This is a genomic window from Nocardia ignorata NBRC 108230 (assembly GCF_001612905.1).
GTDB classification, from domain to species: domain Bacteria; phylum Actinomycetota; class Actinomycetes; order Mycobacteriales; family Mycobacteriaceae; genus Nocardia; species Nocardia ignorata.
The window spans coordinates 1-47,353 of sequence record NZ_BDBI01000038.1; the positions used below are offsets into that span (position 1 = coordinate 1).

At 64.3% G+C, this 47,353-nt stretch carries 102 protein-coding genes and 1 tRNA gene (1 of these 103 cut by a window edge); 76 read left to right on the top strand and 27 right to left on the bottom strand.

The window, feature by feature from the left end; all coding sequences use genetic code 11:
• Positions 1-118: 118 nt before the first annotated feature.
• Both NI2_RS27530 and NI2_RS27535 read right to left on the bottom strand, forming a co-directional pair.
• The gene (locus tag NI2_RS27530; RefSeq protein WP_067496639.1) at positions 119-892 is read right to left on the bottom strand and encodes a hypothetical protein; all 774 of its coding nucleotides are present in this window, start codon (positions 890-892) and stop codon (positions 119-121) included.
• 40 nt (positions 893-932) lie between these two features.
• Positions 933-1,220, bottom strand: a complete 288-nt coding sequence (locus NI2_RS27535; protein ID WP_067496642.1) for a helix-turn-helix domain-containing protein — start codon at positions 1,218-1,220, stop codon at positions 933-935.
• A gap of 400 nt (positions 1,221-1,620) precedes the next feature.
• Between NI2_RS27535 and NI2_RS27540 the strand changes: the two genes are divergently transcribed.
• Complete coding sequence (locus NI2_RS27540) at positions 1,621-2,043, top strand: hypothetical protein (protein ID WP_067496645.1); 423 nt, start codon at positions 1,621-1,623, stop codon at positions 2,041-2,043.
• Between the two features lie 62 nt (positions 2,044-2,105).
• Here NI2_RS27540 and NI2_RS27545 read toward each other — a convergent pair whose 3' ends face one another.
• Positions 2,106-2,567 (bottom strand): helix-turn-helix domain-containing protein, encoded by a 462-nt coding sequence (locus NI2_RS27545; RefSeq protein WP_133734278.1) that lies wholly within the window; start codon positions 2,565-2,567, stop codon positions 2,106-2,108.
• Between the two features lie 337 nt (positions 2,568-2,904).
• On the opposite strand from NI2_RS27545, the gene NI2_RS35365 reads away from it, so the two are divergent.
• From NI2_RS35365 to NI2_RS27670, 27 genes are all read left to right on the top strand, one after another.
• Positions 2,905-3,039: a hypothetical protein gene (locus NI2_RS35365; RefSeq protein WP_255284043.1), complete on the top strand. Its 135-nt coding sequence runs from the start codon at positions 2,905-2,907 to the stop codon at positions 3,037-3,039.
• Positions 3,036-3,737: a lambda exonuclease family protein gene (locus NI2_RS27550; protein WP_243750138.1), complete on the top strand. Its 702-nt coding sequence runs from the start codon at positions 3,036-3,038 to the stop codon at positions 3,735-3,737. The genes NI2_RS35365 and NI2_RS27550 overlap by 4 nt, the downstream gene beginning before the upstream one ends.
• A gap of 1 nt (position 3,738) precedes the next feature.
• A complete protein-coding gene (locus NI2_RS27555) occupies positions 3,739-4,380 on the top strand; it encodes a hypothetical protein (protein ID WP_067496651.1) in 642 nt (213 codons plus the stop codon).
• Positions 4,380-4,610 carry a hypothetical protein gene (locus NI2_RS27560; protein WP_067496654.1) on the top strand — a complete coding sequence of 77 codons (231 nt, stop codon included), beginning with the start codon at positions 4,380-4,382 and terminating at the stop codon, positions 4,608-4,610. The genes NI2_RS27555 and NI2_RS27560 overlap by 1 nt, the downstream gene beginning before the upstream one ends.
• Entirely contained in the window at positions 4,603-5,298 is a 696-nt protein-coding gene (locus NI2_RS27565; protein ID WP_067496657.1) for an exonuclease domain-containing protein, read from the top strand. Before NI2_RS27560 ends, NI2_RS27565 begins: the two co-directional genes overlap by 8 nt.
• The gene (locus NI2_RS27570) at positions 5,295-5,756 is read left to right on the top strand and encodes a hypothetical protein (RefSeq protein ID WP_067496660.1); all 462 of its coding nucleotides are present in this window, start codon (positions 5,295-5,297) and stop codon (positions 5,754-5,756) included. The genes NI2_RS27565 and NI2_RS27570 overlap by 4 nt, the downstream gene beginning before the upstream one ends.
• Entirely contained in the window at positions 5,753-6,580 is an 828-nt protein-coding gene (locus NI2_RS27575) for a hypothetical protein (RefSeq protein ID WP_067496663.1), read from the top strand. Before NI2_RS27570 ends, NI2_RS27575 begins: the two co-directional genes overlap by 4 nt.
• Positions 6,577-7,299: a hypothetical protein gene (locus NI2_RS27580; protein WP_067496666.1), complete on the top strand. Its 723-nt coding sequence runs from the start codon at positions 6,577-6,579 to the stop codon at positions 7,297-7,299. Before NI2_RS27575 ends, NI2_RS27580 begins: the two co-directional genes overlap by 4 nt.
• A gap of 554 nt (positions 7,300-7,853) precedes the next feature.
• Positions 7,854-8,264 carry a hypothetical protein gene (locus NI2_RS34800; protein WP_067496669.1) on the top strand — a complete coding sequence of 137 codons (411 nt, stop codon included), beginning with the start codon at positions 7,854-7,856 and terminating at the stop codon, positions 8,262-8,264.
• Positions 8,261-8,824 carry a hypothetical protein gene (locus NI2_RS27590; RefSeq protein ID WP_174552247.1) on the top strand — a complete coding sequence of 188 codons (564 nt, stop codon included), beginning with the start codon at positions 8,261-8,263 and terminating at the stop codon, positions 8,822-8,824. Before NI2_RS34800 ends, NI2_RS27590 begins: the two co-directional genes overlap by 4 nt.
• Positions 8,821-9,216: a hypothetical protein gene (locus tag NI2_RS27595; RefSeq protein WP_067496673.1), complete on the top strand. Its 396-nt coding sequence runs from the start codon at positions 8,821-8,823 to the stop codon at positions 9,214-9,216. The genes NI2_RS27590 and NI2_RS27595 overlap by 4 nt, the downstream gene beginning before the upstream one ends.
• Positions 9,217-9,421: 205 nt before the next feature.
• Entirely contained in the window at positions 9,422-10,093 is a 672-nt protein-coding gene (locus NI2_RS27600) for a hypothetical protein (RefSeq protein ID WP_133734277.1), read from the top strand.
• Between the two features lie 79 nt (positions 10,094-10,172).
• Positions 10,173-10,547: a hypothetical protein gene (locus NI2_RS27605; RefSeq protein WP_067496678.1), complete on the top strand. Its 375-nt coding sequence runs from the start codon at positions 10,173-10,175 to the stop codon at positions 10,545-10,547.
• On the top strand, positions 10,544-10,924 hold the full coding sequence (locus NI2_RS27610; RefSeq protein WP_067496681.1) for a hypothetical protein: 381 nt from the start codon (positions 10,544-10,546) through the stop codon (positions 10,922-10,924). Before NI2_RS27605 ends, NI2_RS27610 begins: the two co-directional genes overlap by 4 nt.
• 4 nt (positions 10,925-10,928) lie before the next feature.
• Complete coding sequence (locus tag NI2_RS27615; protein ID WP_084476893.1) at positions 10,929-11,615, top strand: 3'-5' exoribonuclease; 687 nt, start codon at positions 10,929-10,931, stop codon at positions 11,613-11,615.
• Complete coding sequence (locus tag NI2_RS27620; RefSeq protein ID WP_067496684.1) at positions 11,612-12,208, top strand: hypothetical protein; 597 nt, start codon at positions 11,612-11,614, stop codon at positions 12,206-12,208. The genes NI2_RS27615 and NI2_RS27620 overlap by 4 nt, the downstream gene beginning before the upstream one ends.
• Positions 12,201-12,530, top strand: a complete 330-nt coding sequence (locus tag NI2_RS27625; RefSeq protein ID WP_067496687.1) for a hypothetical protein — start codon at positions 12,201-12,203, stop codon at positions 12,528-12,530. The genes NI2_RS27620 and NI2_RS27625 overlap by 8 nt, the downstream gene beginning before the upstream one ends.
• The gene (locus tag NI2_RS27630) at positions 12,523-12,825 is read left to right on the top strand and encodes a hypothetical protein (RefSeq protein ID WP_067496690.1); all 303 of its coding nucleotides are present in this window, start codon (positions 12,523-12,525) and stop codon (positions 12,823-12,825) included. Before NI2_RS27625 ends, NI2_RS27630 begins: the two co-directional genes overlap by 8 nt.
• A gap of 134 nt (positions 12,826-12,959) precedes the next feature.
• Positions 12,960-13,262, top strand: coding sequence for an HNH endonuclease signature motif containing protein (locus NI2_RS35775; protein ID WP_371852016.1), 303 nt, complete (start codon positions 12,960-12,962; stop codon positions 13,260-13,262).
• 45 nt (positions 13,263-13,307) lie between these two features.
• The gene (locus NI2_RS27640; protein ID WP_243750137.1) at positions 13,308-13,502 is read left to right on the top strand and encodes a hypothetical protein; all 195 of its coding nucleotides are present in this window, start codon (positions 13,308-13,310) and stop codon (positions 13,500-13,502) included.
• On the top strand, positions 13,495-13,764 hold the full coding sequence (locus NI2_RS27645; RefSeq protein ID WP_067496699.1) for a hypothetical protein: 270 nt from the start codon (positions 13,495-13,497) through the stop codon (positions 13,762-13,764). Before NI2_RS27640 ends, NI2_RS27645 begins: the two co-directional genes overlap by 8 nt.
• On the top strand, positions 13,751-13,987 hold the full coding sequence (locus NI2_RS34095) for a hypothetical protein (protein ID WP_133734276.1): 237 nt from the start codon (positions 13,751-13,753) through the stop codon (positions 13,985-13,987). The genes NI2_RS27645 and NI2_RS34095 overlap by 14 nt, the downstream gene beginning before the upstream one ends.
• On the top strand, positions 13,984-14,181 hold the full coding sequence (locus tag NI2_RS27650) for a hypothetical protein (protein WP_067496701.1): 198 nt from the start codon (positions 13,984-13,986) through the stop codon (positions 14,179-14,181). The genes NI2_RS34095 and NI2_RS27650 overlap by 4 nt, the downstream gene beginning before the upstream one ends.
• Complete coding sequence (locus NI2_RS27655; RefSeq protein WP_067496704.1) at positions 14,178-14,396, top strand: hypothetical protein; 219 nt, start codon at positions 14,178-14,180, stop codon at positions 14,394-14,396. Before NI2_RS27650 ends, NI2_RS27655 begins: the two co-directional genes overlap by 4 nt.
• Positions 14,393-14,626: a hypothetical protein gene (locus NI2_RS27660; RefSeq protein ID WP_067496707.1), complete on the top strand. Its 234-nt coding sequence runs from the start codon at positions 14,393-14,395 to the stop codon at positions 14,624-14,626. The genes NI2_RS27655 and NI2_RS27660 overlap by 4 nt, the downstream gene beginning before the upstream one ends.
• On the top strand, positions 14,626-14,820 hold the full coding sequence (locus NI2_RS27665) for a hypothetical protein (protein WP_067496710.1): 195 nt from the start codon (positions 14,626-14,628) through the stop codon (positions 14,818-14,820). Before NI2_RS27660 ends, NI2_RS27665 begins: the two co-directional genes overlap by 1 nt.
• A gap of 128 nt (positions 14,821-14,948) precedes the next feature.
• Complete coding sequence (locus NI2_RS27670; RefSeq protein WP_133734275.1) at positions 14,949-15,221, top strand: hypothetical protein; 273 nt, start codon at positions 14,949-14,951, stop codon at positions 15,219-15,221.
• A 54-nt stretch (positions 15,222-15,275) separates the two neighbouring features.
• Here the strand turns inward: NI2_RS27670 and NI2_RS27675 are convergent, their stop codons facing one another.
• Positions 15,276-16,391 (bottom strand): AlbA family DNA-binding domain-containing protein, encoded by a 1,116-nt coding sequence (locus tag NI2_RS27675; protein WP_133734274.1) that lies wholly within the window; start codon positions 16,389-16,391, stop codon positions 15,276-15,278.
• Between the two features lie 643 nt (positions 16,392-17,034).
• Between NI2_RS27675 and NI2_RS27680 the strand changes: the two genes are divergently transcribed.
• The 12 genes from NI2_RS27680 (at position 17,035) to NI2_RS27725 (ending at position 21,598) form a co-directional block, all read left to right on the top strand.
• Positions 17,035-17,337: a hypothetical protein gene (locus tag NI2_RS27680; protein WP_067496720.1), complete on the top strand. Its 303-nt coding sequence runs from the start codon at positions 17,035-17,037 to the stop codon at positions 17,335-17,337.
• Positions 17,330-17,758, top strand: a complete 429-nt coding sequence (locus NI2_RS27685; protein ID WP_067496723.1) for a hypothetical protein — start codon at positions 17,330-17,332, stop codon at positions 17,756-17,758. Before NI2_RS27680 ends, NI2_RS27685 begins: the two co-directional genes overlap by 8 nt.
• Positions 17,751-18,764 carry a hypothetical protein gene (locus NI2_RS27690; RefSeq protein WP_133734273.1) on the top strand — a complete coding sequence of 338 codons (1,014 nt, stop codon included), beginning with the start codon at positions 17,751-17,753 and terminating at the stop codon, positions 18,762-18,764. The genes NI2_RS27685 and NI2_RS27690 overlap by 8 nt, the downstream gene beginning before the upstream one ends.
• Positions 18,761-18,922, top strand: a complete 162-nt coding sequence (locus tag NI2_RS34540; RefSeq protein WP_166655838.1) for a hypothetical protein — start codon at positions 18,761-18,763, stop codon at positions 18,920-18,922. The genes NI2_RS27690 and NI2_RS34540 overlap by 4 nt, the downstream gene beginning before the upstream one ends.
• Positions 18,922-19,110 (top strand): hypothetical protein, encoded by a 189-nt coding sequence (locus NI2_RS27695; RefSeq protein ID WP_067496729.1) that lies wholly within the window; start codon positions 18,922-18,924, stop codon positions 19,108-19,110. Before NI2_RS34540 ends, NI2_RS27695 begins: the two co-directional genes overlap by 1 nt.
• Complete coding sequence (locus NI2_RS27700) at positions 19,107-19,484, top strand: DUF3310 domain-containing protein (protein WP_067496732.1); 378 nt, start codon at positions 19,107-19,109, stop codon at positions 19,482-19,484. The genes NI2_RS27695 and NI2_RS27700 overlap by 4 nt, the downstream gene beginning before the upstream one ends.
• Positions 19,477-19,974, top strand: a complete 498-nt coding sequence (locus NI2_RS27705) for an NUMOD4 domain-containing protein (protein ID WP_084476896.1) — start codon at positions 19,477-19,479, stop codon at positions 19,972-19,974. The genes NI2_RS27700 and NI2_RS27705 overlap by 8 nt, the downstream gene beginning before the upstream one ends.
• Positions 19,971-20,354, top strand: coding sequence for a hypothetical protein (locus NI2_RS27710; protein ID WP_067496737.1), 384 nt, complete (start codon positions 19,971-19,973; stop codon positions 20,352-20,354). Before NI2_RS27705 ends, NI2_RS27710 begins: the two co-directional genes overlap by 4 nt.
• Positions 20,355-20,463: 109 nt before the next feature.
• Positions 20,464-20,637, top strand: a complete 174-nt coding sequence (locus tag NI2_RS34100; protein ID WP_157104688.1) for a hypothetical protein — start codon at positions 20,464-20,466, stop codon at positions 20,635-20,637.
• Positions 20,634-20,843: a hypothetical protein gene (locus NI2_RS27715; protein ID WP_133734272.1), complete on the top strand. Its 210-nt coding sequence runs from the start codon at positions 20,634-20,636 to the stop codon at positions 20,841-20,843. Before NI2_RS34100 ends, NI2_RS27715 begins: the two co-directional genes overlap by 4 nt.
• Positions 20,836-21,387, top strand: a complete 552-nt coding sequence (locus tag NI2_RS27720; protein ID WP_067496744.1) for a hypothetical protein — start codon at positions 20,836-20,838, stop codon at positions 21,385-21,387. Before NI2_RS27715 ends, NI2_RS27720 begins: the two co-directional genes overlap by 8 nt.
• Complete coding sequence (locus tag NI2_RS27725) at positions 21,380-21,598, top strand: hypothetical protein (protein ID WP_067496747.1); 219 nt, start codon at positions 21,380-21,382, stop codon at positions 21,596-21,598. The genes NI2_RS27720 and NI2_RS27725 overlap by 8 nt, the downstream gene beginning before the upstream one ends.
• 753 nt (positions 21,599-22,351) lie before the next feature.
• Here NI2_RS27725 and NI2_RS27730 read toward each other — a convergent pair.
• A complete protein-coding gene (locus NI2_RS27730) occupies positions 22,352-22,765 on the bottom strand; it encodes a hypothetical protein (protein WP_067496750.1) in 414 nt (137 codons plus the stop codon).
• A 124-nt stretch (positions 22,766-22,889) separates the two neighbouring features.
• Here NI2_RS27730 and NI2_RS27735 point away from each other — a divergent pair, with 124 nt between their 5' ends.
• Entirely contained in the window at positions 22,890-23,192 is a 303-nt protein-coding gene (locus NI2_RS27735) for a hypothetical protein (protein WP_067496753.1), read from the top strand.
• Between the two features lie 61 nt (positions 23,193-23,253).
• Here NI2_RS27735 and NI2_RS35565 read toward each other — a convergent pair whose 3' ends face one another.
• The 6 genes from NI2_RS35565 to NI2_RS34110 form a co-directional block, all read right to left on the bottom strand.
• Positions 23,254-25,092, bottom strand: coding sequence for a hypothetical protein (locus NI2_RS35565; protein WP_067496755.1), 1,839 nt, complete (start codon positions 25,090-25,092; stop codon positions 23,254-23,256).
• A 30-nt stretch (positions 25,093-25,122) separates the two neighbouring features.
• Positions 25,123-25,620: a hypothetical protein gene (locus NI2_RS27745; protein WP_067496757.1), complete on the bottom strand. Its 498-nt coding sequence runs from the start codon at positions 25,618-25,620 to the stop codon at positions 25,123-25,125.
• Positions 25,621-25,800: 180 nt separating this feature from the next.
• The gene (locus NI2_RS34105; protein WP_157104689.1) at positions 25,801-25,938 is read right to left on the bottom strand and encodes a hypothetical protein; all 138 of its coding nucleotides are present in this window, start codon (positions 25,936-25,938) and stop codon (positions 25,801-25,803) included.
• Positions 25,935-26,309, bottom strand: a complete 375-nt coding sequence (locus tag NI2_RS27750; protein WP_067496759.1) for a hypothetical protein — start codon at positions 26,307-26,309, stop codon at positions 25,935-25,937. The genes NI2_RS34105 and NI2_RS27750 overlap by 4 nt, the downstream gene beginning before the upstream one ends.
• Positions 26,306-26,536, bottom strand: a complete 231-nt coding sequence (locus NI2_RS27755) for a helix-turn-helix domain-containing protein (protein ID WP_067496761.1) — start codon at positions 26,534-26,536, stop codon at positions 26,306-26,308. Before NI2_RS27755 ends, NI2_RS27750 begins: the two co-directional genes overlap by 4 nt.
• Positions 26,533-26,760, bottom strand: coding sequence for a hypothetical protein (locus NI2_RS34110; protein WP_133734271.1), 228 nt, complete (start codon positions 26,758-26,760; stop codon positions 26,533-26,535). The genes NI2_RS27755 and NI2_RS34110 overlap by 4 nt, the downstream gene beginning before the upstream one ends.
• Positions 26,761-26,961: 201 nt before the next feature.
• On the opposite strand from NI2_RS34110, the gene NI2_RS27760 reads away from it, so the two are divergent.
• Together NI2_RS27760 and NI2_RS27765 are read left to right on the top strand one after the other, a co-directional pair.
• Positions 26,962-28,374: an NsdA family TPR-like regulatory protein gene (locus NI2_RS27760; RefSeq protein ID WP_133734270.1), complete on the top strand. Its 1,413-nt coding sequence runs from the start codon at positions 26,962-26,964 to the stop codon at positions 28,372-28,374.
• A gap of 61 nt (positions 28,375-28,435) precedes the next feature.
• Positions 28,436-28,849, top strand: coding sequence for a hypothetical protein (locus NI2_RS27765; RefSeq protein ID WP_255284044.1), 414 nt, complete (start codon positions 28,436-28,438; stop codon positions 28,847-28,849).
• Here the strand turns inward: NI2_RS27765 and NI2_RS27770 are convergent.
• Together NI2_RS27770 and NI2_RS27775 are read right to left on the bottom strand one after the other, a co-directional pair.
• Complete coding sequence (locus NI2_RS27770; protein WP_133734268.1) at positions 28,846-29,115, bottom strand: hypothetical protein; 270 nt, start codon at positions 29,113-29,115, stop codon at positions 28,846-28,848. The genes NI2_RS27765 and NI2_RS27770 overlap by 4 nt on opposite strands.
• Before the next feature lie 17 nt (positions 29,116-29,132).
• The gene (locus NI2_RS27775) at positions 29,133-29,429 is read right to left on the bottom strand and encodes a hypothetical protein (protein WP_133734267.1); all 297 of its coding nucleotides are present in this window, start codon (positions 29,427-29,429) and stop codon (positions 29,133-29,135) included.
• Between the two features lie 84 nt (positions 29,430-29,513).
• Between NI2_RS27775 and NI2_RS34115 the strand changes: the two genes are divergently transcribed.
• Positions 29,514-29,663, top strand: a complete 150-nt coding sequence (locus NI2_RS34115; RefSeq protein ID WP_157104690.1) for a hypothetical protein — start codon at positions 29,514-29,516, stop codon at positions 29,661-29,663.
• Between the two features lie 126 nt (positions 29,664-29,789).
• Here the strand turns inward: NI2_RS34115 and NI2_RS34120 are convergent, their stop codons facing one another.
• The 14 genes from NI2_RS34120 to NI2_RS27830 form a co-directional block, all read right to left on the bottom strand.
• Positions 29,790-29,969, bottom strand: a complete 180-nt coding sequence (locus NI2_RS34120) for a hypothetical protein (RefSeq protein WP_133734266.1) — start codon at positions 29,967-29,969, stop codon at positions 29,790-29,792.
• Between the two features lie 9 nt (positions 29,970-29,978).
• A complete protein-coding gene (locus tag NI2_RS34805; RefSeq protein ID WP_157104691.1) occupies positions 29,979-30,116 on the bottom strand; it encodes a hypothetical protein in 138 nt (45 codons plus the stop codon).
• Positions 30,113-30,295, bottom strand: a complete 183-nt coding sequence (locus NI2_RS27780; protein WP_067496773.1) for a hypothetical protein — start codon at positions 30,293-30,295, stop codon at positions 30,113-30,115. Before NI2_RS27780 ends, NI2_RS34805 begins: the two co-directional genes overlap by 4 nt.
• The gene (locus NI2_RS27785) at positions 30,292-30,855 is read right to left on the bottom strand and encodes an HAD domain-containing protein (RefSeq protein WP_067496775.1); all 564 of its coding nucleotides are present in this window, start codon (positions 30,853-30,855) and stop codon (positions 30,292-30,294) included. Before NI2_RS27785 ends, NI2_RS27780 begins: the two co-directional genes overlap by 4 nt.
• The gene (locus tag NI2_RS34130) at positions 30,855-31,025 is read right to left on the bottom strand and encodes a hypothetical protein (protein ID WP_157104692.1); all 171 of its coding nucleotides are present in this window, start codon (positions 31,023-31,025) and stop codon (positions 30,855-30,857) included. Before NI2_RS34130 ends, NI2_RS27785 begins: the two co-directional genes overlap by 1 nt.
• Positions 31,022-31,756: a hypothetical protein gene (locus tag NI2_RS27790; protein ID WP_067496779.1), complete on the bottom strand. Its 735-nt coding sequence runs from the start codon at positions 31,754-31,756 to the stop codon at positions 31,022-31,024. Before NI2_RS27790 ends, NI2_RS34130 begins: the two co-directional genes overlap by 4 nt.
• A 92-nt stretch (positions 31,757-31,848) precedes the next feature.
• Entirely contained in the window at positions 31,849-32,070 is a 222-nt protein-coding gene (locus NI2_RS27795; protein ID WP_067496782.1) for a hypothetical protein, read from the bottom strand.
• A 16-nt stretch (positions 32,071-32,086) separates the two neighbouring features.
• Positions 32,087-32,413, bottom strand: coding sequence for a hypothetical protein (locus NI2_RS27800; protein ID WP_067496785.1), 327 nt, complete (start codon positions 32,411-32,413; stop codon positions 32,087-32,089).
• A 147-nt stretch (positions 32,414-32,560) separates the two neighbouring features.
• Positions 32,561-32,890, bottom strand: coding sequence for a hypothetical protein (locus tag NI2_RS27805; protein WP_067496788.1), 330 nt, complete (start codon positions 32,888-32,890; stop codon positions 32,561-32,563).
• 32 nt (positions 32,891-32,922) lie between these two features.
• Positions 32,923-32,999: transfer RNA gene (locus tag NI2_RS27810), tRNA-OTHER, on the bottom strand.
• A 7-nt stretch (positions 33,000-33,006) separates the two neighbouring features.
• On the bottom strand, positions 33,007-33,234 hold the full coding sequence (locus NI2_RS27815; protein WP_067496790.1) for a hypothetical protein: 228 nt from the start codon (positions 33,232-33,234) through the stop codon (positions 33,007-33,009).
• Position 33,235: 1 nt separating this feature from the next.
• Positions 33,236-33,460, bottom strand: a complete 225-nt coding sequence (locus NI2_RS27820; protein WP_067496794.1) for a hypothetical protein — start codon at positions 33,458-33,460, stop codon at positions 33,236-33,238.
• A 96-nt stretch (positions 33,461-33,556) separates the two neighbouring features.
• A complete protein-coding gene (locus NI2_RS27825) occupies positions 33,557-33,850 on the bottom strand; it encodes a hypothetical protein (RefSeq protein WP_067496797.1) in 294 nt (97 codons plus the stop codon).
• Positions 33,851-33,879: 29 nt separating this feature from the next.
• On the bottom strand, positions 33,880-34,284 hold the full coding sequence (locus NI2_RS27830; RefSeq protein ID WP_067496800.1) for a hypothetical protein: 405 nt from the start codon (positions 34,282-34,284) through the stop codon (positions 33,880-33,882).
• 307 nt (positions 34,285-34,591) lie between these two features.
• On the opposite strand from NI2_RS27830, the gene NI2_RS35375 reads away from it, so the two are divergent.
• The 32 genes from NI2_RS35375 to NI2_RS27950 all read left to right on the top strand — a co-directional run.
• Positions 34,592-34,720, top strand: coding sequence for a hypothetical protein (locus NI2_RS35375; RefSeq protein WP_255284045.1), 129 nt, complete (start codon positions 34,592-34,594; stop codon positions 34,718-34,720).
• Positions 34,717-35,010, top strand: coding sequence for a hypothetical protein (locus tag NI2_RS27835; RefSeq protein WP_067496805.1), 294 nt, complete (start codon positions 34,717-34,719; stop codon positions 35,008-35,010). Before NI2_RS35375 ends, NI2_RS27835 begins: the two co-directional genes overlap by 4 nt.
• Positions 35,011-35,027: 17 nt before the next feature.
• Positions 35,028-35,396, top strand: coding sequence for a hypothetical protein (locus NI2_RS27840; protein ID WP_067496808.1), 369 nt, complete (start codon positions 35,028-35,030; stop codon positions 35,394-35,396).
• Positions 35,393-35,560: a hypothetical protein gene (locus tag NI2_RS34135; RefSeq protein ID WP_157104693.1), complete on the top strand. Its 168-nt coding sequence runs from the start codon at positions 35,393-35,395 to the stop codon at positions 35,558-35,560. The genes NI2_RS27840 and NI2_RS34135 overlap by 4 nt, the downstream gene beginning before the upstream one ends.
• Positions 35,557-35,793 carry a hypothetical protein gene (locus NI2_RS27845; RefSeq protein WP_067496811.1) on the top strand — a complete coding sequence of 79 codons (237 nt, stop codon included), beginning with the start codon at positions 35,557-35,559 and terminating at the stop codon, positions 35,791-35,793. The genes NI2_RS34135 and NI2_RS27845 overlap by 4 nt, the downstream gene beginning before the upstream one ends.
• Entirely contained in the window at positions 35,790-35,984 is a 195-nt protein-coding gene (locus tag NI2_RS27850) for a hypothetical protein (protein WP_067496814.1), read from the top strand. Before NI2_RS27845 ends, NI2_RS27850 begins: the two co-directional genes overlap by 4 nt.
• A complete protein-coding gene (locus tag NI2_RS27855) occupies positions 35,984-36,322 on the top strand; it encodes a hypothetical protein (protein WP_067496816.1) in 339 nt (112 codons plus the stop codon). Before NI2_RS27850 ends, NI2_RS27855 begins: the two co-directional genes overlap by 1 nt.
• A complete protein-coding gene (locus NI2_RS35380; protein WP_255284046.1) occupies positions 36,319-36,444 on the top strand; it encodes a hypothetical protein in 126 nt (41 codons plus the stop codon). The genes NI2_RS27855 and NI2_RS35380 overlap by 4 nt, the downstream gene beginning before the upstream one ends.
• Positions 36,441-36,608 carry a hypothetical protein gene (locus NI2_RS34140; protein WP_157104694.1) on the top strand — a complete coding sequence of 56 codons (168 nt, stop codon included), beginning with the start codon at positions 36,441-36,443 and terminating at the stop codon, positions 36,606-36,608. The genes NI2_RS35380 and NI2_RS34140 overlap by 4 nt, the downstream gene beginning before the upstream one ends.
• On the top strand, positions 36,598-37,479 hold the full coding sequence (locus NI2_RS27860) for a hypothetical protein (RefSeq protein WP_067496819.1): 882 nt from the start codon (positions 36,598-36,600) through the stop codon (positions 37,477-37,479). Before NI2_RS34140 ends, NI2_RS27860 begins: the two co-directional genes overlap by 11 nt.
• Positions 37,480-37,633: 154 nt before the next feature.
• Positions 37,634-38,593 carry a hypothetical protein gene (locus NI2_RS27865; RefSeq protein ID WP_067496822.1) on the top strand — a complete coding sequence of 320 codons (960 nt, stop codon included), beginning with the start codon at positions 37,634-37,636 and terminating at the stop codon, positions 38,591-38,593.
• Positions 38,593-38,763 carry a hypothetical protein gene (locus tag NI2_RS34145; protein WP_157104695.1) on the top strand — a complete coding sequence of 57 codons (171 nt, stop codon included), beginning with the start codon at positions 38,593-38,595 and terminating at the stop codon, positions 38,761-38,763. Before NI2_RS27865 ends, NI2_RS34145 begins: the two co-directional genes overlap by 1 nt.
• A 28-nt stretch (positions 38,764-38,791) precedes the next feature.
• On the top strand, positions 38,792-39,205 hold the full coding sequence (locus NI2_RS27870) for a hypothetical protein (protein WP_067496825.1): 414 nt from the start codon (positions 38,792-38,794) through the stop codon (positions 39,203-39,205).
• Entirely contained in the window at positions 39,202-39,516 is a 315-nt protein-coding gene (locus NI2_RS27875; protein ID WP_067496828.1) for a hypothetical protein, read from the top strand. Before NI2_RS27870 ends, NI2_RS27875 begins: the two co-directional genes overlap by 4 nt.
• Before the next feature lie 272 nt (positions 39,517-39,788).
• Positions 39,789-40,124: a hypothetical protein gene (locus NI2_RS27880; RefSeq protein ID WP_067496831.1), complete on the top strand. Its 336-nt coding sequence runs from the start codon at positions 39,789-39,791 to the stop codon at positions 40,122-40,124.
• Positions 40,121-40,447: a hypothetical protein gene (locus NI2_RS27885; protein WP_067496834.1), complete on the top strand. Its 327-nt coding sequence runs from the start codon at positions 40,121-40,123 to the stop codon at positions 40,445-40,447. The genes NI2_RS27880 and NI2_RS27885 overlap by 4 nt, the downstream gene beginning before the upstream one ends.
• Complete coding sequence (locus NI2_RS27890) at positions 40,444-40,692, top strand: hypothetical protein (protein WP_067496837.1); 249 nt, start codon at positions 40,444-40,446, stop codon at positions 40,690-40,692. The genes NI2_RS27885 and NI2_RS27890 overlap by 4 nt, the downstream gene beginning before the upstream one ends.
• Positions 40,689-40,940, top strand: coding sequence for an LIM domain-containing protein (locus tag NI2_RS27895; protein WP_067496840.1), 252 nt, complete (start codon positions 40,689-40,691; stop codon positions 40,938-40,940). Before NI2_RS27890 ends, NI2_RS27895 begins: the two co-directional genes overlap by 4 nt.
• A gap of 283 nt (positions 40,941-41,223) precedes the next feature.
• Entirely contained in the window at positions 41,224-41,634 is a 411-nt protein-coding gene (locus NI2_RS27900) for a hypothetical protein (protein WP_243750135.1), read from the top strand.
• A gap of 41 nt (positions 41,635-41,675) precedes the next feature.
• On the top strand, positions 41,676-41,912 hold the full coding sequence (locus NI2_RS27905; RefSeq protein ID WP_133734265.1) for a hypothetical protein: 237 nt from the start codon (positions 41,676-41,678) through the stop codon (positions 41,910-41,912).
• A gap of 67 nt (positions 41,913-41,979) precedes the next feature.
• The gene (locus tag NI2_RS27910; RefSeq protein WP_067496848.1) at positions 41,980-42,234 is read left to right on the top strand and encodes a hypothetical protein; all 255 of its coding nucleotides are present in this window, start codon (positions 41,980-41,982) and stop codon (positions 42,232-42,234) included.
• Positions 42,231-43,082 (top strand): DNA polymerase beta superfamily protein, encoded by an 852-nt coding sequence (locus tag NI2_RS27915; protein ID WP_067496851.1) that lies wholly within the window; start codon positions 42,231-42,233, stop codon positions 43,080-43,082. Before NI2_RS27910 ends, NI2_RS27915 begins: the two co-directional genes overlap by 4 nt.
• A 1-nt stretch (position 43,083) precedes the next feature.
• A complete protein-coding gene (locus tag NI2_RS27920; RefSeq protein ID WP_067496854.1) occupies positions 43,084-43,419 on the top strand; it encodes a hypothetical protein in 336 nt (111 codons plus the stop codon).
• A 190-nt stretch (positions 43,420-43,609) separates the two neighbouring features.
• Positions 43,610-43,732, top strand: a complete 123-nt coding sequence (locus NI2_RS35385) for a hypothetical protein (protein ID WP_255284047.1) — start codon at positions 43,610-43,612, stop codon at positions 43,730-43,732.
• Positions 43,733-43,900: 168 nt separating this feature from the next.
• Positions 43,901-44,209 carry a hypothetical protein gene (locus NI2_RS27925; RefSeq protein ID WP_067496857.1) on the top strand — a complete coding sequence of 103 codons (309 nt, stop codon included), beginning with the start codon at positions 43,901-43,903 and terminating at the stop codon, positions 44,207-44,209.
• A gap of 142 nt (positions 44,210-44,351) precedes the next feature.
• On the top strand, positions 44,352-44,513 hold the full coding sequence (locus NI2_RS34150) for a hypothetical protein (RefSeq protein ID WP_157104696.1): 162 nt from the start codon (positions 44,352-44,354) through the stop codon (positions 44,511-44,513).
• Positions 44,506-45,147, top strand: a complete 642-nt coding sequence (locus NI2_RS27930; protein WP_067496860.1) for a DUF7341 domain-containing protein — start codon at positions 44,506-44,508, stop codon at positions 45,145-45,147. Before NI2_RS34150 ends, NI2_RS27930 begins: the two co-directional genes overlap by 8 nt.
• Before the next feature lie 4 nt (positions 45,148-45,151).
• Positions 45,152-45,496 (top strand): DUF7574 domain-containing protein, encoded by a 345-nt coding sequence (locus NI2_RS27935; protein WP_067496863.1) that lies wholly within the window; start codon positions 45,152-45,154, stop codon positions 45,494-45,496.
• Entirely contained in the window at positions 45,493-45,681 is a 189-nt protein-coding gene (locus tag NI2_RS27940; RefSeq protein ID WP_067496866.1) for a hypothetical protein, read from the top strand. The genes NI2_RS27935 and NI2_RS27940 overlap by 4 nt, the downstream gene beginning before the upstream one ends.
• Entirely contained in the window at positions 45,678-45,851 is a 174-nt protein-coding gene (locus NI2_RS34155) for a hypothetical protein (protein WP_157104697.1), read from the top strand. The genes NI2_RS27940 and NI2_RS34155 overlap by 4 nt, the downstream gene beginning before the upstream one ends.
• A complete protein-coding gene (locus tag NI2_RS27945) occupies positions 45,848-46,609 on the top strand; it encodes a metallophosphoesterase family protein (protein WP_067496868.1) in 762 nt (253 codons plus the stop codon). The genes NI2_RS34155 and NI2_RS27945 overlap by 4 nt, the downstream gene beginning before the upstream one ends.
• Before the next feature lie 64 nt (positions 46,610-46,673).
• Positions 46,674-47,353, top strand: partial view of an RNA ligase family protein gene (locus NI2_RS27950; RefSeq protein ID WP_067496871.1) — the 5' portion only. The gene runs 586 nt beyond the window's last position; only the first 680 of its 1,266 coding nucleotides appear in the window; it begins with the start codon at positions 46,674-46,676; the stop codon falls past the right edge of the window.

Consider the following 47,353-nt stretch of genomic DNA (forward strand, 5'->3'; position numbering starts at 1 on the left):
TAACGGATTGGTATGTAGTCGTACTGCCCGCCACATCCCGCAGCATCCCGGAAACGGTGGCTGACCTCGCGGGATAGAGACTCGTCTATCCCGCGAGTTCCCGCAATATCCCGCTACATCACTGCTGAACCGTGGGACGTTTGTGGGGAAGCCGTTCGCGCCCCCACGGCCACCAACCCGGACGGTATGTCCACGAACTCCACACCCCAGCCACGGCCAACGCCACCAAGGCCGACCCCGCCGCCCACGGCTCCACTACACGGTGAAGATCGACCACCCCCGCAGGGTCCAAGATCAACCCACCCCCGATCAACGCCACGTAGACCAACCCCAAAACACCAACCACAGCCAACGCCGAAAACGCCACCATCCGACGCGGACCAGACCCCTGCACCGCAACCATGAAAACCGATATCAACGCCACCGCGGTCGCAGCCACACTCACCAAGAACATCACCGAAACACCCCGGCTCCCACCATCAGACAACGCCAAAACATCACCCACGGGGACGCGGGAAACATCACCGATCCAGGACAGCACCAAAACCGCCAAAACGATCAAGGCGGTCAGCGATATCACCACCCACCGGGCAGGCCGATACCAATTCGACTCACCACCATTGTCGTCAACAGCCAAACCCCCGACACACACCAGCGACAACAGCCCACACCCGACGGCCACGAGAACGGTATGCCCTATGTCGCTGACGTTTTCACCCGCCGCCTGTGACAGCCACCGATCCAAACGCCGGTCACCGAGCCAAGGAATCGTCAACGCGTACGCCACCCCGATGGTCAGCAACGCCGCCGTGAACAACCTGGTCTCTCGCCTGCCCCACCTCGCAAGCCGAGCAAGGGCTACTAAAAGCTCGACCGCAACAGCCACAACCACATGGTCGAGTCTATTGTTTCCACCCGAAACTAGCCCGTAATCAGGGGAAACCCAAAGAGCGGCCAAGCTTTTCGGCATGCGGATTGCTCGCTACGCGCCGCCGCTCCTCGGCGTCGACAAGATCCTCGGCTTGGGCGACGATGTCGCGAACCTTCATTCCCAAGATCGGGGCAATCACCCGGAGAACCTCGAGTGGAACAGTTCGACGCTGCTGCTCGATATCGCGGTATGGAGTCTTCCCCATGCCGATCGCAGTCCACACGTCTTGCTGGGTCAACCCCAGCTCTATTCGGCGGTCGGTGATCACTCTGCCGACCGCGGCATCCATGGGCCCAGCAGACCGATCCACCACTACTCCACGGTAACTGATTGAGGGTGCCCTTATCCAGAGCTGATACGTTTTAAACCTCGATGTCGCAAATTCTTAGCGATCCGGTGTTGCGGTACCGGCTTTTCTGGTACTACTCTCTCATCAAGAGCTTTTCAGGGAGAACATTCCGCTAAAACCGGCAATCGATGCAACCTTTCCGTCGGGGGAAGGGCCAGGTCAGCCGGTCCTTGGCACAAGTTAGGTGGCCTGGACAGAGTAGACGTATCCGCTCAACCCCCAGCGCTTCGCGCCGGGCTGCACTCTCAACTGCACGACCGTTAAACCGGGGCAACCCGGAAAATCAGCCTGCCCCGAGGTGACGGCGGGCTCACGCACCCGCAGAGAAGATGAGGACGACATGTCGCACCCCGACAGCTTCGAATTCACCCCCTTGGTCGCAAACACCGAAATTGCCCCCCACGCGGCCTCCTACGGCATCGTCGTCCACCCGCCCGAAGGCGTCTACTCCTACTGGCCCGCCGACGGGCAGATCTGGAAATCCATCGGCCACATCACCGTCGACACCGCCGGCCGCATCGAACTGTGGCCCTTCTGCGGTCTATCCGACGCCGAGGCCACGGCCCTCGACGACTGCGGAGTCGACGCCATCGCACACCCTCCCAACGAGATCTCGGCATGGCGACGCGGTGGCGACGGACGCTGGCACTGCGACGTCAGCATCCTCCCGCACACCGGCGACCCCTTCGCCGAGCAGGTCCGCGCCTGCGAGCGTCTGGTGATCCGGCGCCCGCAACGCCTGCAGATGCAAGGAGCCGCCTGAACTGACGGACAACAAAGTGAGGCCCCAACCATCTCCATGGTTGGGGCCTCACTTTTTGTCTGTCAGTTCCGTTCTTTCGGTCGCCGGCGAACGGTGTTCTTCCTCGGCGCTGGCGCAGCCTCGGTCTCCGCTTCGCCGTCGACGACCGCGAGGGTTCCGACGCCGCTGCTGGTGAGTTTCGATCGGTAGGCGGCGAACCGATGTCTGACCAGCTCTGCGAGCTCGTCGTCTGATGGCTCGATGGGGGCAGGTTGCTCGTCGGGGTCTATCTTCATCTCCTCCCAGGTGGCGAAACCTGCCTGGACGAAGACCTCGGGTAGCGGGCGCTCGAAGACGATGGCGACTCGACGTGCGATCTCAGGGCGAGGTGCGCTCCCGTTCGTCCAGGGCGTGCTCGCGGACCGGGTGATTCCGATGCGGGCGCAGAACTCCGCTGTGCTGATTCCGTGCGCGCGGCAGATCTCCTGCACGTACTCCCACCATCGGTTTGTGGTCGGCGGGATGCTGATTTCAGGGGTCGTCACGGGTGCACCTTCCGGTGATTGGGCTACCCGGTTGACAGGCAGCTTTACACAGTCTGCCGATGGTATCGGTAAGGATGGCCTACCGTCCACGGTCAACTGTAATTACATCGTTATGACGGGCTGCACACTTTCGCGTTTCCCCTGTTCAGGGCTATTTAGTGGGCTCACGGATGTACGGGAAAGTTTACAAGGTCACCGCTTGTCTCTACGTAAAGTATGGAGTACTGTACGTACAGGAAACCATACAAGACACCGGTTGGTGTTCCTGAACACCTCGGCCCGCCCCCCATTGCAGTGAGGGACGGGCCCGACATCCCACGTGAAAGGACCACGTGACATGCCTGGCCTCAAGCCTACCGCCGCACCCAAAACCACCCAGGTCAGCGACACCCTGATCGTCGCCGCCAACGTCTTCGCCTGCGGGACCTTCTTCGGATTCGTTCTCTGGCTGACCAACTGGAGCGTGCAGTGACCGACACCGCCCTGTACCGCGAACCCTCGCGACTCACCGTCTACCCCGACGTGCTTCAAGGCTCGGACGAATGGCTCGCTCACCGCCGAGGCATCGTCACCGCGTCCGTCGTCGGCGACCTCATCACCACCAAGACGATGAAGCCCGCCAGCAACGAAACATCCCGAGGCCTGACCGCCCTGCTTGCGGCCGAGCGGATCACCGGCTGGACCGACCCGACGTTCATGTCCGACGACATGTTCCGAGGTATCGAAGACGAACCCCGTGCCCGCGCCAAGTACAGCGAGCACTACGCCCCGGTCCAGGAGACCGGGTTCATGGTCCGCGAATTCGACGGGATCCAGCTCGGCTACTCCCCGGACGGACTCGTCGGCGGCGACGGACTCATCGAAATCAAGTCCCGACGCCCGAAGATCCACCTCGCACACATCCTCGCCGGTGGAGTACCCGCCGAGAACATGGCGCAGTGCCAGGCCGGGCTGCTCGTGTCCGGCCGCGCCTGGCTGGACTACATCAGCTACGCCGGCGGCATGCCGATGTGGCGCGTACGCGTCCACCCCGACTCACGGTGGTTCGAGGCCATCATCGCCGCCGTACAGGCATTCGAAGCCAACGTCGCCGAGATGATCCGCCGCTACCACGAGGCCACCGAGGGCCTGCCGACCACCGAACGCGAACTCACCGAGATGAGCTTCTGACATGGACATTTCCGCAGCCGCAGCACCGAAATCCGACCAGATCAACGCGGACGACCTGATGTCCGGGCCACGTGTGGTCACCATCGTCGAGACCCGCAAGGGGAACGCCGAGCAGCCCGTCGAAATCGTCACGGCCGAGTTCGGGCCGAAGCGCCCGTACCGCCCCGGTAAGTCGATGATCCGTGTCCTCATCAACGCCTGGGGGGCGGATTCGAAGGTTTACGCCGGTCGCCGCCTCAAGCTCTACCGCGACCCCGAGATCAAATTCGGTCCCGAGAAAGTCGGCGGGATCCGCATCTCCCACATGTCCCACATCGGCAAGCGGTTGACCCTCGCCCTGACCGTAACCCGCGGCAAGCGATCGCCATTCGTCGTCGAACCCCTCCCTGATGGCCCGCCGCCGATCACCGACGCCCAGGCCGACGAGATCATCGTCGACATTCGGTCGGCCGCCGACCGTGAGGCGCTCGCCGCGATCTGGGCGCAGCTCAAGACATTCGACTTGGGCGAGCATCGCAACCCCCTGGTGCAGCTCTGGAAGGAACGCGCCACCGCCATCGCCAACAGCGAGACGGCACCGCCCGCTGACGACGTCCAGGACGCACCCGCCGACTACTACGACGACGTTCCGCCGGAGCAGTGATGACAACCCCGATCCAGCTCGGCGAGCTGGGTGGCTGGCTCGTGTACCCCGTCGCGGGGACACGAGCCGGGGAGGGCGGCGACTGCTACGAGGTCGTCTACTTCGGTGACCGAGAACTCGATGCCCTCCGCTACGCCAACCGCCACGACGGCTTCCGCGCCGTCTACGCCCAGCCCGGCCAATCCCTCCTCCAAGCCGTCGACGCGATGGAAGCCGCCGCCCATGACTAGTTGGACCGAACTCCCGCTCGCCGCCTTCGATTTGGAGACAACCTCACCGGACCCGCATACCGCGCGGATCGTCACGGCATGCGTCCTCCGGATCGACGGCGGCGACGTGACCCGCCGCCACTGGGTCGCCAACCCCGGCGTCCCGATCCCCGCCGAGGCCACCGAAATCCACGGCTACACCGACGAATACGTGTCCAAGCACGGCCGCCCCCACGACGACGTCGTAGCCGAGGTAGTCACCGAACTGCAGGCGGTGTGGCAGGAAGGTCGCGCGCTCGCCGTCTACAACGGCAGCTACGACCTCACCCTCCTCGCAGCCCAGGACGCGGAATTCACCATCGGTGGCCTGGTCGTTGACCCTTTCGTCCTCGACAAGCAGTACGACCGGTTCCGCAAGGGCTCAAGGAAGTTGTCCGCGGTGATGATCCATTACGGGATGCGCCTCGACGACGCCCACGACGCCGAAGCCGACGCACTCGCCGCCGCCCGGCTCGCCTGGAAACTGCCCCGCACCTTCCCGCACCTGGCCGAGTTCACCGCCGACGAGCTCATGGAACGCCAAACCCACTGGTACCGCGAAGAAGCCCACCGGTTCCGCGACTACCTGCGCCGCAACGACCGCGACCACTCCGGCGTGCGCACCCAATGGCCCATCCAGGCCACGAACCCCGAAAGCGAAGCAGCATGAACACCACCCTCACCCCCAAGGCCCGCCACCTCCTCGCCAACGACTACGTCCCCGCCGACCGCACCCGCGACATCCTCGCCCCCATGCTCGCCGACGACATCATCATGAAACGCCTCAGCCGCATGATCGGCGTCGACGCCGCACTCCTCACCCGCATCGCCCGCGGCCAAGCCACCTACGTCGCACGCGAAACCGCCAATGCCATCGACCAACTCGACCGCGACGAGGTCTACACCCACTGCCGGCGCGAACCGAACCGGCTCGACGACGTCGTCTACGAACGCATCAAAGCCGGCAAGTACGCGCGTATCCCATACGGGCACAAAAGGATCTACGCCCGCGCCCTCCACGCAGAAGGCTGGTCGTTGAAGAAGATCGCGACCACCCTGCATATGTCCGGCGCCACCGTCCGCGAAGCCATCACCAACACGCACAACGACAACGGCGAAACGGCATGAGCACAATCCACACCACCGTTCCCAAACAGGGGCAATACCGCAACCACAAACTGCGAGCAATGCGCTTGTACCGCGGCCTACCATCCCCGATCATCGACGCCACACCAGCACAGGACCACGTCAACTGGTTGGTCTCGATCGGGTTCAACGACTCCTCCGTCGCCGCAGCCGCAGGACTCACCCAGAACACCATTCGCGACTTCCGCCTAAGAAAGTACTCCACCGCACGCAGGCAGTACGCGGCACGAGTCCTCGCAGTCACCCACATCCCCACCCCCGACCAAGAATCACGAAACGTCCCAGCGATCGGCACCCAGCGACGCATCCAGGCACTGCAAGCCGCTGGCCACACACAAGCCCAGATCGGCACTCACCTGGGCTGGACACAAGAGCGCGTTGACAAGATCCTGCGCTCCAAATCCGTGAAAGGCCGAACCTTCCAACAAGTTTGCGCTGTTTATGACCTGTTGTCCCACCAGGTGGGGCCTTCAGCTATCGGCAAAACACGATCCGCGCGCCGCGGCTACGCACCACCCCTGGCGTGGGAGGGAATCGATATCGACCACCCCGATAGCACCCCGATTCTCGATGCCGAACCGGCCACCGGCTGTGTCGACGAAGTGCTGCTGCAGCGCATCATCGAAGGCCGCCATACCTACCCGGACGCGAACCCACTGCGCGGCCCGGAACGTATCGCGGTCATCGACCACGCCATCACGCACGGCTGGCTGCGGGCCCGCCTCGCTGCGGCACTCAACATCAGCATGGACGGTGCCGACCAGGCGCTGGTGCGCCGCCGGCGGGAACTGCGGGAGGCAGCATGACCACGCCCCTCGGAAGCCGCAGCATCGACACCAAGCGGTACCGGTGGCGCAAAGCCAACGGCATCGCGTTCTACACCAACGCCGCACCGGTGCAGCGGCATCTCGACGTCCTCGCCGCCCTGAACGTCACACCGCAGATGGTCGGCTACGTCGTCGGCGTCGACCGCCAAACGATTCAGAACATTCCGAATCAGCAGCAGGTCAACACCCACCTCGCCAGCCGAATCCTCGCGGTGTCCCACCATCCACACCCAGCACAGCACCGTGTCCTCGCAATTGGCGCGGCCCGTCGCCTCGGTGCGCTCTCCGCGCTCGGCTGGCCCCGCCGGGTACTCGCCGCACGCCTCGGCATCGACAGCAGTCTGGTGAGCCAACTGTTCACGCAATGCCACACCAGCTACACGCGATGGCTCGCCGTGAAAGCCCTCTACGAGGAATTGTCGGCAACCCGTGGACCCAGCAACCACGTCGCCTCGACCGCACGCCGTGCAGGCCACGTCCCACCGCTGGCCTGGGAGGGCATCGACATCGATCACCCACTGGCCGAACCGGACTGGGTCGCGGTCTACGGCGAATGCAGGCACGGGCACCTCTACAGCCCCGAGAACACCATGCGACGGATCGACGGATCCCGTGCCTGCCGGGTATGCCACCGCGCCGGTGTCGCCCGCTCCAAAGCCAACAAACGCGCCCTCGCACAAGCCGCCAAGCCTGCCTGACCCACCCGCCGAAGCGAAAGGACGGACCTTCTGTGAAAGCCGTCTGGCTGCCGTCAAACTACTGGCACGACCCTGCCCTCAGCAGCCTCCACCGAGACTGCGAGACGCTGTTCACCCGCGCCTGGGCCCACTGCGGGCTCGCCGAAACCAAGGGCTTCATCCCCAAAAGCGCGTTGAAAACGTTCGGAATTCGGTCGGTTTCGCGTCGAGTTTCTGACCTGGTTTCGGTCGGAATCCTGCACGAAACTGAGGCCGAAATCAGCGGGTCAATCATCCCTGGCTACCAGTTCGCAGACTGGGCGCAGTGGAACCAAAAGGGCGATGACCTGTTGGAACGGCAGAAGAATGACCGCGAACGGCAGGCCCGACTGCGCGCCCGCAAATCCGGAAAGAAGGCAAACGAGTCACGTGACACCTCACGTGACGTCACGCCCCCAGAGCAGACTAGAGAAGAAAAGAACACTACTTACGTACCTAGTGCTGCTCACGTAAGTAACGCGCACACGCACGACGAAACACGCCGCGCACCCGCCGACGAAGCCACCGGGCCGACAGTGCCGCCCGACGGCTGGAAGATCGTCCGCAACCTCACCCAAGGCCTCTCGCAGCCCACCCGCACAGCACTCGCCATCCAAGCCGCGGCCATGCTCCACGCCGGAGTCGACGCCACCGACATCACCACCGGCCTCGAAACATGGATGTCGCGACCCGACGCCCGCATCGGCCTGTTCCGGCACCTCGTCGACGACGCCGTCAAAGCCCGCCGAGCACCCACAGCGGCGGCCAACACCGGCGTGCCCGTCGCCCACCACGACCGCAAAACCCTCGGCTGGGAAGAAGCCGCCGAAGCCGCCAAACGGTCCCTCGGCCTCATCCCCGGCGACAACCAGCCCGCGCTCCCCGCCCCCGGCGACCGACCGCTGCTCACCATCCTCGACTCCGACTACGTGCAGGAAATCGCATGAACACCAACCCCGAGTACCTCGACATCGCCCGTGAAGTCCTCCAGCACTGCTCCGGGTACGACCTGTGGTTCCCCACCCCCTCGCAGACCGCGATCGTCGCCTGGGCCAACGTGTTCGCCACATCCAAACTCAGCCGTGAAGACCTCATCGCCGGCGTCGACCGCGCTTACCAAACCGAAGCCCCCGGCTACCGGCCGCTCCCCGCGTCGATCATCAGCTACGCGCGAACCGCCTACTTCGAGGCGCTGCGCAACCTGCCCGACGACCGGCGCCGACTGATGGACGAAGCGAACTACGCCCTCCAAGACATCGGGTTCAGCACCAACGAGGCCCACCGGTACTCCCGCGCCGTCGCCCTCGGTCGTGTCCCGAGCGTCCAGCTCACCAACGACCAGGCCGACCAGTTGCGCGCCAGGCTCGCCCGAACCCGCGAACAGCTCGAACAGCCACCCCGCCACCTCGAGCCCCTGTGGAAAGTGCTCCGCGAAGCAACCGAAGGCCCACAGCAAGCGTTCCGCGCCCTGACCAGCGACTCCACCGAGGAAGAAGACGCAGCATGAACCGGGTTGACACCGCGGCGATCCTGGAAGAAATCGCCGCCTACGACCAGCGCGACATCACCGCCGACACCATCACCCACTGGCACGACACCATCGGCCACCTCCCGAAAGACGTTGCCTCCGAAGCCGTCTCCATCCACCACAAAACCAGCAGCTTCCGCATCACCCCCGAACAACTCCTCGACATCGCCACCCACATCACCACCCGGCAAACCAGCGCCCCACACCGCAAACGACGCGCCGTCATGCTCGCCTACCAAGTCAACGGCGCCATCAACGACCACTGCCCCAACTGCGACGCCCAACCCGGCCACACCTGCACCGCAGCCACCGGCGAAGAAGCACACGCACCCTGCATCGCCCGCCTCGTAGGAAAGACCACCGCAGCATGAACAGAACCATTAGCAAACAAAACTGTGTACATGGGACGCAGTTGTGTGCAGTGTCCGTGTTGTTCTGCTGCGGTCCGATGCCGGAGCTGTTGTTGGCCGTGCGCCCGCCTGTCGTCCACAGAGACGGTCGAACAGGCGTTCGACAGGGGATCGGTTACCCGGGGACGGCTGCGGCGAATCTGGGGGCCATTCCGGGAGGTGCCCGGTGAGCTGCACCCGATGCGGCAAGGAATACAAGCCGCTGCGTCGGAAGCTGTGCAAGTCCTGCTACCAGACCGTGCTGGATCGCCAGACCGCCTACGGTCGCTGGGAATCGGTTCTGGTCGACGCTGAGCCTGTCCGCCAACACGTCCTGGCGTTGATCGCGGCTGGTGTGAGTCGCCGTCAGATCGTGAAGCTCTCAGGTATCCCGCGCAGTTCTCTCGGCACGCTTCTGGTTGGCAAACGTGGTGGTCCGGCCGAGAAGATTTGGGAGAGCACCGCGAAGCGGCTCCTTGCTGTCGAGATCCCCGGCGCCGCGCACGCAGTTGCCGCGGCAGGGGACCACATGCCCGCTGTCGGGGCGATTCGCCGCCTGCAGGCGCTTGTTGCTGCGGGTTGGCCGATGTCGACGTTGGCGCGTGAGTGCGGGATGGGGGAGACGGGTGTGTCCAACCTGTTGCGTACCCGACCGGAGTTGATCACCGTCGATAAGCATCGGCGGGTGGTTGACGTGTTCGCCCGGTTGCAGCTCGAGCCTGGTCCGTCGTTGCGCGCCAGGAACTTCGGGCGGAAGCAGCATTGGCCGTTGCCGTTTCAGTGGGACGAGGGCGACCTTGACCGGCCTGAAGCGACGAGTGCGGCACCGCGGCGCCGCGCTAGTCGGGCGGCGGCGTGAACCCGCGAACCCGGTTTGACATGGGTAGTGAAATCAAGATGTGCGCATCCACGCATAGAGCCTGTCAGGAGAACCCGCCATGACCCCGCCGCCGCTCAGTCACCTTCTCGCGGAAGGCCGCTCACTCCTCGCCGAAGCGACCCTCGGTGAATGGAAGGCGACCCCGCCGTCCGGCCCGTGGCCCGCTGACTACTGGGCTGTCGGCACCACGGCGGACGGGCTGCTGGAACGGTTCACCGGCGAAGGTCCGCGCGACGCGGTAGATGACGGCGCTGACGCCAGAGCGATCGCGTGGGCGATGACGAACCTGTCGCACCTGCTCGACGCCCTCGACCGGGTGAACACGCTGCTGCGGCGGTGGGACAGCGAGAAGTACGACGACCTGTTCGGTGCTGTCCAAACCGAATGTGTCCGCGAAGTCCGCAAAGCCCTCGAAGGAGACCACACCGCATGACCTCGCTCACCGGGCGGACCGTGACCCTCATCCACGAGTCCGAGTTCAGCAAGCTCGTCACCGAAACCTACGGTCGCCCATACCGATTCCAGCAGCAGGATGGCTGTCGGTGGGGTCAGGACACCGTGTACCTGTTCGACGTGCCCCACCCCGAAGGCGGTTGGGAATCGATCGAGGAGTTCCGCGGCTGCTACGCGGAAGGCGTGCCCACCGTCGAGGAATGGGCGAACACCCCGATCGGTGACTACGAACACTCGTGGCAGACCGAACTGCACTGGCGTCGCGAGTTCTATCCGCCGTTCGAAGCCGTTATCGACGACCTCCACGCCCGCGGCCTCATCGACGCCGGTTCCTACGGCCTGCACATCTGGTGGTGACCGCATGACCCTGTATGCCTACGACACGGAGTTCCTCGAGGACGGCCGGACGATCGAGCTGATATCGATCGGGATCGTGTGTGAGGACGGCCGCGAGTACTACGCCGTCAACTCCGACATGCCTCTCAACCAGATCAAGGCGAACGACTGGCTGGTCCGCAACGTCCTGCCTAGCCTGCCGCTCAACTGGCGGACTGGGCTGGACCGGTACCTCGCGCACCCACGGAACACGTTCCCGAAGCCGTCGATCGATCTCGTCGACCTCGATACGAAGAGCACGCTCGTGAAGCCGAAGTGGGTGATCGCGAACGAGGTCCGCGAATTCCTCGTCGGTGACCTGACCCCGGCCGGCGAACTCGATGGTCGGCCGTTTTACTTCGACACGGACCTGCCTGAACTGTGGGCTGACTACGGCGCCTACGACCACGTCGCCCTCGCACAGTTGTGGGGCCGCATGATCGATCTCCCCGCGGGTGTGCCGATGTACACCAACGACCTACAGCAGGCGCTGCGGAAGGTACCCGACGGGTTCGAGCCGCCCGAACAGACCGAAGGACAGCACAACGCTCTCGCAGACGCCAAGCACGTGCTGCGGGTTCTGCGTGCCCTGGACGACTTCGAAGAATCCGTTGCGGACCGGGTCGATATCGTCGACGGCTTCGGTCGCGTCATCCGAAGCGAGGCAGCATGACCGCCGAGGAGATCCGCGCCGACACCCCTGACCTGACCGTCGCCGAGCTTGAGCAGATCCGCAACGCGACCCTGCGTACCTATGAGGGCGGTGACGAGCAGTACAACACGCTCCCGCCGCACCTGTTGAAGGTCGTCGACGGCGATGGCGGCCTGGTCCACATGATCGACCTCGCCATCCTCCGCACCCGCCAACTCGACGCCCTACGCGCGCAGGTGCAGCAGGACTACGCGGCCATCCACGCCAAACAGCAGCGCGACCAAGCCCTCATTGACGCCCTGGAAGAGCATGTTCGCGAGGAGGGTGCGCTCGCTGGCCGCCTGCAAGATCAGCTGCGCGCAGCCTGCGCCGATGGGTCCGCCGCCCACGAACACATCAGGCACCTGGACGACTTGGTCCACGAGTACCACAAAGCCCTCATGGCCGTGACCGGTGGCACCGAGGAGGTGGGCGCGGGTGACGGTGGTGTGGACCGCACGATCGTCCCGCCCGGCACGATCGCCAAGATGCGCGCCGAAAACCCCGGCCCATCTCCCGAATTCCGGGAAGCCATCGCGCGCGCCCGCCAACGCAGGGAGAACAACGATGGGTGAGAAGACTGAGATCGACCAGCTCGCCGAACTCCTGCGCGGCACCTACTGGCACGAGCTCACAGACGTCGAACCTTACGACATTGACGGCTTCACCACTGTCGCGCGCATCAACGGCGAAAACCGGGACTGGACACGCACCGTCGCGATCGTCACCCGCGGGCCATCCGGGCAGCACTACCGGTGGGAGTTCGAGGAGGGCTTGGCCGAAGACCATCCCGATTTCGGGCCCGCCGAGTATGGCGACCCCGACATCACCCTGGTGCACCAGGTCACCGAAACCATCACCGTCACCCGCTGGGTGGCCGAGGAGAACCATGGCTGAGGCCAAGCAGTACCGCAAGAAGCCCGTCGTCATCACCGCCATGGAGTGGGACGGGACCGCAGAAGGCGCTACCGCGGTCATCCAGTGGATTCTCGACAACGGCGGTCTCGCCAACTACCACTGCTCGCACGACATGGGTTGCCCCGGAACAGCAAAGGGGCACGCCATCGCCATCCGAACACTCGAAGGGTGGATCCAGGCATCGCCGGGTGACTGGGTAATTCGCGGCATCGCGCGCGAGTTCTACCCATGCCGCCGCGACATATTCGCCGTCACCTACGAGGCGGTGGACTGATGCCGAAGGTCCTGACGAGCCCCTACGAGCGGGTCCTTGCGCGAACTGTCCACGATGGCAGTTGCCTTCGGTTCACCGGCGATCGCTCCACGAACGGAGGCTACGGGCGCATCAGCGTGAACCGCCGCCTCACAATGGTCCACCGAGTCGTCTGGGAACACCACCACGGCCCTCTTGCGGACGACATCACGATCGACCATGTTGCGGCCCGCGGCTGTCAACACCGCGATTGCGTGAACATAGACCACCTGGAAGCCGTCACGTTCGCCGAGAACATGGCGCGAAAACCGCTGCCCGAGTATGCGCATTGCGCAAACGGGCACGCAATGACCGCTGAGAACACGTACACCCGATCCGGCTCTCGAACTCGGTATTGCCGAGAGTGTCGAAAGCTGGCACAGCGCCGCTACACCCAGCGAAAAGCATTGGAGGGCTGAGCCATCATCTCACTGTGGTGGTCGTTCGCGCTCACATCGATCGGTGTGACGGGCCTGTTCCTCGTCTACGGGCGCCCGAACTCGCTCATCGGCCCGGTGATCGGGCTCTCCGTACAAGCGCTGTGGATCGCGTACGCGGTCGCGACGGGTCAATGGTGGTTCCTGCTGTCCGCACTCACGTACGGCGCCGCGAACATCTACGGGCTGCGGCAACGACGGAAGACGGCTCACGATGTCTGACCGGATCACGGACGAACAGCTCGCGGGTTGGCTGGAGTACTCCACCTACCCCGACACGGACGAAACCCACGCCCTCGTCAACGAACTCGCGCGACTGCGCGAACTGGTCGCGATGTTCATCGACGGCGAAGACTGCTGGTTCGACCATGCCGGCGACTGCCAAGCACACGGCATGACCCTAGAGCCGGGTGAGCTGTGCCCGAACGCCGAAGTGCTGCAGCTTCTCGCCGCGTGGGAAGGCGACGCCGATGACGAACGGTGAGCAGCTCGACCGGTACCTCAACCGGTATTGCGCAGGGGGCCCGCGATCCCCACGCGTGCATGTCGGCGCCGTCCGCGCAGTGAACGACCGCGTGCAGGGCTGGGCAGTGTGTGTCCTGTGCGGCGACACCGGCTACGAGGTCGCCTACGTCCTGTCCTGGCGGCTCGCCGTCTCGCTGGCATTCCGCACCGCTAACTACATCCGAGACAAGGCTGTTGCATGACCGTCGACGACATTCACGTGACTCCGCGCGCGGACCTCATCCAACACACCCTGACCGGCAACTGCGTGTGCGGGCCGGACCTGGAGATGGTCAAGGACCTGCAGGGCGCGACCGCCGGCTGGGTGCACATCCATCACAGCCTCGACAATCGCGAACACATCGAACGTATCGGAATCCAGGAGAACCCGAATTGAGCGTCGTCACCTCACGTACACGCGTCGAAACCAAGCACGAATGGCTCGTACCGAACCCGGCCGCGGTCGGTGACTTCCTCGAAGCCGTCGCGTTCGCCCGCAACCGGTACACCGAGATCCACGGCAGCATCCCCACCTACGACGACTGGGCGTTTGTCACTCACGAAGACGACCACCTGATCGTCGGATTCACCACCAGCGAGGTAGCGAAATGACCACCACCCGAACCCGTTCCGTCGCGGCAATCATCGCCCTCACCGTGCTCGCCGGCGCCGGATCAACCGCCTGCACCCGCACCCAACGCTGGTGCGAACTCGACCAAGGTGATGTCGTCGTCGACAACTCGTACTGCGAACAGAACGTCGCCGGGTACGAGTGGGAACCCGACCACGACAAACCCAAGCACAAGAAGAAGCCGCTCAAGGCGAAGAAGGCCAAGCACTGATGCGTGAATACCACTACATCATCACCGTGCAGAAACCGAACTCGGCGGGATACATGTCTACCACCCGAGCCGGGATCATCATCAGCAGCGGAACCCGACAAGAACTGTTCGAGCAGATCTTCGTCGACGCCAACCCGGAACGGGACGCGAACGTGATCTACTTCTCCCTCGAACCGAACAAGCTGGCCGCGTGATCGAGTTCTGTGCCACCTGCGGGCATTCCAGCGCAGGCCACAATTTCCGGCACGTCTTTCGGCCCTCGCAACCGGACCGTACTTTGCCGGAACCAGAGCTCGAGGTCGGTCGGTTCGAGGTGTCATGTGTGCCCCGCGACCACCCTGAACGGGCCGCATTCACCATCAACGTGGAGTACCGCGGGAACGGTCGGTGGGCAGTCACCCACCTCGGCCGCTGCTACGCCGCCGACGGCAGCCGATCCCCGGAATCCATTCCCAGCGAACGCCGCGACGAATGGCTTGCTACGCACCGGTTCCCGTTCAACGAGGCCCTCGCCCTCGCGAAGCAGATCGCACCGCACCTGCGCGTCGGCCGTTGGGGTGTCGCCGAAGCCCTCGCTGTTGAGAACGACACGTGACGATGGAAAACCCACCCCGACTACCAGCCAGGGTGGGCGTAGGGAGTGGCCGCTCTATCGGACGGTGCGTGGGCCGGGTGACCACCTCGGCGGCTTCCGGTGCTCGATCGCACCGTTCGTCGCCCAAGCGGTTACCCGTCGGCGATTGAAACTCGTCGACTCCTTCTCTCCACTGTCTTTGACCCGGAGCAGACGGTGGTGTGTCTTCGCAACCCGCTCTGACGCGCCGATAGGCAAGTGGACCGTCAGTTCTACCCAGTCCGCCTGACTCATCTCCTGCGCATCGTCGCGAGGCACCTCCAGATCAACTTGCATCCGGACTACGTCAGGCGCCATCACCACCAATCCGCTGGGCCGATCGGTCGCGCCATACGGATTAAATTCTTTCTGCCTTGGAAGGAAGGCCGAGGCTGGCTGATGCGGGTCGGCTGGCCTAACCGCAGCGGACGTCGCGAACTGTGCCTCCGAGCAGTCAACCTCCACCCCGGTGGAGGTCGTGAGGGTGATCTGTTGGCGGTACACAGGGAAAAACGTGTGTACCCCCGGTTCGGTGTCGATCAAGAGGACAGCGAAGAACGACAGGTCCATCGGGGGAGGCGGAACCGTCACGTCGATCTCGTCGAACAACGTCGCTACCGAGGTCACGACCGCGAGGTCGGGTGCTGCCGCTGAGTCCCGCAGCAGCGATAGCAGTTCGGCGCGGGTCGCAGTACGGTTGCTGGTGCCCTCGCGCCACGGCACCGCCGCAGTCGCCCACCGGAATCCGCTCGCGGGATTGTCCGGGTCCCTTGGCACCTTGGGAAGACTCACCAGGTACGGCGCCTGGTCGGTTTCGAACAGCAACGCCATCACCGACCCGTGATCAGTCACGACACGAAGGGTCGTGAGAGACGGAGTGACACCGTATGCGAAACCGCCCTTTATCTGCTGCCACCAACTCGCAGGATCGGTGTCATCGAGAGGAATGACCTGCTTCGATCCCTCGCAGAGGCCGATAATCCACAGAATCGGGTAGCCGCCTGCGGCGTTCGCCATCCCTGCCAACTGGGCGGCCTTGTCGAGCTTCGGCCATTCACGCTTCGCTTCGACGTGGTCGTCTTCGACCTTGCCGCCTGCGATGACGTGGTTCACGATCTCGTTCACTCGGGTCTCGAGCTGGATCTTGTTCACGATGGCCACCGTACCGGGGGGGTGTGCCCGTGAACATGGGGTTCCACCTCCCGAGGGCGTTCTGCGCCACGCGGTGGTGCGGGTCGGGATGGGTGGTGTTCTGCAGGTTCGAACGGCAGGTTGATCGCGAAGGTCGGTGTCTATCAATCTTGGTTCTAGAAATTGGCTTCCAGTCTTTCGGAAAATTGGTCATAACACCTGTTTAAAACCACCTGCTTGCGCAACCTAGTTGCGAAACTATGTTGCGCAACACGGTTGCGCTCGATGGGTGGTTTCGATGTTGGCGTCACAAACCAAGCTCCCGTCCGTCGATATGATCGGCGCGTGACGGAAGACTTGGACCAACTACGAGCTGCGACCAGCAGTTATAGACTGTACGTAAAACGAAAAGAAGAAGCCCGTGAAAAGGTTTTGGAATTGGTTTTGAAGGCTTTACGTGCAGGCCTGAGACCCACTGATGTTGCTGCCGCGTCCCCTTTTACTTCCACCTATGTTCGTCGTATCGCGCGAGAGAATGGGATCGCCCCAGCGGACCCGGAAACGCGGCGGAAAAAGTTTTAACCCGGCCTGGTCCGCGCGGCCGATACCCGCGCGGCCCTCGCGCCGGAAACCCTTGTTTGGTGCGGTCCACGACACTTGATATGTGACCCCAGCGGAAATCCTCGAACTCCCCCTCGAAACCGGCAACGACAGCGGCGCGACCACCATCCGTGGCTTCCTCGTCGCGTTGCTCGGCGAACTGTGGATCGAGAAGGAAGGGTTCAGCGGCAAGCGGCCGTTCGGTAATTCCGGATGGCAATGGGATCTTTACGCAGCACTCGGCCGCGGTGGCGCCGTTCCGATGACCTTCGACGAATACGGTGGTGTCGACGAGGCCGATACCGACCAGTGTTACGACCTGATCATGTCGGCCATCCGCGAACTCGGGCAGGCACGCAATGGCTGACCTCGACCTCGATGACCTCGTCGGCGAATGGCACGACAGCGACGACCCGCGCCCGCTGGCTGAATACCTCGGGATGACGCCCTGGCTGTACAACGCGTGGGTCGAACGCCCCGAAGAGTTCGGGACCGTCTCGACCCTCGACGAATGCGCGGCGAACTACCCGCACTGGCGCGTCATCCGCATGTTCGTCGTCGGCGAACTCGCCGACCAGGTCCGCTCACGGCTGAACGGGCAGCCGGAAGACCGCGTGTGGGCCAGCTTCGCCTACGACATCGGCCGAGCCGAGGCGGTGCTGTCCTTCGACTGCTACACCTCGCCCACCCAGATCAAAGACGTCTCCTTCGTCGTCGGCTACCTCGGCGACAAACAGGGCCGCTTCACTGACGTGCGCGCCTGGTTGGACGGTGACGCCGATGCCTGACCGCGACATCGTGGACGCCATCGACGAACTCGTCGACTGGCAACTCGGAAAGGAATCCTCCGGGTACGACCACAACATCAACCAGGTCACCTGCCCGCAGCCGTGGTGCGACGCTGACTGGCACGGGCTCGCCATCACCACGCGCATGCGGGCGATGCGGCGAGCTGGCTACGTCGATCCCGACTACCGGTACGCCGACGACGACAGCGAAGTGCTGTGCCCCGGCTCCGACTTCGAGGGCGAATTCACGCCGCCCGTCGACCTGCGCGCCGGAATCGACACCGGGTGGGGCACTTTCGCTGACACCATGCGCCGCGTCGCCGCATGGCACAGCGAGATCCTCGGCACCTGGCCGCTGCCCGACGACCCGTACGACGACAACTCGTCGCGCGGGGTTATCGAGATGACTGAAGTCGACAGCCTCCGTGGCCTCCGATGCCAGGTGGATACGCCCGACGCGGCGTACGCGGAGCACCTGCGAGAACACGTGCGGTGCAGCTTCTTCGAAGAGGTCGCGCGCCGATACTCCGGTGTGCAACTGGATGCCGCAGAGATCCGCACCGAGTACCGGCAGGACGGGATCAGCAGTCTGGTCGCATGGTGGGAACCGGCCCCGCTCGGCGGCGTGCTCGAAGGTGGGCATGCGCACGGACGTGAGGTCAACCCGAACGTCGGCCACCGAGTCGAAACCGTGGCCCCGGTGACATTCACACCGGCGGACTTCGACTGCCCGCCCCCAATGGAGCTGAACGCCGTCACCTACGAGCGCGCCGCGTACGACACGGTCACCCGCCGCTGGGTGTACCGGCCGCGCACTTCGCAGCCCGAGCCCTCTCCGCTTGCAATCCGAGTCCAGCGGTGGCTACCCGGCGACGACGTCGACGAGTGGATCCGCGCCAACCGTTTGACACCGTTCAGCGAGCTCACCGCCGGGATCCTCGACGACCCCGCTCTCATTCTCAACCTGCGCCGTGACGAACCGGTCGAAGGAGACCAAGCAGCATGAGCACCACCTTGTTCGATACCCCGTACGCGCGCGCCATCTTGTTCGGCCTGCAGCGCAAGCACGTGTACCAGGGCACCGTCCCCGAAGCCGAAGTGCAGCGCCGGCGGGTGCGCAACCGTGCCGCCCGAAAAGCCCGCAAGATCACCCGGCGCCGTTGATGGCCCGCTCCACATACATCTACCTCGTCAAAGACGGGTGGGGCGTGGTAGCCGCGTTCACCGTCAAGCACGAGCTGATCACCTGGCTGCGCACCAACCCCTCGCCCGAACACAGTGTCCGCCGCATGAGCGACGGCGCGCACACCGCCGGATACACCACTCTCGACATCACGGAGCTCCTCGCATGACCGACGTCGTGAACCACCCCGTCCACTACTCGACGGGCCGCTTCACCTGCGAATGCATCACCATCACACGCCATTTGACGTTCACCGCGGGCAACGCGGTGAAGTACTGCTGGCGATTTGCCGAGAAGAACGGTGCAGAGGACCTCCGAAAGGCAGTCGTATATCTGCGATGGGCGGTCGAGGACGGCACTCCGGCGATCCTTGCGGGACATGAGGACACTGTTCGCTCTCTGGTTGTCGAGCACGTCATCCCGCACGCCGACGGCGTTTACGGCGCCATCGAGCGCGTCGTCTTGACGAACGACTACACCGGCGCTCTCAACCTCATCGAGGCAGAGGTGCTGACGCTGAGCGGAGGTACCAACCGTGGGTGAGCAGTGGAAGCCTTTCCCTTCCGACGATCGGTACGAGGTCTCGGACCTCGGCCGTGTCCGCCGCGTATCGACAGGCCGGGTTCGGCGCCCAGTGGCGTTGAAAAACGGGTACCTGACCGTGTTGTTGAGCAACGGGTCGAACGACCGGAAGCTCTACTACATCCACCGCATGGTGTACGAGACGTTCGTCGGCCCGATTCCCGATGGAATGCATGTCCGGCATGGCCCCAACGGTCAGTCCGACAACCGACTTTCGGAACTGCGGATGGGCACGGTCCGGGAGAACATCGCGGACAAGAAGCGGGACGGGACAGAGCCGACGGGAGCAGCTCGCTGGTCCGCCAAGTTGACCGACGCTGAGGTAGAAGCAATCCGCTGTCGACGAGGCGAGCCCTACCGTCGTCTGGCGGCCGAGTTCGGGGTGTCGACAACGACGATCGGTCGCGTTGTGCGTGGCGAGTGCTACCCAGTTGAGGCGGTGGCAGCGTGACGACGAAGAAGCAGTTGCGCGCCGAGCTCGCGCGTGCACAGGCAGAGGCAGCCGACTGGCGAATCCGTCACGACCTACTGGCACAGGCGTTCTCGGCTGTCACCGGCTCGGCGCGATACGTCACGTTGCCCGCCGACCAGTTCGACCAGTTGATGGCTGAGGTTGACCAGGCCGATCCGGCGCCGAAGCTTGCCGAAGCCGCCGCGAAACCGCGCACGTTCGGAGTGATGAGGCGGGCGGCCTGCGGGTGCCTCGTTCCTGAGCACATGCTCCATGTCAACGGGCGCGCTGAGTGCGTCGACTTTCCGAAATGTTCAGGAAACCCCGATGTTCCGTGTGACACGGAATCTGGCAATTTCCCGAACATCGGGGCGGCGTGATGTCGGCGCTCACCGGCGAAGACATGCAACCGATCCGGCGTGATCTCACCGACGACGAGAAGCGGCGAATCATCGAAATCCTTGTTCGCGGAAACGAGGAGGACGACGAGTGACCGCGATGACGGATTGGCAGCCCACCGAATGGTGGGCGTCGTTCGACGAACACGGCCTGCTGGTCTACGAGGCCACCGACGAAATCTCGGTCCGCGCGTACGCCATCTCGGCCGGACACACAGTCCGGCGGCTGTGGATGCGCACCGATAGCGAATGGCGGCCCGCATGAGCATGGCAGTCCACTGCGACCGCGACGGCTGCGGCGCATGGCAGAAGCTCGGCACCGAGCCGAATCCTGGCTGGTACAAGCTGAACCTCTCCGACGACATCAGCGCCGACGCCACAAAGCATTTCGACACGCTCGAATGCCTCCTTGGGTGGACCGCGGCCAACAGCACACCACCGACCGAAATCCCGGGAGAAGCCAATGGGTAGTGCCCCTTCCGCCGATGTGTACTTCGGGTACGACCTGCCCGAATACGAGTACGACTACGACACCGACACCACCGCTGAGCCCCAGTGGATGCAGGACGGTGAAGACTGGGAAGACGAACTCGCTCGCCTACTCGGTTGGGTCGAAGTGCCGTTCCCTACCGACTATCCGCGCGATGATGACATCGCGATCTGGAGCCTTCCGCGTGAGGCACGCGAGGCAGTCCAGGCGACCATTCGCGCACGTGAAAAAGCGTACGAGGAGTCCTCGCCGGAGTATCAGGCGTATGCAGCCAGCCGGGAACAACGGGCAGAACTGCTTGCCTCCATCCCGGTCGAACTCGACAGCCAGGGTTACGACCGCGACATCCATGCCGTCCGTATCAAGGCATCAGTCCAGCACGTGTACGGGTGGAGCGCCACACGCCTGAACCCGCTGGTCGAAAAGCCGGAATGGCGCGAACAGCTGACTCGATTCGTCGAAGTGCTCGGCCTGGACGTCGGCGACACCGAACCCGGCTGGCACCTCAACTGCAGCTATGGGTAGGCGTGCGTCCGCGCGTGACCAGCGCCGGGATGATCTCGCACGGCTGATGGCGGCGGAGATGCTGCGCCAACTCGACGGCGGCGGGATCGATTTGGGTGGGCAGGTGTACATCCCGCCCGACACGTTCGGCGACGGCGACACGATCGACTGCTACCAACTCGCCGACGCTGTACTGCGGGCGCTAAAGAAGTGTGCGATGGAAATCCCGTGAGACCTACCAAAAGCGCTGATATGCAGGTTATTTCGGAATAGCAGGTCCACTTCCGTTGTTCCAATGGAGGTGAAGAATGTTGCGATGTGTTCCGTCCAAGACTGCGCGGGTCGAGTGATTGCCCGTGGGCTTTGCAACAGGCACTACAAGAAGCTTCGCAGGTACGGCAGCCCGCTGATGTCCGGACGCCCGAGTGCGCTCAAGAGGTACCGTCAGATCACTATTTGGGGGCACCCGCTAGCCGACAAGTACGGCCGCGCGCTTGAACATCGGGTCATTCTCTATTCGAAGATTGGTAGCGGAACGCATCCATGCCACTGGTGCGGCCAGGACATCAGCTGGGAACTGCCGTACGGATCTCACGGTCGCCTGACCGGTGACCACCTGGACTGGGATATCCATAACAACGACCCAGACAACCTGGTCGCTGCCTGCAACTCATGCAATGCGCAGCGTGAAGAAGACCAGGACTGGGAGCCGTGGAAACCTGATGGGGCGCATGTCGCGCCGGAGCGCAGGCAGGTGGCGTGCAAGCGAGGGCACAGCCTGTCAGGCGAGAACGTCTACTCACCTCCTGGCCAGCCTGACCGGCGTTGCTGCCGCGAGTGCATTCGGATCAGGCAGCGTAAGTCGTGGAAGGCCGCGTGAGTCTCGGCAAGTCGATCGGCACCCAGCACTGCATGCGGCACGCCCGCGCCGCCGGAATCCCCGTCTGGGAATGGGGACTCGGCGGGCAGGTGTCAGATCGGTAGATCAGTCCTGCGGTGGATGATCCCCGCGCTCGACGATCTCCAACTTGGTGACGTTCGGGTTCAAGAACTGCAGGTGCACGCCCTTGGTTGTGCGGACGAGCGTTTCGAAATCGACGTCGTGCAGGAGGATATGCTTCACGGGCAGAGCACCACGTTCGGCCTGAAGCTTTTGCCAGTCTTCGAACGAAGTCACGTTGTATTCGCGGCGGTTCAACGCATATACGCCGATGGTCCAACGTGGTGGGTCACCGTGGCTGTAGGCGTCAGCCTCAATTCCGACGATGGTCCAATCGCCGTCATTCAGACCGGCCAGTTCCTTCAGGTTCAGACTGGTGTTGACGAGGCTGTCTTCGATCGCGCCGACACCGATGTAGTCGTTGTATCGAGCGCCAGGTGGTTCAACGTACTCAGGCAAGTGTGTCCTTCTATCGGATGTTGCTGTGCGACTGCCCAGGGTTGGGCATCGGCGGCTACCGTACCCGGAACCACTGACATGGGCTGTGGAACAGGAGGTTTGCCGGGCTTCGTCTCAGCTACCTGTGGGTAACGAGACGAACGACACGGTCGAGCATCCGTTCGGGGCTGTTGATCGTACCGAGATCGTCGTATCGTGGATCGAGTTGAGGGCCGGGCAGCCACCAATCAGTGAAAGGCTCATCATGAGCAGGGATAAATCAGTGGCGGTCGACAAGTACATGCGGGAATTCGAAAGAGACCTCGGACCGCTGTCGGCTGAGCAGCGAAACATGATCACCAGGAAACTGCTCGACATCGTGATGCTCGCCGATCACATCGAACGAAAAGAAGCTGGGCTTCCAACTCGCCCGATGCTCCGTAGATAGGCAGAGGTCCGGCCGGCGTTCGCAATAGTACGACCGCCGGCCGGACTGCCGGGCAGACAACTTACCGCCCTCGTTCAATTCCTCGCTCGGTCCCTCGGTCCCCTCTTTCAGACCGGGTTCGTTCTGGAACCTGTTCGGCTTCCCGTACCCTTCGCCGTTCCGCTTCTTCCCTCTGCTTCTGCAGCTTCTCCCGCGAAAGCGCCACCGCGCCACGGCCACCACCAGCATCAGCCAGTGCGCGGACATGAACCTCTCCCAAGTTCATTCCGGCCTGAACCTGCTGAATTTGGGTCGCTATCGCGATCTCTTTGCTGTCGTTGGCGACCCACCTTTCGGCACCGTTGATCTCGACGACGACCGCACGGGCCTTATCGTCGGTCCGGAAAGCTCCGCGGGCGATCGCGTCAACGACCTGCGGGTCGACACCCCGTTCCAATAGGCGCTGCGGATCCATTTTCAGCGACTCCGCAATCTTGGGCACCCTGTCTTTCCACGCTGCGTCATCCATCCGATCATGGGTGACACGCTGCCCTTGATCCCGTGCGGCTTGCTCCAACCGTTTGTTGTGGGCATCGACTATCCGCTCCATCAACTCACGATTCTCACGCTCCCGAACCTGCTGCGCCTCAACAGCTTTCGCCTGCTCAAGCTCCTTCGCCTCGCGTTCCTTCAGCTTCTCCTCAGCTGCCGCAACAGCCTCCGTCACCGGCTTACCCGGCTGTTCGGCCTGCTGAGCCAGCACCAACCCGGCAAGCTCACGGTGCCGGGGTGTGGGCATCGGCAGATACTCCAGCATTTCACTCTGCCTCGCCTCCAACCCCTGGCTCGCGATCACACCGTGCATCTGCTGCATCATCGCCGCCAGCTCCGGATCCATCCCCGGCTCCACAGCCAGATCCAAACCCTTCGCCGGCGCCGCCAAGGTGCGGGCTTCCTTCACCGCGGCGATCACGACCTCCCGGTCGACCTTTTCGAGGAGCTTCAGCAACTGCTGCTCACGCTCCGCGCGTTGCTGGGCTTGGACCCGCTCGACGATTTGCGCCTCTTTCAGCCGCAGCTTGGCGGCTTCGCGGGCGATCTTGTCCTGCTCACGGGTGATCTGCTTGTCGACCTCGATCAGCGACGCCAGCTCGATCTGTGCGCCCGCAAGGACTTCCAGGCCGATCGGGTCGCCTCGCTCCTTCGCCATCTCGATCTCCCGGACGAATCCCTCGAGCGCGCGCGGCGCTGTCTTCAATTCCGGGGCGTTGCGGAGCTTCTCGACCAAATGGCCGAGCTTGTGCATCAGCTGCTTCTCAACAATCGGACGGCCAGCTTCCACCGCACGCTCGAACTCGCGCTCGTTCAGCTCGATATGGACAAACCGGCCAGGGAAGTCTTGAGCCAGCTGCCGAGCTTCTTTGACGACCTCCGGGTGTGGCGGGTGCGCCGCCCGGATGATGTACTCGCTGAGCTTCCGGTTGGGGTCTGTGCGAAGCAGCTCACGTTCCTTTTTGAGCTGCTCGAGCCCTTCCTTTTTGCTTGCCCAACCAGCTTTGAACTCGGTGGTCTTCTGGACGACGGGTATCCCTGCGCGTTCGACGACTTGCGCGGCGTCGTGGCGTCTGGCGCCGAGCGACGTTGTCGCTGGGTGTTCGTGTACCCACCCGAGTTCGGGGGTGCGGCCATGGAGCTCTTGGTAGCCGTGCATCATCATGTCGTGGAGGAGTTTCCGGTCTCCCCACAACTCCACCTGACGTTGCCAGTCCAACGGCCCACGGATCTTGTCGAGCTGGGTGGCTGCCTCCGCGAGCTTGGCTTGCACGTATGCGTTGTGGCCCGCATCGCCGGCCTCGGTCAGCCCACGATCGGTCCGTGGGACAACGTCACCGTGGTCGTCGTTCTCCGCGGGGCCGGTCATCGCCGACCCCAACGAGAAAGGATCCTCTGGTTACCCCAGCGAGTACTTCGGTGCCTCGCGGGACCAGGCGGCGAGACCTTCGAGTTCAGTCGCCAAGACCCCGGGTTTCCGGTCGAACACCACGTTGCGGATCGACTGGCCTGGATCGGTCCAGAATGAGTGACCTGGGAATTCGATCGCGGGCCCGGTTGGTAGGCCTTCGTAGAGGTTGACCCACACCCACTTGCCGACACCCATGCGGCGGAGGAAGATGTGGCCGATCCCGCGGGCGCACAACGCGAGGTAGTCCATCTCCTCGTCGGTGACGGTCGGGCCGGGGTTGGGTAGGCGTTGCATTGCAGCGTTCTCGATCGCGTCGAACCCGGCGACGGTCCAGGGGTCGTCGAGGTCGCGCAGCGCAGGGATCTCGACGAGGAGTTGCGCCAGGTCGTCGGCTTCGCGGTCCAGCCACGCCCGGAACTCCGGCGACCGCTGCTGTTTCGCCAGGCGGCGCAGTTCGATTTCTGAGTAGGGTCGGTCTTCGCCCACGGTGTGAACCTTTCGCGAGTGGTGGCGAGGTCGGTTCGTGCTTGGATCATCGTATCCACCGGGATTGTGTTTGGGGGATAGAGGCAGCAACCCCCGAGACCCGGGTGTGGTGGAAGGGTCTCGGGGGTCACCATCACCCCGGCATTCGTGTGACGGAAGCGTCGGGGGAGTCGAGGTGGGCTACTGTGCGTCGCCCGAGTTGAATACGGAGTGCTGCGCGCTTTCGCGGGGGCTTGTGCCGTACAAACCTTCGAAACCCTCAAACTGGGCGCCGCCGCTGGCGTTCGAGTTGCCGCGCTGCGCGAGGGGCTTTGTCACTTCGTCTCCTTGTTGGGTGGGGTAACGCTTCGGAATTCGAACGGCGACGGGATTTGTCGCGCGAACGTTTGTTTGTCCGCGACCGTGACGACGTCACAGACCGCGATCAAGTCAGCGGGGACGGTGCAACCGTCGAAATGACGGGCCGACAGGGTGAACACAGCATCTGCCTTGGAGACGCGGGCGATGGCTTTCAGGTACTCGATGGGTTCGGGGGTGTGTTCGTCGGCGAGGACGATTTCCTTCACGTCGTATCCCCACCGTTTGGCCAGGTGCTCGATCGCCGCCTTGTGCAGGTCGAAAGAATCACCGGACACATCGGTGCGGAGGTACCCGATCGCGATGCCTTCGAGCACGATCGCGTCGCTCACAGCACTGTCCCGACCATCAGCCCGTCACCGGACGGGCGCCAACCGACCTCACCTGAAACCTGGTGCGACCGAACCAAACCCATGTCCTCGAGCTGCCGCAGATAGGTTTCTGTGGTGTGTGCCTGGTTCTGCAGCTGGTCGGCGAGGTCGGCGGCAGTGACAGGCGCCCGTCGAGCCACAGAGCACAGGCTCTGCAGGATCCAGTCCTGGCAACGGGTCAACGTCATCGCCGCAGCTCCACGCGGACGGCGCGGTCGTCGAGCACCATCCGTTTCAGCTCAACCAACGTTGCGCGGGCACGGCGGCGGCAACGGCACGTGAGCACATCACACTCCAGATGAACCTGCATCGCACGATGCGCCTGCTCGACGGACAACGGGCCGGGGTCGACAGTGCAAATCAGCAGCGTCTGATCACTACTTGTTCGAAATATGGTGCGGCCGGTCAGCATTGGACCACCTAGAGTGAGAGGTAGCAGATTGGAAAGCTGGCGACGTCAGTGATGAAGGTCGAACTGACGTCGCCTGCATTTCCAACCTTGGCGTGCCACCAGTTCCCCCGGAAGACCACGTAAGTACACGCGGAACCTGTTCCGGTACATGCTCGGTACACGCTGGTACACCACCACTTACAACCGGCCCAGGAGACGACTATGAATGTCTGGACGGGAGCAGACGCGAAGGACCTGCGTGATGCCCTGCGGCTGTCACACAACCGGTTCTCTGTGCGCGCCGGAATCCACATCAACACCATCAAGAAGTGGTGCACACGCGGAGAAACGATCACGCTGCTCCCCGAATACGCCGAACGCCTCAACAGCGTGCTCGCTGCGGCAACACCAGCCCAGCGCGCACAATTCCATCGACTGCAGACCAAGCGGGCTGTCGCGCCCGGCGCCCTCGAACTCGACGACGACCCGGCCATCTGGAAGTCAACCTGCGAGGACGTCACCGACGACCTCGCACGGAAGGACCTTCTCGTGGATCGCCGCGAAGCCGCCACCACCCTGTTCGGGGTAGTCGTCGGCACGTACCTCCTCGAACCACTGGAACGGTGGCTTCGCCAACAACGCGACACCGCCACGCCCGCGCCGGTCATCACCGGCACCGGCACACAGGAACTCGACGAACTCGAACACGCCGCCCGCCTATTCCGGGAATGGGACGACAAATTCGGTGGCGGCCTGCGCCGCAAAGCTGTCGTCGGACAACTCTCCGAGGTCAACGACATGGTCACTGCGGCCACCAGTCCAGCGACCCGCCAACGGCTCGGCCACATCCGTGCCCTGCTCGCCGAGACCGCGGCCACCATGTCGTGGGACTCCGGCGACCAGCACACCGCGCAGGGCTACTACATGCTGTCCATCCGATCCGCGCGCGAGGCCGGAGACCCTGCACTGTTCGCCAATGGGCTCGCCGGCCTCGCCCGCCAAATGCTCACCCTCGAACCCGAGGGCGACGGCGTCGATCGGATCGCCTACACGCACGCCCGTGCCAACGACGCACTCGAACTCGTCCGCCTCGCACAGGACGTCGTCGGTCGGTCGATTACCCCGACCACGCGCGCGCTGCTGTACACGCGGGAAGCGTGGGCGTACGCAAAGCTCGGCCGTCCCGCTGCGTTTCATCGCGCCGCCGACAACGCTCACGCCGCGTTCGCCAAGGCGCGCCCGGACGACGACCCGTACTGGCTGCACTACTTCGACGCCGCCGAACTGTCCGGCACCCTCGGCGGGCGGCTGCTCGAACTGGCCCGCAAGGAAGCCGACTTCGCGGACGAGGCCGCCGAAGCCATCACCTCGGCGATCGCGCTGCGTCGACCCGAACGGTGGCGTTCAAGCGCGCTCGACCGGCTCGGTATTGCCGAAGCGCGCCTCATCCAAGGCGAATACGGGGAAGCCCGCCGACTCGGTGAAGTCGCGATCCAGGACGTCGGCAAAACCAGCTCGCATCGTGTGCAGGCCAAGGTCTCCGAGGTGTACCAGCGGGCAGCCGAGTGCGGCGACAGCCGACCAGTCGTCGAGCTGCGGGACATGCTGCACCCGCTGACGCTGTCCCCGGCATGATGAGCTGATGAGGATCAGCGTCACCGGACACATGAACATCACCTCCGACACCGCAGAACTGGTGCGGGAAGCGATCACGAACCTGATCGCCGGCACACCCGACCTGGTCGGCGTGTCCTGCATCGCCCGCGGCGCCGACAGCGTGTTCGCCGAAGCTGTCTTGGCCGCGGGCGGTCAGCTCGAGGTGGTGCTGCCGTCGCGCGACTACCGCGAGGCGAAGGTCAAACCAGATCATCTCGAACAGTTCGACGCCCTTATCGCCCGCGCTGACGTGGTCCGGGTGATGGACTTCGACACCGCTGGAAAAGAAGCCTATGAGGCGGCGAACGCGGCACTGCTGGACGCGGACAGGTTGATCGCGGTGTGGGACGGCCAAGACGGTCAGCGTGCTGGCACTGGAACGGTAGTCGAGCTCGCGCGTCAGCATGGTGTCCCGGTTGATGTGGTGTGGCCGGTCGGCGCCGAACGGAGTTAGCTCCACGCCGTCCGGTTGTGGTCGCACTTGTCGGTGATGGGTGGCCAGTAGATGACGGTGTCGCAACTGCGGCATGCCCAGGTGCGGTGGAGCCCGTCGGGGGTGGCGAGGCAGGCGAGGGTGCCGACGAGGACTTGACCAGGCCCGAGGGGGTGTCCGGCGGGGCAGGCGACGGGGGAGGGGCGTGCCCATCCCCCGCGGACCGCGTAGAGGCGGTCGGGGTCGAGTCCGGTGGTCGATGCGAGCCGCCAATCCATCGAACACATGTTCGATATTCTACGGATCAGTACGGCATGTTGCCTAGATAGTCCGGCGGTGGTGGGTTGGTCTCGGCGTCCTCCAGCATGGTGCGCATCCGGTCGAGCACCGCGGCCGATGGTTCACCCGGCCGGTACTGCACGTGCGGCATCCGCAGGATCGCCAGCACCGTCCGGATCGCCCGCAACGTTGGTGGTGGGTCGAGCTCAACGGCGAGGACCTGCTGGAGTTGTTCGTCGGTGAGTGGGGTGTCGGGGTCGATGTGGTCGACGACAGCCGCGATGATCTCGGCGTCCTCCTGGGAGATCGGGTCATCCGACACGGTTCGCAGTGTAGGGGAACCGATCGAACGGAACTGGTCCGAAATGCCGGGAACCCCCAGCGCGGTCACCGCGTCCAACCATGCATGGACTCCTACGAGCGCGACGCCCTGCTCGAAGCCGGTCACGACCCCAACGACTGGCGCACCCAACTACGCCTCATCCGGGTGAACTTGCTGCTCGTCGAATACCGCGACACGGTCATCCCCGCCCCTTACCTGGGGCCGCTACCCTGACCGTAGCCCGACGACCTACACTTCGAAGGCCAATACACACGCTTGTATCAAGCCTGCCGTGCGGCCGATTACCCAATCACGAACGCCCCGGACACAAACCGTGTCCGGGGCGTTCGGCGTTCACCATCACTCGTCGGCGTTCACCATCAACGTCGTGCTCGCCGACCACGGGTACGTGCCCGGTGTGTCCTCCACCGACTCGATCAACACCCGCTCCGAGTTGCCCTCGTAATCCACCTCGAGCACCTTGAACACCGACCCACCATTCGCATGCAACCGCACACGCTGACCAACCTCGAACCTCATGAGGCCAGACTAACCGGGTTCTGCGGCTAGCAAATCCTGCGCGAACTGTGCAAGATGCAGCGCGCACAGCGGATGCGGCACACCACCCGGCTCGTCCGGCTGCACCACGAGCACCTTGGCAGGCTCGTCGCAAACATCACAGGTCATCGGGTCCACTCCCATTCGATTCGCTGCGGCTGATGCTTCCGCACCCGCCGGTACTGGCTGTCGGTCAACGGCTGGTCGTCGAGGGAATCCGCCACAGCCCGCAACGCAGCCACCACCGCGGCCGTAGCCTCGGCGCCGTCCTGGTCGCCGAGATCCACTTTCAGCGCGAACTCGCTCACGCCGCCGATCCTGCCACGCCGGTCTGACCATTTCCCCACTCCCGCAGCACCGCGAAGTCCTCGTCGAGCAACCCCTTCGCAGGGCCAACGTAGTGCAGAAGCGCAGCACGACCGTGATAGGTCGAAACGAACTCCCGATCGTATCGGCCGATCTCGTCATCAACCCACGCAAACGGTCGACCCGCCGCGTGCTCGATCAGCTGGGGTGTCTTCCAGTAGACGCCAGCCCGATTCACCTTCGGCCGGCCCTCCGCCCACTCCACCACCGGCAACTCCGGCAACCCGATCAACGGGCCGATGAACTCGTTCGCCTCGTGCTCCCACGTCGTCGCCCACACCAGCTCGAACACGTCGGCCAGGGCGAGCAAGGCGGGACCGTGCGCCGGGTTCAACCACACCCGCAACGGCTTCACCCGGTCCGGTGGTGTGTTCGGGTGCCGCTCGAGCCACGCCGCAGGCATCAACCGGTGAGTGTCGTACCCAGTTGGGCGGCGTTCAGGTTTCGCGGCATACGGGTTGAGCGGGCCGTCGACATCGAGGTACAGCAACGGTTTTGCCATCACACCGCTCCCTTTCGAACCGAACCCCGCAGGTCCGCCACCAGGCGCTCGAACGACGTCGTCTCGTTGTCCTCGCCGATCCGCTCCAGGATCAGCTGATGCGCCGCACCGACGTCGTATGCCAACTTCAACTCCTCGATCGTGAAACGCCGTTTACGCCAGCCCATCAAGCTGCCCTCTCCTGTGCGGTCCGCTTAGCGACGCTTCGGTCGTGCTCGCATGCGCGACAGACGCGCTCTTTTCGGCCGCGCCGCTCGCGGACGTTGTCGCCAGCTAGTTCGTGTCCGCGATGGCAATGCGTGCGCAAAGCCGTGGTTCGAGAACCGACCCGCCGATCAGTTCCACGGATCGGCGGTGCCGGTTCTGGCGCGAACCAAAGCTGTCGAAACGCCTTGCGGGCAACCGACATCCGCGCAGTGAACGCGCTGTATTTCAGACCAAGCGATGCCGCCGCCCGGTCATAGTCTCCATGGACTGCCAGCGCAAGCACGGCGTCTTGATAAATCGGCGACAGCGTGGCCATGATTTGCTTGGCAGCCAGACGCTCGATGAACGACAGACCGGGTTCGACCGGATGGACGAACCAGAACTGTTGCGCGCGAGGCATCGACGCCACGGGCGCGTTCGGGTCATCGCGGTCTTGACCGTAGGTGTGTCGCATTTCGCGGACCTCGGCGTAGATGGCTTGCCAGCCCACCTGGACAAGCTCATGCCGGGTCGGTGGCTCGTCTGCGGCACACAGGGCCTCGGCGATCGCCGACCATGCCGTGTTATATCGGGTGTCGATGTCGGAGGCCATCGACCGATCTGCGGTCACCGCAGTCCGGGCGAGCCGGTCCAGATCAGCGTAGGTAAACCCATGTCGGATCACTTGGTCGGCCAGGGTGTCGCGGTCACTCATCGTCGCCGTCCTTTTCGATGAGGTGGAGAGCCGCGCCGAGCCGCGCGTCGACGAGGTTGCGCGAACCGAGGTTCAAAGCTTTTCCTTGATCTTCAGACATTGGTGATCCTCAGGAAGGTGAATGGTGCGTAGAGGGCGACGTCGTGGGCGCTGGCCCACCCGCCGTTGGTACGCAACCAGGTCAGGTCGTCGTCGGCCCGGGCGAGCCGCTTGGTCCAGATGTCGCCGTCGGAGTCCGAGACTTGGGTGCCGACGATCGCGCGCCGCAACGCCAACTCCCACTGCGCGCGGGTGACCGGACGAACCGGCTGCATCAGAGGCAAGAAGTTGTCACACACCGCGGTCGGCCTCCTCAGTGGGGACGTACAGGACGGTGACAGGACCCCAGTCGTCGACGAAGCGCCCGGTTTCGTAGTTGCCCAAGAACGGACCGCGCCACCGCCGCGCGCCGTGGATGCTGAGCGCCTTCCACGGATCACCCTCACGATCGGCGACGATCGACCCGACCGGCAGCGCATCGAGCTCGGCGGCCGTGGTGATCTCGCGGGCGGGTAGCCGAATGCCCCTCGTGAGCAGAGTTTCAGCGGTCCACGCTGGCGCTGTTCCGTCGTGGAGGCAGTCGGAGAGCATGTCGGCCAGAAGGTCACGGTCACTCATCGCTATCTCGTTTCTCTTGTGGTTCAGGGTGTTTCGGTTTGCGGCGGTAGTCGGTACCGGACGGGATCGATTGCGCGGCCGACGACTGCCGGAGCTCGTGCCGGCGCCGCCACGCCGTGAGGTCGGGACGCTCGGCAGGCTGGTCGTTCACCGGGTGCCGATCCAGACGCGCGCGTAGTCGGCCAGGTCGTACAGCTCGTCCCACCAGCCGTCCCACTCGTCGGTGTCCTCGGCATGAGCGAGATGTACGGCGATGATGTCGTGGACACCGTCGCACTCGAGCGGGTCAGCCTCAACGAACCACCGAGACCGCTTGAGACGCGCCACGATCGCGTCACGACACTCGATGAACGTCATGTCCGGGTTGCGGAAAACGTCGCGCAGGTCGACCTTTTCAGCCCAGATCGGGCGACCAGCACGGCGACGTTCGTGAGCGAGCTCGTGGGTAGCGACGATGTGCTCGACGGTGCGAGGCATAGCAGGGTCCTTTCAAATGAGGGGCGGTTCGGTGGTGGGTTTGCCGGGACTCGAACCCGGGTCGGCCTGGAGGGGAAGGCGGCTGCTCTGCCTGTTGAGCTACAAACCCTTGGCGGCTACAGCCGGGTGACCGTTTGGGTGATGGTCGGGCCGGGGTTCCACGAGTAGTGCCCGCAGTACGGCCACTCGCCGTCGAGCCGGAACCCGATCCGGTCGACCTCCCGGAGGGTGCCTTCGAACTCGACGTGCCGGATACCGCCGGTCGGGTGTGGTGGGTCGAAGTCGCGGATCACCCGGACACGGTCACCCACACGAATCTCGTTGTCGTGGTCGTCGGTCGCCATGTCACACCTCGTCCCAGCTGTTGATGTCCTGGTCGTCCGGCGGGTACTTGTCGCCGTCGCTCTCGTAGCTGGTGTCGATCAACTCCACGCCTTCGTCGGCACCGAGCCGGTCGTGCAGGTACTGCTCGGCGTCTTCGCTGTCGACGTCGAAGTCGTCAGGGACATCGAGTTCGTAGGTGTCCCAACGTCGTACGTCGGAGCCGGTCTCGATGCGGATGCGTTTCATCTCGGGGCTCTCGGTGGTGGGGGTGTTGGCGGGGTCGGTGGGGGAGCGTCGTTGGTCCCTTGCCGCACACCGTTGTGCGGTGACCCCGCCAACTGGTCAGGCGGCGACCAGGTCACGGGCAGCACGAACAATGACGGCCGCTTCGTCGTCGCTGTTGTCGTTGTCGATCCAGGCGTCAAGCGCTGCGGCAACCTCGAGATGGCGGTTGTGCAAGGTTTCGGCGATGAGGCTGCGCACGAGCCGCCCGGCGTCGTCCAGCAGCTCGGCGTCACCGAGGACTGCCAAGTCCTCCAAGTCGTTGGCGAGGTCGGCAGTGCCACGCGCGGTGATCATGACTGTGAGTTCGGCGCGGAGATCGGTCACGAAGTCGGCAATCAGTGTGTGTGCCATCGCGGTTGCCTTTCTGGGTATTGGTCGAGTCAGGCTGCGACGAGGTGGGCGGTGCGGGCGTAGGCGGCCAAGCCGTCGCGGATGACGGGCTCGTCGGCGGTGTAGGCGAGGACCTGCCGGGGGCGGCCGTTGACGACCTTCCAGACCTCGGTGGGAGTGCGGCCGTCGTAGGCAGCGAGGTAAGCGCGCTTGATGGCCTTGCCCGCCTGGGAGGCGTAGCGGCGGATCGTCTCGGCGTCGGCGCCGAGCTGGTCGAGGACCTGGGTGACGGTCACGAGCTCGCCGCGCTCGAGGAGGCCGGAGATCCAGAAGCCGTTGAGGGCGCGGAGAGCGCGGGCCAGGCGGACCGCGCGGGCACCGAGGAGCCGGTCGCGGATGAGCCGCCCGGTGGCGAGGCGGGCTGCGCGGGGGCGGCTGTAGGTGGTGGTGATCATCTCGGGGCCTTTCGGTGTCGCTCAGCGGGTACGTAAAGAACGTAGTACGTAAAGTATGGCAGACACAACACAAGCCAGCTTTACGTAACCAAACCGTGACAAGGCGCGACCCGGGTGGCGCGACCATCTGGGGATGTCGGGCGCCCGGCGCGAATGTAACCGAAATTGGCGAGTCACCAGCGCAAACGCAGCTGTCAAGTCAACGCACTTCGGCCGCGCTGGTCGACTGGGATCGGTGAAAGCCTTGCGTAAAGTAAAGTGACGTAAGTAATGTAAGCCATACAGTACGAACCTGAAAGGAGCAGAGATGGTGACCACCGACCCCCACCCCACCTGCGGGCACGAGGACTGCGACACCTGGCTCGACACCACCACCGGCGAGCACGTCACCTACTGCTCGTTCGCCCCCGAAACCGCACTGGAGGTAGCGGCATGAACCCCACCACCACGGCGGTCGCCGGCCTCCTCGGTGTCAGCCCGCTCGACATCCACGGCGCCACCGCCGATTCCGTCACCTTCACCGACGAGTGCGACGACTGCACCGCCACCGGCCTGGTCCGCCTGGAGGCCGAGCACACGCACCGCGCCGGGAACTGGACCGAAACCACCACCCACTGCCTCGCCCACGCGGCCGACGCGATCTGGGCGCTCGACATGGTCGACGCCGCCTCGATCACCGCGATCATCCCCACCACCCTGCTCCAGCCCACCGCCCTCGCGGCCTGACCGGAAGGAACACCCCGATGCTCACCGAAACCCAGGTCCGCAACCTCCTCGGCATCCCCGACGACAACCGCGTCACCTTCGAAACCGACTGGGATGGCAGCGCGTTCGTCGACACCGAGTGCTACGAGGGCGACTGCCGCCACGGCGACGGTGTCACCGCCTCGGTCCACATCGACTGGACCCGCCCGGGCTACGACGCCGACACCGACGCCCCGAACTCGCTCACCCTCGTGGAAGAGGCGTACTGCATGGCCCACGCCAAGGCCGCGCTCGCCGAAATCCTCGACGACACCGCACCGTTCGCGCACGAGCCTGAGGTGTTCGTCAAGGTCGTCGTGAACGGCTGGTACCTGCGGTACGCACCGATCCAGGCGGTGGCGGCGTGAGCGCCCGCTGCGTGTGGTGCGCCGAGCCCGCCGCCACCGAAGGCGTCGACCTCCACGGTCGCAGCAACCCGCTGCTTGCCAGCGGCTTCGGTGATCTGTGCGACCCGTGCGACCGGGTCAACAACTACCTCTGGCAGCTGCCCTACCTCGCGGGTGTGGAGTGAACACCCGCACCGATGAGCGGGGCGAAACCCTCTACGGCGACGCCCCGCTCATCGACCACGACGGCTACGCGGTCGAAGTCATCGCCGAACCCGGCGACCACCACATGCATTTGCGGGTCGCGACCGAACCCGCCGGCGGTGTGAAGCTCCGCGCCGACCTCACTCCACCGCAAGTCCGTGAACTCCGCGACCGCTGCGACGCCTACCTCAACGACCACCAGGAGAAGCCGTGAACCCCGATCCCGACCAGTCGATCTGGGACAGCGAGCTCGAACCGCTCGCGATCGCCATCTATCGCGCGCTCAACAGTCTCGGCTCTGAGGCCAGCTGGCCGGTCGAACCCGCCAGCGTGCAGGCCCGCTACTTGGCCGCCGCCCGCGATGCCCGCGCCCACGTGACCAACACCAACTCCCAGGAGAACTGATGACCACCAAGACCGCGACCCTGCTGCCCGAGGAAGTCGCCCACGACGAGAACGGCGAAACGCTCCGCACCATCACCGGTGTTTACCGGCTCGACCCGCCGCTGATCGTCCGTGACGGGATCGCTGACCATGTCGTCGCGTCCACGCTCGACACGGCGATCATGACCAGCCTCGGCACCCACAAGATCAACGAAACCTACGTGTGGATCTCCGACAGCGAGGGCATGGTCGTCGACTGGCACGAGCTGCCCTGCTCCGGGAAGAACCTCGACCACGCCGGCGCCTTCGCCCGCGCCGGCTACACCATCGTCACCACCACGGTCGGAGCGGACGCGTGAGCACCGACGTGGCGGACGGTGAGCTGTCCCGGCGCCCGATCGGCTCGACCGCCCGTATCACCGATCAGGAGCTGGCCGAGGCCGTAGAGCTCATCGTCGACCACGAGGTGGTTGAGGGATGAGTACACAGCTCGCTCCGTTCGTTCGGCACGGCCGCCACGCCCTCGTCTGGTGGAACACGAAGCAGCGCACGGTCGCCCAGCTCCTCGCCGACTATCCCGACATCCTCGACCGGCACTTCTTCACCGTGCCCCGCGACACCCAGGAGGCACGCCATGGGGCGTGAAGTCCGCCGCGTCCCCGTCGACTTCGACTGGCCGCTCAACGAAGTCTGGCACGGATTCCTCCGCCCCGACCGATTCGACGAAACACCCTGCCCCGACTGCAAATCCGGTGCGTCGCCCGAAGCGCAACACCTGCAAGACCAGTGGTACGGGTACGCACCATTCCACCCCTCCGAAACCGGGGCGACCCCCCTGACACCAGCAACTCCTGCGGTCCGGGCCTTCGCGGAACGGAACGTGTCCAGGGACGCCGACTTCTACGGCGATGGAGAGGCCGCGATCGTTCGCGAGGCAACCCGCCTGGCCAACCTGTGGAACGGGCAGTGGTGCCACCACCTCACCCAGGACGACGTCGACGCCCTCGTGAAGGGCGACCGGCTGTGGGACCTCACCCGCACCTGGAGCCGGGAAACGGGCTGGGTGGATGCCGACCCACCAGTCCACCCGACTGCCGCACAGGTCAACGAGTGGTCGCTGTACGGCTTCGGGCACGACGCGATCAACCGCTGGATCGTGATCCAAGCGCGCTGCGAACGCGAAGGCATCCGACAGACGTGCGCCACGTGCGACGGGCACGGCAGCCTCGAAAAGTGGCGTTGCCAACGCATCCGTGCCGAACTGTGGGAACCCACCGACCCGCCGACCGGTGACGGTTGGCAGCTGTGGGAAACCGTGTCCGAGGGATCGCCGATCACTCCCGTGTGCAGCACGCGAGAAGGGCTGATCAACTACCTGGCCAGCTCGCACTACTCTCGCGGCCCCCTCACCTATGAGCAGGCAACTGGGTTGGTGGACGCGGGCTGGGCTCCGTCGCTGATCGGCACTGCCGCCGGTGTCGTGCGCGGCGAACAAGCCATGGGCGGCAACAACTAACCCCCCGAAACCTTCCCTGCGCGACCGCGGCGCCCACAGACGCCAGCGCGTGACGTCCGCCAATAGGGGAGCGAGGAGCGCGGCGCCCGAGATCGACCCTCACATCTCTCGGGCGCCGCCCCTACCAACGAACCACCACAGAAAGCGAAACTTGATGAGCCACTTCACTGTCACTGTCGCCCTGCCCGACAACGCCGCCAACATCCAGTCCTACCTGACCAACATGCTCCGCCCGTTCGACGAGAACCTCGAAGTCGAGGAATTTACCGAGGACGGCGAAACCTACTGGCGTAACCCGAACGCCAAGTGGGACTGGTGGACCATCGGCGGTCGCTGGACCGGCCGATGGAAGGCGACCCCGGGCGCCCTCCGCGAAAACCTCGTGCACGGCGAACCCAGCTGGACGAACAGGGACAAGCCCATCCCGCTCGGCCATTGCGACGGCGGACGAATCCACGCAATCGACATCGAACGCACCCGCGAAATCGCAGGCCGCCAAGCTGTGCTCGACTGGAACGAATACGCGATGGTCATCGACGGCACCCCACAACACCAGCCGTGGAAGGTGTTCCTCGACCGCGCCAACGCCGCCTCGGAGGCCGCCCCGAAGCCGTGGGTCGAAATGTACGACGAAGCGCGTGCCACCGCACTCGCCGAAACCGGGCTGACCCAGGAAGAAGTCGACGCTCTCCCGCGGTCCGCCCGGCGCGAGGAAGCCGCCCGCACGATCACGCGACACATCGACGATGCCCGCGACGCCTACCATGCAAGCCTCGAGTACAGCATGGATCAGGCGCGCAAGGACTACAGCGAACAGCCGCGCATCGCCGTGCTGCGTGCCGCCGAACCGTACAAGAGATGGTTCGACGGCCCGGAGGACACCTTCGATCACCTGACCCGCGACGAGTTCGAGCAGCTTCGCCGCGACATGGCGGTCCCCGGCTACGCCTTCCTCACGAAGGACGGGCTGTGGATGGCGCGCGGCGAAATGGGCTGGTTCGGCATGGACAACGCCACCGACCAGACGACAGACCGCTACCTGCGCGCAGCCAACGACTACATCGACAGCCTCGACCGCTGCGACTGGCTCGTCAACGTCGACTGCCACATCTGATGAGCGGCAACGAGATCAGCGTCTACATTGCCGCCGTCGACCCTGACGACGCGCGCGCCCTGCTAGCCGAGGCGCTCGCGGTCGCCAGCGAAGGAAACGGCCACGACGGCACCCTGATCCGCGCTACCCGCGACGGCGGATTCGCCCAGCTCTACACCCACCTCCCCTAACCCGCCCTCACGAAACCTGGTGCACCACATGGCTCACAACATCCCGCTCATGCGCCGCATCCTCACCCACATCACCCGCGACCGCGCCAGCTACAACCAGTCCTACTTCCGGCACGTCACCGACCGCGGGCACATCGAACTCGGCGTCGGCGGATGGGCCGTCACCCTGAGTGGCGGGTGGCGGTGGATCGGTGCACCAGACGCCACCTACGGGCAAATCCAGGTGCAGCACAACACAACCCACCAGATCCGGTTCGCCGACCAGGTAGCCGCGGACGTCCTCGGCGTCGACCCCGACGAAGCCAACTTCCTCATGTGGGTCGCCGACGACCGGACCGCCCGAGCCTGGCTCGAGGACACCGTTATCGCCCACGAACGCAGAGTTTTTGACCAACTCGCCGCCGAACTGCGCGGCATCAACACCGAAAGGAAACTGCGATGAGCATCAGCGACCACATCGGCGGGTACGCCAGCCCAATCTACGAACGCGTCGAAGAACTCGCCGAAGCCGTCGACTGGACGACCGGCACCGCACAGAACCGGGCGCTGCGGGACTACCTGCACGCCCTGAACCAGATCACCACGATCAGGACCCAGGCCGAAGCCCGGCTCACCCGCATCGAGGAAGCACGCGCCGAACTGGTCGCCGCCGTCGACCAGGAAGCGAAGGAAGAGGCGGATCGCGAACGCCGGTCCCAGGCTGCTCGAAAGATGTGGGCGCGACGCAAGCAGCAGATTGTGGACGCAGCGTGATCGCCCCGAGGTAACTGGCAGCGCATCAGAAGGGGCGGGAACCAACAGGTTCCCGCCCCTCCTCATATCGCCAAAACCTTGCCGTACAGTAAAGCGTACTCTACGCTAAGTATGGTTTACATTACAGCCGGTTTGAATCCCGAAGGAGCCTCTCACATGCGGAAACACACCACAACAACCCCCATCCTGTTGCGGCTCCTCGGGTATCTGATCGCCGCCCCGCTGATCGTTCTCGCCGCCCTGATCGCCCCCATCGTCGCAGTGAGGTACCAATGACCCGCAAACCCGACCCCTTCGAAGGCGCCCCCTGCCGCAGCGAAGAACACACCACCTGGATGCGGGCCAACCGGGCCTCCAAATTCGACTTCCGCATCGACGGCGAAGACGACACCCGCCGCAACAAACGCCACCACGAAATGCTCCGCGAATGCCGCAAATGCCCCGCCACCGCACACACCGCCTGCCGCGAACTCCACGACCAGCTCGCCGCAACCTCTGAATCCCGTGTCCCCGGCATCTGGGGCGGCAAAGTGTATGCCGACCGCACCGAATGCGAACCCATCGGCGACGACAACGCCCTGATCCGCCGCGACGAGCTCGCCGCATGAACGGCACCGGACACGTCCTCGTCAACGTCCGCAAGTTCGCGGGCGGCACCTGGTCTGCTGTCTGCGTGTGCGGGCACGAAGTGTCCTCCCGCGACCGGTCCCTCGCCGTCGCCGGCCTGTACAAACACACGATCGACGCCGCCCGACCACCGTGCCCGACCCCGCACAAAACCCGGTACGGCACCGAAGCTGAAGCGCTCGCCGCGATCTCGAAATTCCTCCGCCGAACCGCCAACGGGCTTCGACCGACCCGCACCTACCAGTGCCCGTCCGGGCAGCACTGGCACACCACCAAGCACCCCGCACGGAAGAACGCCTCATGACCTTCCCTGACCTCACCGCGATCGCCCACCTCGACTTCCACCCTCGCTGCGAATTCGACGACGGCGAATGCGGACGCGCCGCAACCGTGTTGGTCGACCAGCACGGCTGCGATCGGCACCTGCTGTGCAACGAATGCTTCCGCGCCGAACTGCGCCGATGCCGCCAGTACGTGCACCCGAGATGCCTGGTGTGCGATCAGTCGTTCCCCGTCATCGACGACATGATCACCGTGGAGGCGCTGTGACCGCCCCACTGCCCGACCTGTTCCCGAACCCCCTGTGCGAGTCCAACATCCACTTGTACGGGCCGTTCGCACCCGCACCCATCGCGACGTTGTGGGCGAACGTGCACAACTGCAGCGACGTGTTCATGTGCGCCGGTTGCCTGACTGCCCTCGGTGAAGGGTTCGCGAAGAAGGCACCGATCAAATGCCCCGAATGCGCCGAGTCATTCGCCGCTGTCGACGACTACCTCACCTGGAGGGAACTGTGACCGCGCCAGTACTCGACGTCGTCCTTGCCGACCTCGAACACCATCCTGACTGCGTGTTTCCTTGGCATACCGGTGATCAGCCTGCCTCGTTATGGCTCGACAAACACGGATGCGAGGAAGGGCTGATCTGTGCGAACTGTCTTGACAAGCTACACGCCTGGTGGGTCAGCGCTATCCGGATCACAGGTCGGGTGCGGTGCCCTCATTGCGATGAGAGATTCGAGTCCTTCGACGCCGCATACAGGGTGATCTCGCTGTGAATACCGAGTCAAACCCTGTCACTGTGACGATCGCCTTGCCGTGGTCGGCACCGCTGCTGTCGATGAACGACCGCGGCTACACCCGTGGTGCGGCGATGGCGAAAGCGGCGAAGATCCGCGAACTCCGGCAAACCATGGTCGCGCTCGCCATCCACCACAACCTTCCCCGCGGGCTCCTGTACGCGACCGTTTGCCTGCACTACCAGCCCCGGGACCGACGTCGCCGGGACACCGATAATCTCACGGCAACCGCTAAACCGCTTTACGACGGTTTGGCATCGGGCGGCAAGACACTCGTCGGCTACGGCCTGGTCCCCGACGACACCCCCGAATTCATGGCCAAAAACGAACCCGTCATACACGCGCCCGTGAAGGGCGAGGGCGGCCGGATGTGGCTCGAAATCACCTACACCGCAGAGGAAGAAGCAGCATGACCACGATCATCGGCCGTTTCGTACGGCTCCTAGGAGGACCGATGGACAACCTGGGGTACGAACCGTACGTCCCGCAACTCCGGGAGTCCGCGACATCGCGCCCGGAGTACCAGCTCCACTACCGCGACCCGCAGACAGGGGAAGAGCACACGGTGGGCTCCGACTCGGTGTCGGTGTGGAACCAGCGGAAACTGCTGGCCGACGCCGGATACCAGGTAGCCGTCGCCCGCCGCCAGGTCACCATCAGCGCCTGGGAAATCGTGGAGCGTGCGGCATGACCTGGATCCATCTGCTCGCCCTGATCGCCATCCTCGCGTTCGGCGGGTGGCTCGCCTGGCTGGACCGATGAGCGACCTGAGAACCGTCGCCGTTGTCGTGTGGCAGGACCGGCATTTCGGTGTCGACGTCCAACTGTTTGAGAACAGTGCCGATGCCATCGAGTACGCGAGAACCCAAGCCAAGAACTCCGACCGGTTCGGAGACCTCGACGAAACCCTCACCGACGCAATGAAACAGGGCTCAGACCCGTGGCTGTACTACGGCGGCTACTCCTGCGAAGGCGACCACATCTACGTCATCCAACGAAAGGTCAGGGAATGACCACCACCTACCAGTGGCCCGACAACAGTGCCAATGACAACCCGCACGGCACGGATCGTCACGCCGCGATCGCCCGCCGAAACACCGTGCTCCTCGGCCAGGTCGGCTCCGGGCTCCACGGCGTCACCACCGGCAACGACGACCGCGACGAAATGGGCGTCTGCATCGAGTCGCCCGTTTCGTCGATCCCGGTAACCAACAACGGCAAAGTGCTGTTCGAGCAGTACATCTACCGGTCCCAAGCCGAAGGTGTTCGATCCGGTGCCGGCGACCTCGATCTGTTGGTGTACTCGCTGCGGAAGTGGTCCGCCCTTGCAGCGCAGGGCAACCCGACCGTGCTCCTCCTAGCGTTCATCCCCGCGTCCGAGATCGTCATCCAGACCGACATCGGCCGCGATATCCAAGCGAACCCCGAACGGTGGCTGTCGCGGCAGGTTGCCCAGCGGTTCGGTGGGTACCTCATCAGCCAGCGTGACCAGCTGCTCGGTGTGAAGTCGAAGAAGCACACCAACCGGCCGGAGCTGGTGGACGTGTACGGGTTCGACACCAAGTTCGCTTATCACATGGTGCGCCTCGGCCTGCAGGGCGTGGAGCTCCTGACCACGGGCCGCGTCACGCTGCCGATCCCGGAACCAGACCGCACCTGGCTGCAGGAGCTGCGCCGCGGCGAACACACCAAGGACGAAGCCCTCGCCCGGGCCGCAGACCTCCTTGACCAGCTGAACCAACTTGCCGAATCCGCCGACTTGCCACCACAGCCCAACCACGCCGAGATCGGCCGTTGGCTCACCGACACCTACGTGTCGTGGTGGGAGCAGAACGGGCTGATCGGAGGCTGCAATGTCTGACATGGATGAAGTGATTACGCCGTATCAGGCGCGCCTGTACAACGCGGTGATTTTCGGTGAGCGGCACGGCCGTCGGCACGCCACGAACGAGCTGTCGTCGCTGCTGCGGCGGGTGTGGATGTCGCGCCGGTCCTGGCAGGCGCGGGCGATCGCCGACGATAAGACGATCAACCTGATCGGCGCTTTGTGTGAGGCGGAGCAGCGGCGTGCACAGATCGTGGATGCGTTCGTGCGCACCGATATCATCCTGTACGCCCTTTACGGTGACGGGGAGAAGCCGCACGGGTGGGATGAGGTGCGTGCCGAAGCGACGAAGATCCTGAATCAGGCCGCCTGATAATCGCTGAATGCCCGCCGCTGTTACTGGTGGCGGGCATTCTTTTGTGTAAACCCTGTTTGACGCGAGTCTTACTCTGTGAATAGGCCGAACAGGAGGCTAACGATGGACCCGGAATACGTCGAAACTGAACCGTTGAGCACTGACCCGGAATTCCCGTGGCTTGGATACGAGGATGACGATTACGACTATGGTCAAGACTGCAATTAGCGTCGCCGCGGGCGTCACGGTGGTGTTGACCTGGTGGTTCGTGGTGCCGCGATTTCTGGGCGCGGTGGTCGCAGCGTCTGCGGGTATCAATGACACCGATTGACAAAGGCGTGCAAAAAATCACGTGCGTATCGCACGGCTGCGAACTCTGGCTCGGCCGTCACCTCGCTGACGACGAAATCCGGGCCCTCCAAAAAGCGCACGCCCTCCAACACGACAACCGGGCCATCACGCCCGCCCGCCTATTTGGTGGCGAAACGGAGAACGAAAAATGATCAACGACGTACGCCGGGCCTGGCAGGTCGCCCACTGGTTCGAAAAGCTATCCCTCATCGTGTGGCCTGCCATCGGGCTCCTGCATGTGCTGTCCGGCAGTTGGCTGATCGCGGGGTTCGCCATTCTGGTGGTATTCGCCGACTTGGTTGCACTTCAGTACAAGGCAGAAGCCGCCGACTGGAAAGCCAAGTACGAAGCCTCCCAGTCGACGAAGGTCACGAACGTCATGTACGTCACCGGGAACACTGACGAAGCGCTCCGTAAGGCGGAGGAACGGCGCCACAACCTTGGATACGGCCGCTGATGACTGGTGATGAGGTCGGCGACGACTTCGACTGGTTGGACGGCGAGAACTGCGTCACCTGCGGAATGCACTGGGCTGACTGCGAATGCTGAACCCGCGGCGCCGACCCCGCGAACACCGAACACGACCCGCGGAGCGTGAAATGACCGACCCAACCGGCTCCCGCGAACCGATCGAAACGCTCACCGAGGCCGTCAATCCGGGTGACTACTCGACGCCCAAATTTCACCCGCTCGTCCCATCTGCCGACGGGGTGATCCGCATCCTGCCCTACAGCGAAGGAGACGACGAACAGCGTGAATGACGAGCTAGTCGCCGGCGCCCGCGCCGCACTCTCCGACGCCGTCCACGCACTCGTCGGCATGCAGGTCGAACACGTCGAACGCGACGGCCGCCAAGTACCGATCCCCGTGGACTCGCTCTACGACCAGCTGCGAGAAGCCAGCTACGGGGAACGAGCCGACGGCGGTGGCGCGCGACGCCCCGAACCTGGTTCACGGGCGCCCGGTTGGTCGGACGCTTTGTCGTTGCTCGAGCTGATCGACCGCCGGGTAGGGGAGTGGTCGATCGGTGCCGCCGCGGTGCCCGGTCGAGAGCTGACGGTGCGCCGACTGTACGCGCTCGCCGACAACGCCTGGGCGCCCGAAGAAGTCGGGTACGTGCGCAGGCTCGCCCGCGACATCGACACCTGGGCGGTGCGAGCCCGCCGACTCCTCGACGACGAACACGTGTGGGAACTGCGGGCGCCGTGCCCGTCGTGCGGGGAAACCATCGTGTCGGGGCAGGACAGTGCCGGAGAAACGGTGAGCCAGTATGCTCTACGCGCGAACCTGTCGAGCGCCGAGTGCCTCGCATGCGGGATGCATTGGGCGCCTGAGTACTACCGGATGCTGGGCCAACTAATCGGTGCACCAACCCCCGACGGAGTTCTGGAGTAAACCAATGCGTGCGAACATCTACTTCTCGCCCGAAAAGTCCGGGCTCAGCATCGTCGGTGAGCTCGACTTCTCCGACGGCAACTACTGCTTCAACTACACGGTCGTCTGGCAGAACAACACCACCCATCGCTTGTACATGGCCGACGATGCCGGTTGCTCCTGCCCAAGCCCGTTCGAGGACACCGCGATCGGTGACCTGACCGAAATCACGACACCACAGGTGCTGATCACACACCTGAACAAGCGATTCGCGGCAGCGTCCAATCCGTCATGCGACCTCGGTGATATCGGCGCCCTCATCCAGAAGGCACGCGACATCGGCAACTTCACGATCGACCGCGCCGCATGAACTTCGAGAGTATCCCCGACTTCACCGGCGGCCCACCTGTCGAGCCGTCTTCGGACGCTCGGCAAGTGGCAGCGGCCGTGTACGGCCAGTACACCGCGCTCACTGGCGTCGGGTTCACCGAAGCCCAGGCCATGCGGTTGGTGGAGATGATGATCGCCGCCATGGCCGGGGGAGGGCGGCGGTGATCGTGATGAAACCCGGCGACAAGGTCATGGTTCCGTACAGCAGCCAGCAGCGTGCGGCCACAGTTGCTTACGTCTCAGGCGACACGGTGGGAGTTCTCTTCGATTTCGCAGAGGGAGACTCCATTCCTGGCTTGTATCGTCGTAGCGAAATCGAAGGACAGCTCACGTGATCTGGGAATCCGTCAATCCCCAGCGCGTCGCGGTCGCCGGCGATTGGCACGGCAACAGCTTCCATGCCGATCGGGCGATTCGGTATGCGGCCGAGCACGGCGCGCAGGCGATCCTGCACGTGGGCGACTTCGCGTATAAGTTCGCGCCGAGCTTCATGGCCCGAGTGCAGCGCGCGCTCGAGGACACCGGGCTGCTGCTGGGCTTCGCCGACGGAAACCACGACGACCACGACAAACTCGGCACGCTAGTCACTGAACACGGTCAAACCGCGATCCCGATGCGCCCGAACATCTTCTACCTGCCCCGCGGGTATAGGTGGACCTGGTCGGGGGTGTCGTTCCTTGCGCTCGGCGGCGCGCACTCCGTGGATCGGCCGTGGCGGCCCCGCGGCGAATGGTGGGCGCGCGAAACCATCACCATCGGCGAAGCAGTCACCGCGGCGAACGGTGGCCGAGCGGACGTCATGATCTGTCACGACGTACCTGACGGCGTCCGCATCCCGTGCATCGAAGGCAACCCGCACGGGTTCCCGGAGCCCGAGATCGCTGCCGCGCAACGGCACCGGGAACTGCTGCGCCGTGTCGTCGACGAGGTCCGGCCGAAGTGCCTATTCGCGGGCCACTACCACTGCCGCCTCGACGCGCCCCTGGTCGGCCGCGACTACCGGACCGAGGTGCACATCCTCGACATGGACGGTCGGCCGATGAGCGAGAATGTGATGGTCACGGACCTGGCGGCGCTGCGTGAACCGGGCTGAAAGCTGAGCGGTTAAGCAGTGAAAGTATGCTGTACTTTCGTAAAGTATGGCGTACAGTACACGTATGGCCCTCACTACCCCGAAAAACCCCAACTACGCTGCCGTTGTCGTCCGTCTGACCGCAGTGAACGCGCTCGACGGTTGCGACAACATCGCCGGCGCCCCGGTCCTCGGTTTTCAAGCGATCGTCGGCAAGGATCGGGCCCCCGGTGATGTCGGCATCGTGTTCACAGCCGAAACCCAGCTGTCCGAGGAGTTTGCGCACGCGAACAACTTGCACCGCGAGCCGGAGCTGAATGCGGACCCCGCTGAGAAGGGGTACTTGGAGAAGACCCGCCGCGTGCGAGCGATCAAGCTCCGTGGCCACCGGTCCGACGCGCTGTTCATGCCGCTCGAGTCGTTGGCGCACACCGGCTTCGACATCACCAAACTCACCCCCGGAGACACGTTCGACGAGCTGAACGGGCACGAAATCTGCCGCAAGTACGAGGTGGCGAGCAAGGCCACCCAACCGCTCGTGGAGAAGAACAAGCGGAAGACGTTCACCCGCGTCGACCAGCGTTACCTCCCGGAGCATGTTTCGACGGATCAGTACTTCCGTGTAGAGCGGCAGATCCCCGCCGACACCCGCATCGTGGCAAGCCAGAAGGTGCACGGCACCTCAATCCGTGTCGGCCACACGCTGGTCGCACGGAAGCTGACCTGGCTCGAACGGATCGGCCGCAAACTCGGCGTCAATGTTCA

Excerpts from the sequence above, each read along its gene's own strand:
- NI2_RS27535 (WP_067496642.1), bottom strand. The coding sequence starts at position 1,220 with ATGGATGCCGCGGTCGGCAGAGTGATCACCGACCGCCGAATAGAGCTG.
- NI2_RS27540 (WP_067496645.1), top strand. The coding sequence starts at position 1,621 with ATGTCGCACCCCGACAGCTTCGAATTCACCCCCTTGGTCGCAAACACC.
- NI2_RS35365 (WP_255284043.1), top strand. The coding sequence starts at position 2,905 with ATGCCTGGCCTCAAGCCTACCGCCGCACCCAAAACCACCCAGGTCAGC.
- NI2_RS27555 (WP_067496651.1), top strand. The coding sequence starts at position 3,739 with ATGGACATTTCCGCAGCCGCAGCACCGAAATCCGACCAGATCAACGCG.
- NI2_RS27560 (WP_067496654.1), top strand. The coding sequence starts at position 4,380 with ATGACAACCCCGATCCAGCTCGGCGAGCTGGGTGGCTGGCTCGTGTAC.
- NI2_RS27565 (WP_067496657.1), top strand. The coding sequence starts at position 4,603 with ATGACTAGTTGGACCGAACTCCCGCTCGCCGCCTTCGATTTGGAGACA.
- NI2_RS27570 (WP_067496660.1), top strand. The coding sequence starts at position 5,295 with ATGAACACCACCCTCACCCCCAAGGCCCGCCACCTCCTCGCCAACGAC.
- NI2_RS27575 (WP_067496663.1), top strand. The coding sequence starts at position 5,753 with ATGAGCACAATCCACACCACCGTTCCCAAACAGGGGCAATACCGCAAC.
- NI2_RS27580 (WP_067496666.1), top strand. The coding sequence starts at position 6,577 with ATGACCACGCCCCTCGGAAGCCGCAGCATCGACACCAAGCGGTACCGG.
- NI2_RS27590 (WP_174552247.1), top strand. The coding sequence starts at position 8,261 with ATGAACACCAACCCCGAGTACCTCGACATCGCCCGTGAAGTCCTCCAG.
- NI2_RS27595 (WP_067496673.1), top strand. The coding sequence starts at position 8,821 with ATGAACCGGGTTGACACCGCGGCGATCCTGGAAGAAATCGCCGCCTAC.
- NI2_RS27605 (WP_067496678.1), top strand. The coding sequence starts at position 10,173 with ATGACCCCGCCGCCGCTCAGTCACCTTCTCGCGGAAGGCCGCTCACTC.
- NI2_RS27610 (WP_067496681.1), top strand. The coding sequence starts at position 10,544 with ATGACCTCGCTCACCGGGCGGACCGTGACCCTCATCCACGAGTCCGAG.
- NI2_RS27615 (WP_084476893.1), top strand. The coding sequence starts at position 10,929 with ATGACCCTGTATGCCTACGACACGGAGTTCCTCGAGGACGGCCGGACG.
- NI2_RS27620 (WP_067496684.1), top strand. The coding sequence starts at position 11,612 with ATGACCGCCGAGGAGATCCGCGCCGACACCCCTGACCTGACCGTCGCC.
- NI2_RS27625 (WP_067496687.1), top strand. The coding sequence starts at position 12,201 with ATGGGTGAGAAGACTGAGATCGACCAGCTCGCCGAACTCCTGCGCGGC.
- NI2_RS27630 (WP_067496690.1), top strand. The coding sequence starts at position 12,523 with ATGGCTGAGGCCAAGCAGTACCGCAAGAAGCCCGTCGTCATCACCGCC.
- NI2_RS35775 (WP_371852016.1), top strand. The coding sequence starts at position 12,960 with ATGGTCCACCGAGTCGTCTGGGAACACCACCACGGCCCTCTTGCGGAC.
- NI2_RS27645 (WP_067496699.1), top strand. The coding sequence starts at position 13,495 with ATGTCTGACCGGATCACGGACGAACAGCTCGCGGGTTGGCTGGAGTAC.
- NI2_RS34095 (WP_133734276.1), top strand. The coding sequence starts at position 13,751 with ATGACGAACGGTGAGCAGCTCGACCGGTACCTCAACCGGTATTGCGCA.
- NI2_RS27650 (WP_067496701.1), top strand. The coding sequence starts at position 13,984 with ATGACCGTCGACGACATTCACGTGACTCCGCGCGCGGACCTCATCCAA.
- NI2_RS27660 (WP_067496707.1), top strand. The coding sequence starts at position 14,393 with ATGACCACCACCCGAACCCGTTCCGTCGCGGCAATCATCGCCCTCACC.
- NI2_RS27665 (WP_067496710.1), top strand. The coding sequence starts at position 14,626 with ATGCGTGAATACCACTACATCATCACCGTGCAGAAACCGAACTCGGCG.
- NI2_RS27685 (WP_067496723.1), top strand. The coding sequence starts at position 17,330 with ATGGCTGACCTCGACCTCGATGACCTCGTCGGCGAATGGCACGACAGC.
- NI2_RS27690 (WP_133734273.1), top strand. The coding sequence starts at position 17,751 with ATGCCTGACCGCGACATCGTGGACGCCATCGACGAACTCGTCGACTGG.
- NI2_RS34540 (WP_166655838.1), top strand. The coding sequence starts at position 18,761 with ATGAGCACCACCTTGTTCGATACCCCGTACGCGCGCGCCATCTTGTTC.
- NI2_RS27695 (WP_067496729.1), top strand. The coding sequence starts at position 18,922 with ATGGCCCGCTCCACATACATCTACCTCGTCAAAGACGGGTGGGGCGTG.
- NI2_RS27700 (WP_067496732.1), top strand. The coding sequence starts at position 19,107 with ATGACCGACGTCGTGAACCACCCCGTCCACTACTCGACGGGCCGCTTC.
- NI2_RS27715 (WP_133734272.1), top strand. The coding sequence starts at position 20,634 with ATGAGCATGGCAGTCCACTGCGACCGCGACGGCTGCGGCGCATGGCAG.
- NI2_RS27720 (WP_067496744.1), top strand. The coding sequence starts at position 20,836 with ATGGGTAGTGCCCCTTCCGCCGATGTGTACTTCGGGTACGACCTGCCC.
- NI2_RS27725 (WP_067496747.1), top strand. The coding sequence starts at position 21,380 with ATGGGTAGGCGTGCGTCCGCGCGTGACCAGCGCCGGGATGATCTCGCA.
- NI2_RS35565 (WP_067496755.1), bottom strand. The coding sequence starts at position 25,092 with ATGACCGGCCCCGCGGAGAACGACGACCACGGTGACGTTGTCCCACGG.
- NI2_RS27755 (WP_067496761.1), bottom strand. The coding sequence starts at position 26,536 with ATGACGTTGACCCGTTGCCAGGACTGGATCCTGCAGAGCCTGTGCTCT.
- NI2_RS34110 (WP_133734271.1), bottom strand. The coding sequence starts at position 26,760 with ATGCTGACCGGCCGCACCATATTTCGAACAAGTAGTGATCAGACGCTG.
- NI2_RS27760 (WP_133734270.1), top strand. The coding sequence starts at position 26,962 with ATGAATGTCTGGACGGGAGCAGACGCGAAGGACCTGCGTGATGCCCTG.
- NI2_RS27770 (WP_133734268.1), bottom strand. The coding sequence starts at position 29,115 with ATGTGTTCGATGGATTGGCGGCTCGCATCGACCACCGGACTCGACCCC.
- NI2_RS34115 (WP_157104690.1), top strand. The coding sequence starts at position 29,514 with ATGGACTCCTACGAGCGCGACGCCCTGCTCGAAGCCGGTCACGACCCC.
- NI2_RS34120 (WP_133734266.1), bottom strand. The coding sequence starts at position 29,969 with ATGAGGTTCGAGGTTGGTCAGCGTGTGCGGTTGCATGCGAATGGTGGG.
- NI2_RS34805 (WP_157104691.1), bottom strand. The coding sequence starts at position 30,116 with ATGACCTGTGATGTTTGCGACGAGCCTGCCAAGGTGCTCGTGGTGCAG.
- NI2_RS27785 (WP_067496775.1), bottom strand. The coding sequence starts at position 30,855 with ATGGCAAAACCGTTGCTGTACCTCGATGTCGACGGCCCGCTCAACCCG.
- NI2_RS27790 (WP_067496779.1), bottom strand. The coding sequence starts at position 31,756 with ATGAGTGACCGCGACACCCTGGCCGACCAAGTGATCCGACATGGGTTT.
- NI2_RS27795 (WP_067496782.1), bottom strand. The coding sequence starts at position 32,070 with ATGCAGCCGGTTCGTCCGGTCACCCGCGCGCAGTGGGAGTTGGCGTTG.
- NI2_RS27800 (WP_067496785.1), bottom strand. The coding sequence starts at position 32,413 with ATGAGTGACCGTGACCTTCTGGCCGACATGCTCTCCGACTGCCTCCAC.
- NI2_RS27805 (WP_067496788.1), bottom strand. The coding sequence starts at position 32,890 with ATGCCTCGCACCGTCGAGCACATCGTCGCTACCCACGAGCTCGCTCAC.
- NI2_RS27815 (WP_067496790.1), bottom strand. The coding sequence starts at position 33,234 with ATGGCGACCGACGACCACGACAACGAGATTCGTGTGGGTGACCGTGTC.
- NI2_RS27820 (WP_067496794.1), bottom strand. The coding sequence starts at position 33,460 with ATGAAACGCATCCGCATCGAGACCGGCTCCGACGTACGACGTTGGGAC.
- NI2_RS27825 (WP_067496797.1), bottom strand. The coding sequence starts at position 33,850 with ATGGCACACACACTGATTGCCGACTTCGTGACCGATCTCCGCGCCGAA.
- NI2_RS27830 (WP_067496800.1), bottom strand. The coding sequence starts at position 34,284 with ATGATCACCACCACCTACAGCCGCCCCCGCGCAGCCCGCCTCGCCACC.
- NI2_RS35375 (WP_255284045.1), top strand. The coding sequence starts at position 34,592 with ATGGTGACCACCGACCCCCACCCCACCTGCGGGCACGAGGACTGCGAC.
- NI2_RS27835 (WP_067496805.1), top strand. The coding sequence starts at position 34,717 with ATGAACCCCACCACCACGGCGGTCGCCGGCCTCCTCGGTGTCAGCCCG.
- NI2_RS27840 (WP_067496808.1), top strand. The coding sequence starts at position 35,028 with ATGCTCACCGAAACCCAGGTCCGCAACCTCCTCGGCATCCCCGACGAC.
- NI2_RS27855 (WP_067496816.1), top strand. The coding sequence starts at position 35,984 with ATGACCACCAAGACCGCGACCCTGCTGCCCGAGGAAGTCGCCCACGAC.
- NI2_RS34140 (WP_157104694.1), top strand. The coding sequence starts at position 36,441 with ATGAGTACACAGCTCGCTCCGTTCGTTCGGCACGGCCGCCACGCCCTC.
- NI2_RS27860 (WP_067496819.1), top strand. The coding sequence starts at position 36,598 with ATGGGGCGTGAAGTCCGCCGCGTCCCCGTCGACTTCGACTGGCCGCTC.
- NI2_RS27865 (WP_067496822.1), top strand. The coding sequence starts at position 37,634 with ATGAGCCACTTCACTGTCACTGTCGCCCTGCCCGACAACGCCGCCAAC.
- NI2_RS34145 (WP_157104695.1), top strand. The coding sequence starts at position 38,593 with ATGAGCGGCAACGAGATCAGCGTCTACATTGCCGCCGTCGACCCTGAC.
- NI2_RS27870 (WP_067496825.1), top strand. The coding sequence starts at position 38,792 with ATGGCTCACAACATCCCGCTCATGCGCCGCATCCTCACCCACATCACC.
- NI2_RS27875 (WP_067496828.1), top strand. The coding sequence starts at position 39,202 with ATGAGCATCAGCGACCACATCGGCGGGTACGCCAGCCCAATCTACGAA.
- NI2_RS27880 (WP_067496831.1), top strand. The coding sequence starts at position 39,789 with ATGACCCGCAAACCCGACCCCTTCGAAGGCGCCCCCTGCCGCAGCGAA.
- NI2_RS27885 (WP_067496834.1), top strand. The coding sequence starts at position 40,121 with ATGAACGGCACCGGACACGTCCTCGTCAACGTCCGCAAGTTCGCGGGC.
- NI2_RS27890 (WP_067496837.1), top strand. The coding sequence starts at position 40,444 with ATGACCTTCCCTGACCTCACCGCGATCGCCCACCTCGACTTCCACCCT.
- NI2_RS27905 (WP_133734265.1), top strand. The coding sequence starts at position 41,676 with ATGGACAACCTGGGGTACGAACCGTACGTCCCGCAACTCCGGGAGTCC.
- NI2_RS27910 (WP_067496848.1), top strand. The coding sequence starts at position 41,980 with ATGAGCGACCTGAGAACCGTCGCCGTTGTCGTGTGGCAGGACCGGCAT.
- NI2_RS27915 (WP_067496851.1), top strand. The coding sequence starts at position 42,231 with ATGACCACCACCTACCAGTGGCCCGACAACAGTGCCAATGACAACCCG.
- NI2_RS27920 (WP_067496854.1), top strand. The coding sequence starts at position 43,084 with ATGGATGAAGTGATTACGCCGTATCAGGCGCGCCTGTACAACGCGGTG.
- NI2_RS35385 (WP_255284047.1), top strand. The coding sequence starts at position 43,610 with ATGGTCAAGACTGCAATTAGCGTCGCCGCGGGCGTCACGGTGGTGTTG.
- NI2_RS27925 (WP_067496857.1), top strand. The coding sequence starts at position 43,901 with ATGATCAACGACGTACGCCGGGCCTGGCAGGTCGCCCACTGGTTCGAA.
- NI2_RS34150 (WP_157104696.1), top strand. The coding sequence starts at position 44,352 with ATGACCGACCCAACCGGCTCCCGCGAACCGATCGAAACGCTCACCGAG.
- NI2_RS27935 (WP_067496863.1), top strand. The coding sequence starts at position 45,152 with ATGCGTGCGAACATCTACTTCTCGCCCGAAAAGTCCGGGCTCAGCATC.
- NI2_RS27940 (WP_067496866.1), top strand. The coding sequence starts at position 45,493 with ATGAACTTCGAGAGTATCCCCGACTTCACCGGCGGCCCACCTGTCGAG.